The organism is Bradyrhizobium sp. CCBAU 51627 (assembly GCF_028128765.1).
Classification (GTDB): domain Bacteria; phylum Pseudomonadota; class Alphaproteobacteria; order Rhizobiales; family Xanthobacteraceae; genus Bradyrhizobium.
Genome location: NZ_LBJG01000022.1, coordinates 1 through 57,671, shown reverse-complemented (window position 1 = coordinate 57,671; position 57,671 = coordinate 1). Strand labels below are relative to the sequence as shown.

Here is a 57,671-nt window from a genome sequence, read left to right as displayed (position 1 = left end):
ATCCATGATGATGTCTTGGCCTGGAATAGCGACATGCCACGTTTCCCATTGTGGCGCGACAAGCCCGTCTGATGCATAGCGCTCGGTGCAGTCATCGGAGGGTTCGCATTGTCCGGAGACATCGATGCCGCGGTGTTTCTTTCATATCCACGACGGAGCTTCAGTTCTAGATGACGTCAGGCTGGATCTTTGGACATTTTCGCCGCGCGGAGCGCAGCGATTGAACTTGGCGGCGAGTTGCTCAAGAATGACGTGGCGGATCCCTCTTAGCTCATGTCGCCTGGCAGGTTGAGGTGAGCGACAGCCCCGGGCTTGGCGGCCGTCGCTGGTCATTCGCCAGTTCTCAGTCGCAGGATGACTGACAAACCTGCATCCCCGGCATCCAATGCGGAGCATGGTGTTCAGCTGCGTTTCGGCGAAAATTGCTTCATGTTGCGCCGCGTTCAAACGCTAGACGATGTGTTAACGCTCTCCGGTCATCGGATCCGGTTTGGCCCGCGCAGGTTTGTCCTCCGCAGCATGGGCGCGGTCATCGTGGGAGATGGCGAGGGCAGCAAGCGCCGTGCGATTGCTGACTGCGAGCTTTTGGAAGACATTGTGCAGGTGCACCTTGATCGTGCCGTCGGCAATATTGAGTCGCCGGCCGATCTCCTTGTTGGAGAGACCACGAGCGACAAGGCGTATGATCTGCCGCTCACGCTCGGTGAGCGCCGCGAGTGCGGTTTCCGGATTCCGACTCTGCTCCCGAGCTTGGGCTTGAGCAGTGGGCGGTCCCGGCACGACAGTCTCACCATTGGCGATCGCCCGCAAGCATTGCACCAAGGCAGGGCCCGCCATCTCCTTCAGAAGAACACTACACCCCATCGGGAGGGTCGGCAGAACATCACAATCCTCGCTGGCCCCGAAGAACGCCAAACGCGTCGATCGAGCTTCCGGACCGCTGAACGAGTTCAATAGCGCCGCATCCACGATCGCGATGTCGGGCGCGAGCGTCGATATTGCTTCGATGCAACTCGCAGCATCGCCGCAGGACGCAACGACCTCAAAGTCGGATTCTGAAGCAAGGATACTCGCGAGTCCTTGCAAAACTATAGGATGTTGGTTCGCAATAACTAAAGTCGCACGACGCATCGGCGCTCCTTAATCTGCCGCCCAAAATACGCCTAGTGAAGCTAAAACACTTATCGAAACCGATCGTTCAAAACGGACTTTCTATCAAGAGTTGTTACTCGGCGCCAGACAAAACCCAGGACAACCACCGCACAAGCCTGAACAAGCTCCGACAATACATGAATTTTCTGGACCCAAAGACCGTATGAATCCGGGGTGAATGCACAACCACCTAGTTTCAGCGCAAGCTTGGCGATGGCGAAGAGCGCTGCTAGCGAGCCATTATGGCTCATGACCGGACATTCGAAAGTTGAGTAGATATCGTCGCTCGCGCTCAGATCAAATATTTGGTCAAGCTACCAAGTATCGGTCGCCGTGCTCAAGGCCGGACGCAATCTATAACGAAAGGCATAGTTGCGCCTATGACGAAAGGTATAGGCATAATCGAAATATCGGGCCTAACCTTATCCAGTTCTTAAACGGAGGCTAGCGAGAGGCCTTCTTCTGCCAATCGGAAATTCCTGCGCGGCAGTCAGTCGAGTGTGTCCCTATCAATGCGCCGTTCGGTCACTTTGCGGCGCTGAAGTTGTTCGATCAGAATGCGGTCATTCGCTGCTGAGGCTAGCATGTCAGGATCGGCCGAAACCGAGCTCAAGTTTCCGCCGGGCTCACGAATTCAAATAAAGCCAGCAGCCGGTCCTCGACTGGCCGGCAGGACCGGCACTGTGATGGGGGCTGGATACTACACCAAGAGCCTTCGCGTGATGTTAGACGGCTCGAAGGGTCCAATTACTCTTCATATGGACTACGTAGCCCTGATCGGCACGTGAAGCGAATCGCATCTGCAGCCACGTTCCGGCATGTGGCCTTCTTCAACGAACGATGCGCCGGTATACAGTTGTGAACCCGCGCGGTGCGGTGATGTAAGTACAGCTATTCGAATCGGTACCACGGCAACAAGCGTCGGATGTTCTCACAGACAACGAGCAACGGCACGTCTCACCGCTAAATCGCTCCGGAGGCTGATCGATACAGCTCGTGAACGCCTTACGACGAACGCCAGCGAATATCCTAAGTCGGCGTGGCGTTCCGGAGCGCTTCTCTGGCCCACCGAGTACACTGCTTGCGCGCTATACGCATCAAATTCTCTTGTGAGCTGACGGGTGTTCTGTCCGTTTCGATCCTTTCGAAAGGGCATTGCCAACTTTTCCTGATCCGATTCACATACACAAATGTCTTGCCCGGGGCTCGTTCGTACGATTGCTCCTCTTGAGCCCACGAGCAGGAGTCCTAATCGGTGGCCAACCTAACGGTATCACAGAGCAGATTTTTCATTCGAATGGGTGGCAAAGGTTGGATGGTGTACGATCGCGAAAGGAGAGGACCGGCGTTACTCGGGATGGATCTTGCGGAAAATCTGACGAAAGAGCACGCAAAGCACATTCAAGATCTACTGGCCCCAGCAGGAAAAGGCAGCGCTGAGGTCCCTGAGCGCTGCCCAGGGATAAGAGCAATCAGGAGGTAAGCGATTTGGCATCGCTCCTGACCTGACTGCACGTTACCATAATGTAGTCAGGGTGCGTCCAACGCGAACCTCGGCGCTTTGCGAACGCGGCGATCGGCAGTTCAGCACAGACCGTCCTCCGAGAGAAGCAGGCGTCAGCGCAACAGCCATTCCACATGTAGAAAGGCTTCTATCCAGAAACAATGCAAACTGCCTTACTTCAGCGAAATTACGATCGCACTAAGATTGGCAGCCATCTCCAGTCCGGCTTTTGGTCCTTGCAGAATCATCACGACGCCGTTGTCGTTTCGTAGCTGGATGCCACCCACGCCGCCGACGAGGGAGCCACCACCGCCAACCGAACTGTAGGTGCCTGCGAAGTCGCGGACATCTCTGATGCCGGAAGCCCAGCCTTCCAGGCGACCGACGGTAGCGCCCGCCGTAATCCCGAGGCTCATTCCTGTGACGCGAAAGGGGTAGCTGCGGCCGCGATAGCTCAATACGCCGCTGCCGGCGCCGCCGCCTACCAGCAGACCGGCCTTCACGATCTTGACCCGGACGTGGCCAGAGGCCTGCGCAAACGAGGGGCTCGCCAGGATACTCACCGCAAACAAACAGATCGCTGCAAGGCGAATGGTCGACCGCAAGGCACTCATCATGTCAGGGTTTCCCAGCGTCGACCTTCTTCCAAGTCTGGTCGGGATCAAACAGCGTGAGGCGCTTGGCCACAATGTCGGTGCGTTTGCCGAGATCCTTCTGGTAGACAACGCCGGCATGATTGACCAGGAAGGTCATCACGCCGGAATTGCCGTATTCGGCCGGCCAGGCGATCAGCGCAAAACCGCCGATCATCTTGCCTTTGATGACGTAATTCACGGCACCGCCGGGGGCATCCGGTCCCTGTCCCTTCAGTATCCGGAAGTAATAACCGTGATAGGGCATCATCCCCTCCCCGGCCTTGTAACCCTCGCTTGAGGCTTGCGCCGCAAGCGGCCCAAGCGGGCTCGGATCGCTGTCGTCACGCCAGAACAGGCCGTCCTTCTTGCCGGGCGAGGAGACGATGTGCTGCGCGTAGACGCCGGCGCCCTCGCCGCGGTCCTTGTCGGCATATTCGTTCTGCGCATCGACGTAAGCGAGCGCGGTCTGGATCGCGTCGAGCTCATTGCGCCCGATCCGACGGCGAAGCACTTCGATCCGCCCCTCGTCGGTGTCGAATTCCCATCCGGCCTTGGTATTGACCAGCGGAATCGGGAACGGAAAATCATCCGCTCCCAGGAGCAAGGTCGCAGTTTTGTTGCCTTCCGCCTTGATGCCGTGCTTGGCATCATACATCGAGCTGAAGCGCTGGCGGATATCGTTGTCTGCGACCTCGTCGCCGGAGGAAACGATGTCCTCTGCCGACCTGCCGAGCACTTTCAGGATGCCGGCCGGTCCGCTCTTGACCGCGGCCGCAAGCGCGGCGGCCGCATCCTCCGGCGTCTTGTAGGATTGCTGCGCGTGGGATGCCGAACCGAGAAGCGCCAGCGCCGTGATGCCCGGCAATACCGAGCGATAGAACGATTTAAGACCCGTCATGGCATCACCTCCGCGGGAAGCTTCGCACCGTGAGCAAGCCAGTCGCGGTAAGTGCGGAATGTCAACCCGAGCTTCTCGTAGTAGACGCGCAGATAGCCGTCGCTGCCGCGTGTCACTGCGTCAGGCTTCACCTGCTCGACCTCCTGCGCCATCACGCCGACATAGGCCTTGTCGCTGCCGATATAGCTGAAGCGGTAGTAGCCGAGGCCGTTGCCGAGGTGCCCGAGAAGGACGATGTCGTGCTTCAGCGCGATATCGGAGCGCCGGCCACCGCCGCCTCCGCCGCGACCGCCTCCGCCACCTCCGCGGAAACCACCGCCTCCACCTCCGCGCATCGCCGCGCCGCCCCCACCACCGCGCGGCATGCTGGCCATGCTGGCGCGACCGCGCGCGGATGCCGCTGCCGCCGAGCGGCCGGAGGAGACGCTCATCGCGCCGCCGCGATTGCCGCCACCACCGGAGCGGTTCGCGGCCTTTGCACGATCGCCGCCGCCCTTTCCGGCCTTTGCGCGGTCGCCGCCGCCTTTGTTGCCGCCTTTGGCCCGATCACCCGTGCCGCCCCGATCACCGCCGCCCGGCCGGTCGCGCGTACCCGCACTCGGGCGATCTCCCCGATTGCCGGTGCGATCACCGGCACCACCACGATCGCCGGCCCTGTCGCCGCCGCGGTCGCCCGCTCGGTCTCCCGTCCCCTGGTTGGGGCGCAGCACCTGTTTGCCGTCACGACCACGGAAGTCCATCCGGTCCGACGCGCCCGCCTTCAGATTGTTATTGCCGAATTTCTGCTGAACGTTCGCGTTGTTGTAGCGCACGCCCTGTCGATGCGCCGGATTGTGCTGCCAGCCGTTGCCGATGTTCGTCGTCCGGTGATTGACGTAGACGTTGCGGTTGCCCCAGTTGCAGCCACCGCCCCAGTAATTGCCCCAGCGTCCGATCGCCCACGCCGTGCCGAAGGCGATGCCAGCTGCGACCACTCCAGCACCAATATAGGACGGATAGCCCCAATAGTAGGGCGGATACTCGGCATAGGGCCAGCTCCCGTAGACGGTGGCCGGATCGTAGTACGGCACGTAGATCGCAGCGGGATCGGCTTGCTGGATCACGACGACCTGCTTGCCTTCCTGAGTCTGGATGCTGACCTTCTGCTGCTTGGTGGTGACCAGCTTCTTGTTGTCATAGGCCTTGGTACGCAAGCGCTGGATCGCATCCATCACATCCGGCTGCTGGGCGAGAAAGGCATCGCCAAGCTTCTTGGTCCAGTCGAGCTGGTCGCTCATCATGGTCAAGACATCTGCGGTGCTGGCCAGCGCCTTGACGCTGTCGTCCCAGCCCTGCTTGTCCACCTCCGTCTTCAGCGCGTCGCCTTTGAGATGCTTGCGTTCCTTCAGCCAGCGATCAGCCTGAACCACCTCCAACGGATAGGTCGAGGCGGCCAGCACGTTGGCCAGCAATTCGTCGGGATAGAGCGCAATCGGCGCGACCAGAGCTTCGAGTTGTTCGGGCTTGAGGAGCTCAGCCGTCGGCGCTGCGGGACTTGCCGGTTGCGCCTGCGGGGCTGGTCCGGCCGACTTGTCAGTTGTCTGGGCCGACACGCAAACCGGCGCGGCCAGCACCAGCGCCAGCGCGAGCAACGTCTTGCCGCAGCGGATCATCGCATCCTCCATTTCAGTCCTGCCGGTAAGCATGAGACCGAGAGAGGGACGTTCATTGACAAAAATCAACGAAACAGGAGCGTCGCCCATTGCAGCGCGGGATGCTAACTCGCGATCGGGAGGCGAACCGTGAACAGCGCACCGCCAAACGGCTGGTTCTCCGCGGAAATCGTGCCGTGGTGCGCCTCCACGATCGTTCGCACGATCGCCAGCCCCATGCCCATGCCCTCCGGCTTGGTGGTGAAGAAGGGCTCGAAGATGGTTTTGAGATCGGCAACTGCGATGCCTGGTCCCGTGTCGCCCACCCGGATCTCGGCAGAATCTGCGGAGCGCCCCATCGTGACACTGACTTCGCGCTTGCCTGCCTGGCTTTCCGATATCGCCTCCAACGCGTTGAGGATCAAATTGAGAACGACCTGCTGCAGCTGCACAGGATCACCCTTGACGTGCAGCTCCATCTCCGGCGGAGCGTAGAACGCCAAGGCGATATTGCGCCGCGCGGCCACATCACCGACCAGGCCGATCGCTTCCCGCACCGTTTCATTCAATTCGATATCCTTGATCTCGAACGGCGCCTTCTTGAGCACGCTGCGCAACCGGCGGATCACCTCGCCGGCACGCTGGTCGTCACGCCTGATGTCGGCAAGAATCTCGCCGATTTCGACAAGATCGGGCGCAGTGCCCCTCAGCATCAGCTCTGCCGTCTCCGCGTTGGTCAGAATCGAACCAAGAGGCTGATTCAGCTCATGGGCGATCGATGCGGTCAGCTCTCCGACCGCTGCATAGCGATTGACATGCGCGAGCTCGGCCAGGCGCTCTCGGGATTCGACTTCGGCAAGGCGTCGCCCCCGACGCTCATGAAGCAAACCGCTGATGAGCCCTGCCTGGATGAGGATCACCGCAGCGATCAGAGCCAGCTGCCAACGGTGTTCCTTCCAAATGCCAGGCTCCCGGAACAGGACCTCGCTGCCCTTAGGCAGGTTGCTCTCGCTGATTCCCCATCGCTGTAACTCGCGCCAGTCGTACTTCGGTGCAGCATACGCAATCGGCTCGATCTTGACGTCTGCAGGCTTCTCGCCCCCGAGGATGCGGAGGGCCGCATCGGCGGTCTTTTCGCCCAGTTCGGGAATGGAATGCATGGGACCGCCGACGATGTCGCGTCCGAAGAACGACTCCTCGAAGCAGAATATGGGAGCATTGGCGACAGCACGGAGCCGGTGCAGCGCGCGATCGCCGTCATGGACGACGCCGGCCGCATCGACGGACATCAAGCCCCAAAACAGTACCGTATGCGGGGGAAGCGCCGAGGCCCGCTTCAAGATCTCGTCGAACGGCAGATCACCGTACCAGACGAACGAGACACGATCTTCGAGCGGCTCGACGTCCTTCTTGACCTCTTCAAGCCAGAATTTTTCCAACGCGGACGCACCGATAACGAGGGCGATCGTCCGCGTATCCGGCAGCACCTGAAGAGCGTTGCGGAATGCCGCGACAAAATCGTTGCGAACCGAAACAACCGTGTCCCGCTCGGTCAGGCTCGCTCGGTCGATCAGCCGCTCTTCGACCGTTGTGAGGACCATCGGCGCGTTCGGAAACAGCTCCGCTCGATGCTTCTGCACGAACCCAGCGGCAGGTCCCCCGATGCTCATCACGATATCAGGCGGACGCCCCTGGTACATAGAGCGAAGATATTCGACGAAAGGGCCTTCAGCACCTGGCTCGGTGAACCGCGCGGTGAGCAGCGTATGTTCCTGAATGTCGAGCGGCCAGGGCGAGCGCTGCTCGAGATTTGTCTTGATGCTGCGCGCGTACTCGCTCCAGGGCAGGAAATCCCGCCCGAAGGAGTGCAGCAACAACACGCGCTTGGGTGCGCGGCTATTGACCTCGCCCTGTCCGGCAGCATTAACTGGCCCCACTCCAAGATACGACCAAACCGCCAAACCGAGACACAGCAGCGCAACCTCGGCTACGCGCCGCTTGGCCGACGCAACGGAATTGCGCCCGGTCATGGTATCTCTCCGACGACCTCCTGCGGACCGCACCATCACAGCACATTTGGGCGCAGCTGCGCCAGTACCTGTTGCACCGGCGCTGTTCTCGACCGCCTACTGCGACGGACAACGGTGATACCTGATCTCCATGTCCTCCATACCTGGAAAGAGCCGAGCGATGCTGTCTGCGTCCAAGGCCTTCACGCTGAACTGAACACTGGACAGCATGATGTCGGTGGCGCAGGCTGCAATCAGGTTGACGCTGGTGCCATTGTCTTTTCTGGCTTTGACCTTGCAGCGCGCGAACTTGCCTATGAGCTGATCGCCGTCGACGATGAAGCCGCCGCCATAGACCTCGGACATCTCGGCGAAACCGAGCTTTCCTCCTTCACGGGTGAACACCTTCTCGCACTGATCGGCGCTGGTGGCCCAGGCGCCGTTCAGATCGACCGCACCGGCGCGCCCGGTTGATCCGAATATTGCGGACATTGAGAGCGCGACTGCAACGACCGACTTCCCAAATCCAGACATCCACGAATTCCCTTCAAATCAGTTTTGATTAGTGGCCACCGCTGAAGATCAGCGTCTTGAACGGCAGCAACAGAGCCTGGATCCGCAGCAACAGCGCGTGGACGAAGCCGATCGCGTCGACGGCATGGAGCACGATCCGCCGGCCGGTCGACGTCTTGGGATCGACGATCTCGTCATGATTGCTGGTGTAGGCGTTCACGATGCAGGCGCTGCCGGCCGTCACGCCGTCTAGGCCGCCTTTGTAAAGCGGCTCGAGGAACACCAGGATCGTCCCTGGCTTCGCGAGGTTCTGCGCCTCAATGAGCTGTTCGCCGGTCCGAAATTGGCCGGCCGCGATGTAGTCCTGCACGGAGGTTACCACCAATGGAATCACGGCCCATGGCTTGGAGACGCAGGTCGCCTCGGCGACCATGCCCTCCTTCATCACGCCTGCTTCGATCTGGCCGAAGCCAGCCTGCAGCCGCTCGCGGCCGGAACCTTCAGGAATCAAAACTCCGGCGGGCCGCATCAGCTGATTTACGACATCACCAGCGCGAACGAGAAATTGCTCGACACGTCCATCGACGCCGGCACGAACGAAGGTCTTGTCGAGTTCGACCTGCGCCTCGGCCAGTGAGGCCTCAGCGCTCGCCTTCTGTGCGGGCAGCAGCGTCGACACCTGCAAAGTCGCCGTTTCCTTCGCAGCGGTCGCGGCGTCGATCCCGGCCTGACGCTGGTCGACCACGACCTGGAGCTTCTCGATGTCACGCTGCGGCACGATCCCGGGATTGCGGCGCTGCAGCTCGGTCTTGACGTCCAGCTCGTCCTTGGCCTGCTGATAGTTGGCCCTCGCCTCCTGGATCTGCGCCTCGGCCTTGACGACGTCGGCTTTTGCCGACGCCATGGACGCATCCACCTCGACGACCTTGCGCCTGGCCGTTTCCAGCGCTGCCGTCTGTCTTGAATTGTCGAGCCTGAAGAGGACATCTCCCTGCTTCACGGCCTGGCTGTAGCCGATGTTGACCTCCGCGACACGGCCCGATCCTTCGGGCAGGATCGGAACGGTTCGGAACAGCAGCGCCGCGTTTGAGGTCGCCGGATGAAAGAAGAACACGCTGGTGATGAGGGCCACGGTCAGCATCAGGCAACCGGTGATGCCCCAGCGCAGCTCGTACCAGACGGAGAAGATCGTGATCTCCTTGCCGAACCGCTTGCCCTGGGCAAAACGCCGGTAGAGATAGTCGGGAAGAATGGTCAGAAGCGAGCAGATGATAAGCTCAAGCATGGCTACGCACCTTTTGCTCCGCGTCCAGGTCATGTTCATTCCGACCGACCGCCACGGGGGCCACTCCCGCATTTGGTTGCGATAATTCGTCCGCATTCTTTGGTGGCGCGCCGTCTGCGATCTTCTCCACCGATCCGGCAATGCTGCGTAGCGGCGTTCCGAAGTCCGGCAGCTCGATCAGCGCAAGCACCAGGGCCGCGATCCAGTACAGATGTTCGTGCGTGAACAGAGCGATAAGCCCCAGCACGGCGACAATCTCGAACTGCAATTTCTGGGTCTTATGCGCCATGCGTTCGGGCAGGCTGTGCAAGTGCCAATACAACAGCCCTACCGCGAAGACGGCCACGATCAGGATGATGCCCGTCACGATCATCAGCGCATCCGTCTCGCCCGGCGAGGTGATGAAGAATGGCAAATGATGCGGTGCCATTGGATGAAGCTGCTCGCTCAACGCGCTCTCCTGATCGGGGACCCAGCAGTCACGAATTTGGCCTTACTTTGCTGCCCCAGGGTACCGCTTTGCTTGATTTGAATCAACGGAATGGCGCCCGCCTCGCCTAGCCTTATCTCGCATGAACAGAGCAGCAGGAGGCATCGGCAATGTCCGCCAATCTCGACACCCTGATCCCCAACGCCACGCAGATCCGCAAGGAAGCTGCCCTCAAGGAAGCCGAAAAGGCGGAAGAATATGCGAAGCTCGCCGCTGCAGCGGAGGACGAAAAGCGCGCCTTGATCGAGCGGCTGAGCAAACCATCGGGCAAAACCGAGGAGGAGAAAATCAAGCTTGCCGCGACCATCATCCAGCGTGCGGTGCGCAACGGGCTGACCGAGGTGCTGGTCTATCGCTTTCCCAACACGCTGTGCACCGACAAGGGCCGTGCCATCAACCAGCAGGAAGCGGGCTGGGAGAAAACGTTGACCGGTATCCCGAAAGAAATCTTCCAGCTCTGGACCGACTATCTGAAGCCACGCGGTTATCGCATCGGTTACCAGATCATCGATTTCCCTGGCGGCGTGCCCGGCGACATCGGGATTACGATTTCCTGGGGCTGAGCGTCGCTCTTCCCGATCCTCACCGACACGGCGAAAGGAAAGGCATGGCAAAGGGCGGAACTGGCGCGCGGATGAAACGCAAGGTTTACGAGAAAGAGCTGGAGAAGCTCCAGGTCGAGCTCTGCCATCTTCAGGACTGGGTGAAGGAAAAGAAGCTGCGCGTGGTGGTGTTCTTCGAAGGCCGCGATGCCGCGGGGAAGGGCGGCACGATAAAGGCCATTACCGAAAAGGTCAGTCCGCGCGTGTTCCGCGTCGTGGCGCTCCCCGCACCGTCCGATCGAGAGAAGTCGCAGCTCTACATCCAGCGCTACATGCAGCACTTTCCGGCCGGCGGCGAAATCGTGATCTTCGACCGCAGCTGGTACAACCGTGCGGGCGTCGAATACGTGATGGGCTTCTGCTCGTCCGCCCAGCACCAGCGCTTTCTTGAGCTCTGCCCGAATATGGAGAGACATCTCATCGAGAGCGGCATCATCCTGGTCAAGATCTGGCTCGAAGTCGGGATGGAAGAGCAGGAGCGGCGCTTCAAAGCCAGGATCGACGATCCTCTCCGGCAATGGAAGCTGAGCCCGATGGACACCGAGTCCTACCGGCGCTGGTACGATTACTCCAAGGCCCGGGACCTGATGTTCGAGGCAACAAGCTCCCAGCATGCGCCCTGGACCATCGTCCGGTCCGACGACAAGCGACGAGCGCGGCTCAACTGCATCGCGCATCTACTGGATTCGATCCCCTACAAGCGGATCAAGAAAGACAAGGTCAAGTTGCCGCCGCGGTCCGAGAAAGGGCGTTACAACGACCAGGCCAGCCTACAGGGAATGAAATTCGTGGAAGAGCGTTACTGAGCAAGGATCCAGATCGAACAACAATAGGCCGCGCAGCGCGCGGCCTATTGTTGTTTGGACCCTGTCTATTTCAATCGGATCGTGACCCCGCCGACGGCCGCCGACACCTCGGCGCCCACCTTCGGCCCGCTGAGCTGCAGGATCACGCCGTTCGCATTTTGCAGCTGGACAGCTCCTGCGCCGGCCGCAACGGCTCCGCCGGCGCCGCCCACGACATAGGAGCCTTCAATCGATGCCGGACCCCGCAAGTTCAACGCGCGCCCGACAAGCTTGGTCGTCGAGGCTCCAACGGTCAAACCAACACTCATGCCGGACACCGTGAACGGATAATTCCTGCCGCGAAGGTGCAGCACGCCCTCGCCGCCCCCCACACCGACGATGAAGCCGCCCTTGGTGAAGACCACGGCGACGCTGCCGGTTTCGGCGCGCGAGGGCGCGCTGAAGCCAGCGGTACCGAGGAGTAGAGCGGCAATAGCAACCAGTTTCTTCATGACTTTCCCCTGAGTTTGGCTCACCTATTGAGCCAGAAGCATTGCGAAGTAACCGAAGATCGTGAGCAGGATGCCCGAGACGGCGTAGCCGACCGGGAATCCGATCCAGGGTACCGTGCTCTGGATTTCGACCGCGGCCTCGCGGCACGGGCCGGAATGTGATCGCGCTCCCGCCACGCCGCCCATCAGCACCGCCGGGTTGATCTTGAAGACGTGGAAGCCGATCGCCCAGACGATGAACGGCGGGATCGTGCAGGCGATGAAGCCGACGACAAAGATCTTCAAGGCGACGGCGCCCGTGAGTTGCGCCAACAGTCCCGCGCCGGCGTTGACGCCGACGATGGCGACGAAGACGACGAGACCGAGATCCTCGAGCACGTTGCGGGCTGCATTCGGGGTGTTGCCGAAGAAGCGCAGCCGCGACACGATGGAGGACACGATCACGCCCGATAGCAACAGACCGCCCGCATTGCCGAGGCCGACCTTGGCACCGAATGCCGGGAATTCGACCATGCCGATCAGGAAGCCGATGATCATGCCGACCGACAAGGTCAGCAGGTCGGTCGACGTGTTGGTCCGCGCAATGCGGCCCCACATGTCGCCGAGCTCGTTGACCGCGGACTTCAGGCCGACCACCGACACGATGTCCATGCGCTCCAGCTTGGTCTTCAGACCGGCCGGAATCTGCACGCCGCCGCGCTCGACCTTGGTGACCTGCAACTGGCCGGCGATCGCGGTGTCCCGGAAGGACTCGAACGTGCGTCCTACCATGTCCTTGTTGGTGACGAGGATGTCCGCCTGGTCCATGGGAATTCCGAGCGTCCTGGCGTCGGCGACTTCGGGACCGATCAGGCCCATCTTGTCGGTGAGATGCTCGGTCGAGCCGCCAAGCGCGACGATGTCGCCCTTTTGCAGCACGAGGTCTGCGTCAGCACCTTGCAGCTCGCCGTTCCGTCCCACGTTGACGATCCGATATTCCGGGTTCAACGCCCGGAATTTTGCGATGCTCATCCCGGCAGTTGCTGGATTCTCCAGCCGATAGGCCCGCAGCCCGAACGGGCGATAGCCGGTCAGGCCGCCGCCCTCGAGATCCTTGACGCCGAACTCTTGCTCATACTGCTTCGCGGCGGCCTTGGCATCAATCCCCCACCAGCGCGGCAGATATTTGCAGATCAGGATGATGCCGACCGTGCCCCAGATATAGGTGATGCCATAGGACAGCGCGATCATGCCGGTGGCTTCCTCGGGCTTCATGCCCGCAGGCAGCTTCACGACGCCTGAAGTCACCGCCTGTTCCGCCGAGCCGATCGCGGCCGACATCGTCTGCGATCCCGCGAGCATGCCGCCGGCCGCACCCGGCGGCAATGCGAACAGCCTCGCGCCAAGCACGACCAACGTCAGGCCCAGCACGCTGGATACGACTGCGAGGAAGAGGAACTTGACTCCGTCGCCCCGCAGGCTGTTGACGAAGGATGGACCAACGCGCAAGCCGACGCCGTACATGAAGAGATAGTAGAACAGGCTCTTGGCGAAATTGTTCAACTCCAGCTTCACCCCGTAGCTTGACGCCCAGACCGAAATTCCCGCGCCGACCACGATGGCGCCGGCGACCATGCCGAGACCATAACCTTTGACACTGGCCCGGCCGATATAGACGGCGAGGCCGACGACGAAGAACAGCAGCAGGTATGGATACTGCTGAAGGAATGTGAAAAAGCTCTGCATGTTCGGTCCCCTCTAAGATGCCGCCTTGAGCTTCGGCGCTGCCGCAGGCTTGGGCCTGCCGATCTTCGCCAAGGCTTCGGTGCGCACGAGCTTCAGTCCCTCCTTGGCGTCGTAGCCATGGATCTCCTTCACATCGAGCTTGCGCATGAAGTCGATGGTTTCCTGCGTGATGACCTGGCCCGGCACCATGATCGGGAAGCCAGGAGGATACGGAATGACGAAGTTCGCCGAGACGAGTTCCGGTCCTGCCTTCAGGCGACGATCGATCTCGGGATCGTTGAGGCGAATGTGCTCGCAACCCGTTGCGTCATAAGCCGAATAGAACCCGCTACGAATGTCACCCTCGTTGGTCTTGCTGCCCGCGTCGCCCCGATAGCTCGGGTGGAAATGCGAGAAGTTCGGCAGGTCCGGCACGTCGGTCATCAGGCTCTTGACCCGTGCCTCGAACGTCTTACGTGCGTTCGCGCCGCCTTGCGTCAACCCGCGATCGACCTCGCCCGCGATCTCGGCAAGCACCCGGATGAGGTGGGCGACGTCGCTGCGGGTATTGTTGATGTTGGACTGGACGAGGATCGAGTTTCGCGAGGTTTTGTTGACCTGAATATTGTACTCGCTTGCCAGGATGCCCTTGAACTGGGTGCCGTCGTAGCCGGCCGTTCCACAAACCAGCGTCATCCGGGTCGGGTCGAGGCAGAACTCGTCCTCGTCGAGGCTCTTAAGCGTATTCGCCCAATTCACGCCGGCCGCGAGATAATCCGTGAAGCCGCTCTGGCGATACTGCGCCGGCACCATCGCGTCTGCGCCCAGGATACGGAAGTATTTCGAGATCAGCGGATTGTTGTTGATCGCGTGGCGGATGGCGAACGCAATCTCGATTGCATTGGCCACGAGCCCGTAACCTTCAAGCTCCATCTGCCGCCGCGAGATATCGAGGCTCGCGATGAGTTGCTGGTTCGGGCTGGTGGAGGCGTGGGTGAACACCGCTTCCTTGAACTGCTGTTCGACAGTATGGAACTCGACGTCCTTCACCGAGAGCATGGAGCCTTGCCGGATCGCCGACATCGATTTGTGGGTCGAATTGGTCTGGTAGACACGGAGACGGATCTGCCGCGGATCAGGGATGAGCCTCGTCTTGAGCAGCACCTCGTCCGATGGGTTCTTGCCGAGTTCGGCCTGCTGCTTGTCATAGGCCGCGACGGACTTCGGATCGCGCATCCACGCTTCGATCTCGTTGGCGGCGCCCATGGCCGTGCGACGACGCAGGAACGGCGAGAAACGCGCAAAACCGAACCAGGCCTCGTCCCAGAGGAAGATCAGGTCCGGCTTGATGGCAAGGCATTCCTCCATCACGCGGCGCGTGTTGTAGATGTGGCCGTCGAAGGTGCAATTGGTCAGATCGACCATCTTGACGCGGTCGAGCCGGCCGTCGGCCTTAGCACTCAACAGCGCCTGCTTGATCGTCTTCAGCGGCACGGCACCGTACATCGAATATTCGGTCATCGGGAAAGCTTCGACGTAGAGCGGCTGGGCACCCGCAAGCACCATCCCGTAGTGATGGGATTTGTGACAGTTGCGGTCGACGATCGCGATATCGCCGGGCGCAAGCAGCGCCTGCACCGCCATCTTGTTCGATGTCGACGTGCCGTTCGTGACGAAGAAGACTCGGTCGGCGCCGAGGGCGCGGGCGGCCTTCTCCTGCGCCTTCTTGATGTTCCCGGTCGGCTCCAGCATGCTGTCAAGTCCGCCGGTGGTCGCGCTGCTCTCAGCGAGGAACAGGTTCGGTCCGTAGAACTCGCCCATGTCGCGAATCCAATCCGACTTGAAGATGGACTTGCCGCGGGCGATCGGCAGCGCGTGGAACGTCCCGATCGGACGCTGCGCGTATTTCTTGAGATTGTCGAAGAACGGCGTGTCGTAGCGGTCCTGTATCCCTTCGAGGATCGACAGATGCAGCTCCAGGAGCTCTTCCACCGAATAGAAGATGCGGCGAACGACGCTGGCGTCGGGATTGCCGGCCAGCTCCTCGACGTCGCGGTTCGAGATCATGTAGAGGTCGAGTTCGGGACGAACCTTCTTGATGATCTGAGCCAGCCGCAGCGCGGACGCGTCGGATTCGTCATTCAAAGCCGCCGCGGCCGTGATCGAGCGGAGCACCGGCGCATCGTGCCGCGAGCGCAGTCCGAAGCCATCGTTGATAATAACGGCGGCGATGTCGGGGTTGAGCATGGTCGCGCAGAACGCGTCTTCAAGGCTGCCGACGATCACGGGCTCGTAGATGAAGCCATCGACCGGGCGGCGCAGCTTGCGCCATTCGGCGGCGAGTGCCGGCCACTGACTTGATGACACGCCCGTCACGATGAGGGTTTCGAAATAGGGCCGGCGCAATGTATGCGCGCCGAACGATGGCGGTACCAGCTCGGGCACATCACCATTGCCCTCATCCTTCGCGCTCCAGTCGCCGGCATGCTGGCGGAAAGAACGTGTCGCCAGCGCCTGGGCGATCTTCGTTGCAAGCGCAAACGATGTGGATCCGTCGCCCGCCGCTGCCGCTTCCCGCAGCGCTGACATCAGGTGCAGACCGGGATAGCCATGGAACTCTTCGGTGATCGAGAGCTCGGCCAGCGCCGCATCGTAGGCCGCGCGATGGCCGACCCGCGCCCAGATTTTCGCTGCCTCCACGAGATCGCGCCAAGCGTCCGCCCGCCCCCCGGGACCGGAAAAGAACTGATCGATACGCTTCTGTGCGGGCTTCGATTCCTTGGACATATCGCTCTCCCGATCCATCGGCAAATGATGCGGGATCGTGGCCGCGTGCCCGGGGGCTTCGTTGATTCAAGTCAACGGTCCGGAGCATCTCGTCAGCCGCGGCAGAGCGCGCATATCGCAGCGCAAAATGAGCGCTCAAGCGCCGCTTGGGTCGGGGCCGCTCAGGACGCTGTCGAGCGTCCGCAGCCACTGCGCGCTGTCGGTCTTCTCGGCCAGTCCTTCCGCACGCAGAAGGTCGCGCAGCTGCGCGTGGGCGCCGACAATGCAGAGCGCGATGCGCCGGGATGCGAGTTCGTCGTAAAGAGCGTGAAGCATGCCCGCGCCGGCGAGATCGATATAGGGTGATGCCGAGAGATCGCAGACGACCAGCCGGATGTCGGCCGCTCTTTGCAGCGCGTTCAGCACGGACGACAGGATCGTCTCGGCGTTGATGTAGAGCAGTGAGGCCTCGGGGCGGAATGCGATCACGCCGACCAGGGGCTCCACGCCATCATGTCGGGCGCTGTCGGAATAGCGGCCGGTTCCCGGCAAGCGTCCGAGAAACGCAATGTTCGGCTGCGACGCGCGCGCCAGCAACAGGAAGATCGATGCGATCGCAGCGAGCAGCACGCCTTGGAGGATTCCCAGGAGCAGCACCGAAATCAGCGCAATGGCAGCGGCGTAGAAGTCGATCCGGCTCACCCTCCACATGCGCACCAGCGCGGGGACGTCCACCAGCCGGTAAACCGCGGCAAAAACGATAGCGGCCAGCACTGCCTTCGGCAGGTTGGTGAGCACTCCAGTGAAGAACAACAGACACAGCGCCAGAGTGACGGAGCAGATCAGGAGTGCCAGCGGTGTCCGCGCGCCGGCATTGTCGTTCACGGCTGACTGGGACAACCCGCCGGCGACAGGATAGCCGTGGCCAAATGCCGCGGCGAAATTGGCGGCACCCAAGCCGAGAAACTCCTGCCGCACATCGAGCGCATATCCGTGCTTGGCAGCGAAGCTGCGCGCGGCGGACACGCCTTCGATATAGGCCAGGAGCAGGCAGCCGGCGGCAATAGGGAACAGCTCTTCGGGCTCAACCAGGCCGAAGGTCGGAACGGCGAGAGTCGGCAGGCCCTCGGGGATCTTACCGGTGACGGGCACCCCCATGGCGGGTAGTCCAAGCAGCGTCGCGGCCAGGATCGAGAGCGCGACGATGGTAATGCCGACGGGCCGGCCCGGCAGGAGACGCTCGCCGAGCAGCAACAGCACGAGTGCGACGGCCCCGACGGCCAATACGAGCAGATTCGTATCACCGAGCTGGCCCGCGATGTGGATGGCTCGATCAAAGAAATTGCGGCCGCCGCCGGGAACACCGAACAGAGCCGGCAGCTGGCTCATGATGATGGTGAGCCCGGCGCCCGCCTTGAAGCCGACGAGGATGCTGTCGCTGACCAGGCGAACGAGACTGGAGAGCTTGAACAGCCAGGCGATCAGGCAAAGCAGCGCCACCGCGCAGGCGACGAGGCTTGCAATTTGCGCATAGCGAACCGGATCACCCGCCGCGAGCGAGCCGACGGTGCCGGCGATCATCAGTGAGATGGCCGAGGTCGGACCAATGGCAAGCTGGCGCGATGATCCGAGCAGCGCATATCCGATTCCGCCAAGAATGTAGCCGTAGACGCCGATTTGCGGCGGCAACCCCGCCAGCGCCGCGTACGCCAGCGATACCGGAATCGCATACGCGGCCAGCGTCACGCCCGCGACCGCGTCGGAAGCCAGCCACGCGATCCGATAACCCGAGACCCAGCTGAAGGGCGGAACGAAGCGGCTCCAGCCGCCCCATTGTTCGAATACCGGCTTCATGAGTTCGCCTCTGAGTTCACGGCTTCGCATCGGAGCAGCACGATCAGCAGCGCGACGACGGGAAGTCCCAATGCGAGGTCCGGGACCACCTTGGTCATCAGAGCGCCAAGGGCCGCGCCAAGGCCGAAGGCGCAGCACACGGCCGCAAAAATGCCAGATCGCCGCAATCTCCCGACCGCGACACCGCCAGAGGCCACTGCGAAGATGCCCTCGATCGCCTGGCGCATGTTCCCGGTGATCATCACCGTGCTGTAAGTCGTGCCTTCGACCTTGGTGAAGACGGCCGCCTGCATCGCCGCAACGAGCGAAATTCCCAGTGTGCCCGCGATCTCGGGCATTCGATTATGAAGAATGCCGATGGTGATCAGGAGGAGAATCTCGAGCAACGTACTGATGACATTCGCCCTCTCTCCCGTTGCGCGGCGCAGCCAGGCAGCGATCACAATACCAGCCGCGAATGCCAGTATCGGAGGACCAAATTGCAGCGCTCTCATCCAGTCGCCTTCCATTCCGTGGACCCAGAGAAGGACGAGATTCGCCGTCTGCGCGTTTGCCATCACGCCATGGATGATCCACGTATAGGCATCGAGAAACCCGCCAGCGAACGCCAGCAGCAGCGCGACGGTGATCGTCTCGTCGCGACGCAGCAATGGAGTAGCGGTGATATTCAATGAAGCCATATCCGATACGCGTGTGTCGTCGATCCGGCAGCGGTCCATTGACGCCGCGCGAGCGAAGAAAAGGCTTGACCTGAATCAAACCTCCCAGCGGCTTTGAGGATTCAACTCCGTCCGGAACAATGCGCTGGGGAATAACGATCATGGACACCGTCAGGTGGATCATCTCCACCGCTCCGGAAATCTTCTTGCTGCTTGCCGTCGCTCTTGGGACTGGGCTGGGGCGGGTCAAGATCAGGGGCTTTTCGGTCGGCACCACCGCATGCACGCTCATCGTGGCCGTCCTCATCGGCCAGTTGGGAAGCTTCGCGTTTCCGTCGGTGTTGAGAGTCATTCTGTTCAGCCTGTTCGTGTTCACGATCGGCTACAAATCCGGTCCCGAGTTCTTCGCGTCGTTGAGCATCCGCACCCTCGCCCAGGTTGCCATGGCGCTCGTGCTCGGTGGCACCGGCCTCCTCATCGTCCTCACCTTTGCTTTTGCTTTCGGACTAGATTCCGGCACCACCGCTGGGCTCGCCGCCGGTGCCCTGACGCAATCCTCCGTCATCGGCACCGCCTCGGGAGCGCTCGCACAGCTTGGCCTGCCGAAGGCTTTGCTCGAGCAGCAGGAAGCGAACATCGCGGCGGGCTACGCCGTCACCTATGTGCTCGGATACATCCTGACGCTGATTTATGTCCCGTTCATCGCGCCCAAGCTGATGGGCGTCAATCTCAAGGACGAAGCCAAGAAGCTCGAGATCGAGCTGTCCGGCGGCGAGCCTCCCAAGTCAGAGAACCTGCACTATCGAAAGTTCCAGGCCCGCGCATACCGCGTCTCTGCCGCAGCGGGACGGACTGTGAAGGCGATCGAGGACGAGATCGGCAGCCGGACGGTGATCGAGCGCATCGTCCGTCAAGGCACCGACATCGAGCCGCATCTCGACACGATCCTCGAGACAGGCGACGACATCGTGATCGCCGGACGGACAGCAGTGATCGTCGCCGCGCGTCCCGTGCTCGGCACCGAGATCGACGCAGACGAGATCCTGAAGGCCATGCCGGGCAATGTGGTCGACGTGCTGGTCGACAACCGCAATCTCCACGGCCGCTCGGTCCAAGATGTCGCCGATCGCGTCGGCAGCAATGCACGTGGCGTGTTCCTGCGGACTCTGACGCGAATGGGGCGAGAGGTGCCGCTCAGTCCTGACACGCGTATCTATGTCGGCGATGTCATGACGCTGGTCGGCACCAGCCGAAACATTGAACGCGCAGCCGCGCAGGTCGGGCAGATCCTGCGCGCCGGTGATCGCACCGACATTGCCTTTCTCGCGGCCGGAATTGCCGCCGGCCTGCTGGCCGGCCTGATCAGCTTCAAGGTCGGAGGAATAGCGCTGACGCTCGGCGGCGGAGGCGGCGCCTTGATCGCGGGCCTCGTCTGCGGCTGGCTGCGGTCGCGCCGACCAACCATGGGCGCGATGCCGCTAGCCGCACAGCAGACGCTGAGCGATCTCGGTCTCGGCGGCTTCATTGCCGCGATCGGCCTTGGCAACGGGCATGCGGCCTGGGCCGCGATACAGGCGCATGGCTTGCTGCTGGTCGGCATGGGTCTCGTCGTCACGCTCGTGCCGCTGATGGTAGCGACACTGTTCGCTTATCACGTCCTGCGTATGAACCCGGTTGTCACCTGCGGCGCGCTCGCAGGAGCCATGACGGTCGACGCCGCCGTCACGGGGGCCTGCGAGGTCGCCGAAAGCCAAATGCCGGTGCTGGGCGTCGCCGTGCCTTATGCCGTGGGGAATGTCGTCCTGACGGTGCTTGGCCCCATCATCGTGGCCGCGACTTTTTCCGGATGAGGAGGATGGGATGCGGTCGTATTCCTCGGTCCAACGGACAATGCGGGCGGTGGTGCTGCTGTTGCTGGCTTTCCTGGTAGTGCCGGCCAGTGCCGACGATCAGGCCGCCCCCCGACGCATTCAGGAAGAGATCTGGGTTCTACCATTGCCGCTCCCGATGTTTGCGTATCTCGTGCGCCCGGTGGGCGATGGTCCCTTCCCGCTCGTGATCATGAACCATGGCGTCTCGGTCAACCCGACTGATCGAAGCTTCTTCCCTCTGGTCGAGTTTCGCGACGCCGCCAAATGGTTCGCCAGGCACGGCTATCTCGTGGTGGCGCCGGTCGGCACCGGATACGGCGCTTCCGCGATCGATATCCCCGAGCGTGGGATCTACGGCCCGTTTTTCTCGAAGATCGGAAAGTGCACTAATCCGAATTTCCGCGATGCAGGTCTCGCCGTTGCCCAGGTCGACCTTTGGATCATTGAGTACATGGTTGCCGAGAAGCGCGTCCTGCCTGACGGCGTGATCGTGGTCGGACAATCCGCCGGCGGTTGGGCCGCTCTCGCCCTGTCGAGCCTGAATCCGCCGCAGGTCAAAGCGATCATCACGTTCGCCGCGGGTCGCGGCGGCCGGGTCGACGGCAAGCCGAACAATAATTGTGCGCCCGACAAGCTGGTCGAGATAACAAGAGAATTTGGCCGCACCGCGCGGGTGCCGATGCTGTGGATCTACATCGAGAACGACACGTTCTTTGGCCCGGCATTGTCGAAGCGGATGCATCAGGCCTATGCCGCTGCCGGCGGCCAAGCCGAATATCACCTCATGCCGCCCTTCGGCAACGAGGGACATTATTTCGTCGGTTCGCCCGACGCGGTTCCAATTTGGTCGCCGCTTGTCACCAAATTTCTCGACACGCTGAAGTGATGGTCGTGCTTGCGTCAGGAGGATCAAGATATGCATCTTTGCGGTCACAACTCCGCTCGCCGGTGGGTTTGCAGCGCTTGGCTGGCGGCCAGCGCCTTGACGGCGCCTGTCTTCGCGGAGATCGCGCCACGCGGGCAGCGGTCCACGGATGACATAAATTACGGTGAATGGAAGAAGCTCTGCTTCAAGGCGGCCGGAACCCCGCTTCTTTGCAGGACCTCGATCTCGGGAACTTATGAAACCGGACAGATGGCGGTTCGGATCGATCTGATCGAGCGAGAGAAAAGCGGCAACGCGCGAATGCAGATCTTCGTCCCCGTCGGCATGTACCTGCGAATACCCGCCAAGCTGAAGGTCGACACCGGTGCGTATCACCCAATCCCCTATAATTGGTGCATCAGCAACGGCTGCATCGCAGGCGACGTGGCGAACTCCAAACTGGTCAAGGAGATGGAATCAGGAAAGACACTGACGCTGGAAGTCGTCGATTCCAATCTCCTGTTGCTGACGACGTCCCTGCCACTCGCTCAGTTCAGCACCGCTCACAACGGACCACCGGCGCAGACGCTCGAGCAGGACATTGAGGAGTGAGCAGACCTACCGGTCTGCCACGATCACGCATCGTACTCCGCGAGACCCTCGCGGTCGAGCAGCACGATCTTCCGCTGTGTGGCGTCAACGAACATCAACATCTTTCGGTCACGCAACGTTGAGCATGCGCGCGAAACCGTCTCGAGCGTCAATCCGAGATAATCAGCGATGTCGCGACGACTCATTGCCAGCGCCATAACCTTGGGATGGCCGAGCCGCTCGTCGATTTCGAGCAAAAACGCGGCTACGCGCTCCAGTGCCGTCTTCCGGCCGAGCAGAAGCATATGGTTCTCCGCGTGCTGCAGGCTCCGCGTCACGAGGCCAAGGAAACTGGAAGCGCCCGATTCCCGGCTTTGCATCGTCTCGAGCAGGCTGCGCCGCTTGGTGATGCGAACCCTGGTCTCAACCACCGCTTCCGCCGTAAAACGATGAATTGCGCCATTCTCGAGTCCGAACATGTCGCCCGGCAGGTGGAACGAATTGATCTGGCGACGTCCGTCAGTGAGCAGCTTGTAGGTCCGCACCGCCCCTGAGATGATCTGGTAGACGTACTCCGTCTCCTCTCCTTCGCCGAAGATTTCCGTGCCTCTGCGATATTTGAATTCACTGCAGAACACGCGCTCGCCGGCAAGTGCTGCAAGATGCCCGTCAACCGGACGGTTGCTGGGGGTGTTGGTCCTGAGCAGCATCGTGGAAAACTCCGACCGAATTAACAATGCATGAATGCTAGGCAGGCCATGGCCGAAGGAATTTGATTTGACGCAACTTCAAACGCCGCCTACGTATTTGATCGGAAGCGGCTCGGCCATGCGAGCTCATGCATCCAGTATTAAAAGCACCTCGAAAATCGCAGGGTTGCCGAAAACCGTTAGGCGAAGCTGCAAGACTTGCGCCCGATCAACAATCCGCGCCCGAGTTCGCCTAGCGTGTAGCAACTTCGGGGACGCGTTCCTGCCTTATGCTCGACGCTGAAAACCGACCGACCTGATCACATCAGGGCGCCACCTTTCTGTCGCAATCAGCGAATGCTCGAAAAGAAACGAAATGCCTGCACGATTGCCTTCGGCTTTCATTTTGACCGTACTTCTGCTCCTCGGCCTCGCCGGTCAAAGCGCTCACGCAGCCGTTACGGTGCGAGTTCAACTTTCAACCCAGACGATGCTGGTCAGCGTCGACGGTACTGAGTATGCGACTTGGCCAGTCTCGACGGCGCGGCGTGGATACCGTACTCCGACCGGCATATACCGGCCTTATTCGCTCCAGCGCATGCATTACTCGAAGCTCTACGACTTCACGCCGATGCCCTATTCGATCTTCTTCCTCGGCGGATACGCAATTCATGGGACGTTTGAGGTCCGCAATCTTGGGCGTCCCGTGTCCCACGGCTGCATCCGGCTGGCGCCGGAACAGGCGCGGTCGCTGTTCGAATTGATCCAGGCTCAGGGGTCTCAGGATACAACGATTGAAATCTCACCCTGAGAGCGGCGGTCGTTAACAATCCTAACCGAGCCTCTGGACTGACGTGATCTCCGCAAAGCACCGACCCGGCACGTCGATGGGAGGCTTGCAGACCGCTTTGCCCGATTTGAGCAGGTCTCCCGGTTGCAGACGCGGCGGCAATTTGTCCAGTGCTCTCCGCTTCAATTGCACCGTTGGCAGCCTGTCGCTTTTCCGCGAGCGATTTGCGGCTTGTTCGAGTGAGGACTGAGGTCCCGCAGAAAGGGCAGGCAGTGGAATGGCCTTGTGAACGGCCATCGCCGTGGTCATGCCCGCGATGTAGATGAGTGAATGCAACATGAGTGTCTTGAAAAGCATGATGCTGCTCATTCCACCTGAGCCCGTACCCGGGCATCGCCGCAAGAATTGATCGACGCTAGATCGAGGCCCAAACGCCGGCTTGATCTGGCGCAAACTCGGCGCAGCCTAAGTAAGCATTCGTAGCCGTCGTCCTCCCCAGGCGGGCTTGAAACCGGCGCTCTCGACAGGCTTTCAGATAAGCAAAGCCCCGGCGCGAGACCGGGGCTTCATAATCAAACAGGCTTCGAACGCCGTCATTCAGCGACGCCCGACGCGATTGACGGGACCACCGCGATTCATCGGCGTTCCCGGCCGCACCGCCTCGCGAGCGGCAGCGCGGGCGACGGGCCGCGGTCTCAGCACGACGCCGGCTCTGGCGATGCAGCTGGGCGGATAGTCAATGTATTGGCAATACACGACCGCGGCTGCCGGGCCGCCACTCACGGTCGTGCCCACGAGAGCCAATGACGCACTCATGACCAACCCGCCAAGGGTCATCGATGTGATTGAGCGGAGCAATTGCACGAGAACCTCCCGATGGCTTCGTTATCAAAAGAGGTTCAATAGCAAGGCGGATATGGAGCGTACCCGCATGCCCGCGGATAGGCGTAGCGGTACCCACCGTAAGCCGCCGCTCCCGCTGCTGCGGCACCATAGTACGCGCGGCGATGTACGCGGCGATTGACGCCCGCGACACTCATCGGTGTAAGAGGCCGCCCAACCCTCGCCTCGGCACGATCCAGCGACACGGATAGCAAGCTCGCCGGTGAATAGTGGGGCGATAGCGGAGCCGCGGTTGCGAGCGCAGCAATCACCGCCATTCCAAAGAACTTGGCATTTCTCGTCATGTCCGTCTCTCCTTCAAGGATGGAAATCAGACATAACGTGACTCCCGGCCCCGGCTCACCGTTGATCGAAATCAACAAAATGAGCTGAGTTGCGCATCGAGCCGGCAGGTATGTTTCGTCGGCAGCTCGGCCCCACCTAAGTGGTCGGTCCGCACGCCCTTGCCATGGACGCGATCAGCGACTTTGCCGAGAACGGCTTCGTCAAATAAGCGGCACATCCCACCTTCGCCGCCTCAGCGCGGTGGGCTTCGCTGTCATTGCCCGTGATGAAGACGATCGGCGCGGTGATGCCCTGCCTCAGGAGCTGCTGCCGAAGGTCGATTCCGGATTCATTCTCGAGGTTGATATCGATGACCATGCAAATGGCTTGATCGAAGCTTCCGTGGCTGAGTAGCGCCCTCGCAGAGTCGAACAATTTTGCTGCGTAGCCGTACTCACGGAGTAGCCGCCCGATGCTCGTACGCATCGACTGATCATCGTCAACGACGTAGATGGACTTCGCTTCGGGCACGATCGGCCTTCTGGGCTCGAGAGCTCCAAACTGGCTTTGTCCCGGCATGCCGACGCAGTATCGGGAGTTGCCTTGACCATGCATTGCGCGCACTGAAGCACGTGGCGTCAATAACATGTGATATTTCCCCTTGGTACAGGTCGGCGCGTCGAAGCGGCGAGCGGACGCGAAACCCGTCTAGCGCTGTGATCCGTCATCCGGACCAAGCAGGCCGAGCCGTTCCGCGATCGAAACCAGCTCTGCAAACGACTTCACCCGCATCTTCTCCATGACCTGGTGGCGATGCGCCTTGATCGTCCGCTCCGTCGTTCCAAGCTCGTGCGCGATCTGCTTGTTGATCTTGCCGCGCACGATGAGGTCGAAAACTTGCCGCTCGCGCGGCGTCAGCGATGACAGGAAGGCGCGAAAAGTACCGAGCTTGCTTCGCTGGCCTTGTGCGGCATTGTGACGCTCCAGGGCCCGCTCTATGGCGTCGATCAGCTGTTCCGACGACACCGGCTTGGTCAGGAAGTCCTCGGCACCGGCCTTGATTGTGCGCACGGTCGTTGCCGTATCGGCGTACCCGGTGACAAAGATGATCGGTAATGTCGAACCAAGTTCGTTCAACTGGCTTTGCAGATCGGGACCGCTGAGGCCCGGTATCTTCACGTCGAGCAGCACGCACGCAGGTTTTTCACCGCTCGGAAGGTGATCGAGCAACTCCGCCGCCGATGAATGTACGACGACGTCATAACCTGCCAATCGCAGCCGGCGTTCTATCGCGGTGCGAAACGAAGCGTCATCGTCTACCACGTGGACCAAGCCGGGCAATTCTACCTCTTAGCCGCTGATATCCCTGCAGCGCGGCGCTCGCGCGGGACGCCAGCCCAAGGCATTTAGATCTGAAGGCAAATCCATTTATATGAATGACATTGTGCTTAGCAAAACCGTTCAATCGAAACATTGCTTCAAATCATGCATTTCGTTCTCGGCCTTCTCATTCCGCGCACGAAGCTTCGCCCCCGGTGCGAAGGTACATTGTCCCTACAGACAATGGACAGGAATATCCCCTTTAGTCGTAAATCAACCTCGGCGGGAGTGGGATAGCGCGGCGCATTCCTCGCATTGGAATTCTGATCTGAGACGAATTCAGCGATTCGTTGAGGAGTTGGCCCATGTTTGTGCGCAATTGTGATGTGACCTCCCGCTCCAATTCCCTTCGTGACCTCGGAATGACCAGCGATCTAAACCCCGCGGTCAGTTTGAGCGAATTCAGCTACAAGAAAGGAACGGAGATCTACGGCGAAAAGGAGCCTGCCGAATACGTCTATCAGGTCAAGACGGGCGCGGTGCGAAGCTACAAGCTCTTGTCGGACGGACGGCGTCAAATCGGCGCGTTTCACCTGGCCGGCGATATCTTCGGGCTCGAAAACGGCGGTTCGCACCGCTTCACGGCGGAAGCGATCGTGGACACCACCGTCCGATTGATCCGCAGGCAGACCCTTGAGCTGGTGGCCGACAGCGATCCAGTCGTTGCCAATAATTTGCTCAGCATGACGACGAACAACCTTCAGCACGCCGAGGATCACATGCTGCTGCTGGGGCGCAAGACATCGCTGGAGCGTGTTGCCGCCTTCGTGCTCGAGATGGACAAACGCCTGACCGGAGCCGGCGTGATTGCGCTGCCGATGTCCCGTCGCGATATCGCCGACTATCTTGGCCTGACGCTCGAAACCGTTTCGCGCGCATTGTCGCGGCTGCACGAGCTTGGCATCATTGCCTTCCTCGGCAACACGCAACGCCAGATCGTTCTGTCGGACCGTCAAAAGCTCGCCACTATCGATCTACGGGACTGAATCCGGCAGCCCCGATCGCGGCGAGGTGATCCAGCGCCTTGCGCAAGACTTCGAACAGAACTGCGGTCGACCAGCCGAACAGAAGGATGCCGTTCATGGCGGTCATCGGCCCGCTTAAACGCCAAGACGCAAGTGGCGTGATATCGCCGTAGCCAAGCGTGGTGTAATTGACAAAGGTAAAATAGAGCAGATCAGATCCGGCCGGTGCTGCACCGACGATCAGGTAGGCCGCGGCCCACACCAGAACCTCAAGCGTGTGCGCAAGCATGAGCGTCGCTGCCGTTGCAACCATGACGGCCATCAAATGCAGTCTCGGCCGCGTGGTATGCCTCAAGCCAGCTGCCCGGGCAATGCCGATAACGCCCACCGTCACGATCGCGTGGACCATGATGTTGATCGCGCTGACGAGAGCGCCAGTCAGGAATTGAAGAACCATCCGACCATCAGAATCTAGCCGCGCTGACGCGTGGCCGGACCGAGACGCTGCCTTTGTGCTCTCATACGCTTGATCTCCTCATTGAGCGCTTCGGTTTTCTCGTCCCGCCGCTCGGTATTTGTTTTCGGCGGCTCGTCGCCACGCATCTTTTCGAGCGCCTTCTCAACAGAGAGCTTGCTCGTACCGCTCATGCTGGTTCTCCTCATTGATCGTTGACGGTAACCGCATCGCTATTTCGCCAGTCCGCCGAACCATGCGCCGAAATAGCCGGCATAGAGCGCCGGATTCTCCAAATTCATCGAATGGCCGACTCCCGGCACGATGACCAGGCGGCAGTCCGGCATAGCCGCCGCCATCGTCCTCAGATCCGCCGGAGGAATCCAGCCGTCCCGCTCTCCCCACAGCACCAGATGCGGGTGCCTGATCTCCGCCATCCGGCGTTCCAGCTCCTTGCTCTCCCACTCGCGGTTGAGATTGACCGGCGTCCCAATCCAAACGCCTTCTGAGACGCCAAAAGTCTGCTCGAGTATCCGTTCGAACAGGGACTGTATCTCGCCAAGCCCGTCCCTGAACCGTGGCATGGTGTTCGGCGCCAAGCTTCCGGGAACGAACAGAGAGGACGCCGCGGTCGCCATCACTGCCCGCGTCACCTCCCTGCTTGCCATCATCGATCGGAACACGCCGATCTGATCGGCATTGAAGGCCATCCCGAGCGGAGTGACCGGGTCGAGTGCAAAGACCCGCCCAAAGCGCTCCGGCTGCATCAAGAGCATCCGCGCCGCAATGATGCCGCCGGTGGAATGGGTGGCGAGGTGGCAATATCCGACACCGAGCGTGTCGAGCGCAGCCAGCATGTCCTGCGCATGCCGTTGCATGTTGTAGTTGGAATAGTCTGTGGCGGGCCGCGGTCGATCGCTGTCGCCGCAGCCCCGCCAATCGAGCCCGATGACGCGCAGGCCCGACGGAAACAGCAGCGCGGCGAGCTCGATCCAGTCTTTGCTGGCGAGATTGCCGTGGATGAAGACGACGGTGACGTCGCCCTTCCCCCACTCGCGCCAGCCAAGCTGGATCTCGCCCGCCTGCACCTTTTGCATGAGCCCGCCTATTTGTTGAGGCCGGCCGTGGGCGCTGCGCCGGGCGGCGTCGGCGCCAACGGCAAGGCGGAGACCACCGCCCCCTTGATCATGCGATCGATACCGAGCGGCGAGGAGGTATCGACGCTTCCCTTGGTCACGAAATCCACTACGTCGACCGGGAACTCCACCGGGTTATCCGTATGGATGAAGTGCCCCGTTTCCGGATAGATCTTCAGGATCGGCCGATTGCCCGCATTGGTCATCCGCGTCATGAACGGCGAGATGACGTCGCGCCCGAGGTCGGTGAGGCCATTGAAGGCTGGCGTCGGGATGAACGGCTCTTTGTCGCCGAACGAAAGGAAGATCGGCTGCTTGATCTGGGTGAGGCGCTCGTAAAGGTTCTTTGGATCGTCCTGCTGCAGCTCGGCGCCGATAGTGTAGATGTCGTAGATGAAGACGTTGCACCACTGCTCGAGCTCCCTGGGGTTGCCCTTGGTCAGCCCGACACGCTGTTCGGTATGCAAGCGGGCATACTCGCTGTCATTGAAGAAGTAGCCGGCCTTGGCCGCCGACACCACGTTGGTCTCGGGATCGCGCTTCTTGAAGTAGAAGAAGTCGCGGATGTTCTGCTCCGAACGTTTGATCTCGGAGTCGAGAACGCCCGTCGGTCCCCACGCGGCCTTCCACTTGTCGAAGTCGTGGTCGAAGGCCTGGTCGAACAGCTTCGCCTTCTTGTCCTTGGCGATGGTGATGTCGCGCGGATATTCCTCGAGGCCCGAGGGCGCCTCGAGCGCGAGGCCCTGCACTGCGTCCGGCCAGGTCAGGGCATAGCCCATCACGAACTGACCACCGAGCGAGTGACCGAGATAATAGGCCTTCTTCACGCCGAGCTGTCTCACCACGAGGTCGTAGATGACCTCGCGCATGTCCTGCATGGTACGTGCTGGGCTCTTGTCCAGATTGCCGGGTCCGGACATGCCGTAGTGCGGCAGGTCAGGCGCGATTACACGCACGCCCATCCGCAGGGCGTACTGCATGATGTTGCCATAGTGCCCGGCAAATGCGCCCTTGCCGTGGATGATGACCAGCACCTTCGGATCCTTGTCGGTGCCGGCATATTCGTCCATGTAGCCGATTTGCCAGGAGTTGCCGCTCTTGTCCTTCGCGTTGGCGTATTTGACCGGATAAGGATAGGTCACGAAGTCCTTCCAGAAGGATTTCTTCGGATCGATGTTCTCCGCAACGCCAGGCACTCGATAATTCTTGTCGACGTACTTCTGCGCACGATCGAGGGCTGCCACGTCGTCCATGAACGCGACGAACTTCGGATCGTTCTTGCGCTGGTTGATGATCGGGAACACGCCATAATGGGCGACCGGGCTTTCCTGGGCGATCAGGTCTGCGCCGGGCACGCGATCAACCGCTTTCTGGGCCAGCTTGAAGTTCAGCCAGAGGTCGTTGGTGATGTGCATCACCAGCGTGCGCGCCTGGATGCGGCCGAGATAGGGATTGATGTTATGGGTCTCGCCGACCCGGTTGCGCCAGACGAGATCGACGGCGTCATAGAGTTTGGCGCGATTGGTGACGTTCAGCCCCGCCTTCTCGTTCGGAGGATCCCAGTAGAATATCTCTGGCTGGACCGCCTTCCAATTCTGAGTCGTCCGAAAGGCGAAGTCGTAGCCCGTCATTCCCAGGATCGACCAGCCGAATGCGACGCCGGGCACCGGATGTTTCTCCTTGGGCAGCTTGTAATAGTCGCCCTTGGTCGCCTGCCAGACGGGGTCGGCCTCGATCGCAGCCGTCATCATCTGGAAGGTCCAGTTGCCCACGGGGTCATCGCCATCCGACTGCGTGGTGCCGCCGATTGGCATGATCGCGCTGACATACTCCGGATGCATCACACCCCAGACATAGGTCTGGGTACCGCCCATGGAGACGCCTGTCACCAATGCTACACGCGCGACCTTCAGCCCGTCGCGAAGCAGGCGATAGTTGGCCTGCACCATGTCGTAGTAGCTGTATTGCGGAAATTTGATGCCCAGGCCCTCAGATGGCTTGCTGGCGCCCCAGGTGCCGAGCGGATCGACCATGATGACGTAATAGCGGTCGGTATCGATCGGCCGTCCCGGCCCGATGATGGGCACGCCGCCCGACAGGGGAGCACCCTTGACCCATTGCTCGTACATATCGGTGGAATCGCCCGAATAGTAGGAATTGATGACCACCGCATTGGTAATCTCGCCGGCGGCGTTCCGCCGAGCGTTGCCGATCGCGATGTAGGCCGTGTGCAGCTTGCCGGCGCCGAGCGATTCCAGCGTGACGCCGCCTTCGCCGCCATTCTCCCACTTCGAGGGATCTGAGAGATCGTATTTGCCGCCGAGGCGGAAATTCTCGATCTCATAGGTCTTCTTCAATTCGTCGTGCTGCATCTGCGACGAGCGACGCGTGAACGGTTGTGCGATCGCGAGCGAAGTACCGATCATCAGCAGCACGAAGCTGAGGACATAACGGCGCACAGTGTGCCTTCCGATCATGGCGAATTCCTCCGCAATTGTTCTGATCGGACGCTAAGCGCGGAGGTGATGCATCCTTTGATTTAACTCAACGGAAGGGCGGCGTTTTCATCGAGGATATCACCGCATCAAATTACCTGCGGGATCGCCGCAATGCCTTTCCTTGCCCACGGCTCATATCGGATCCGGTACGAGCTTGACGGTCCCTCCGGCGCACCGGCCTACGTGCTGGTCAACGGCCTCACCCAATACGCCGAGCTTTGGGCCGCGTACCGTGACGCGCTGGTTGCGCGAGGATTCCGCGTCGCAACTTTCGATCTGCTCGGTCAGGGCGAGTCCGACAAACCCGCTCTCTTCATCAGCCAGGACGACCAGGTCGCGGCGCTTCACCTCCTGATCCAGGAGCTTGGCGATGGTCCCGTATTCCTGAGCGGCATCAGCTTCGGCGGTCTGATCGCGCTGCGCTATGCCATTGCTCATGGCGATCGATTGGCCGGGCTGGTGCCGATGAGTTGCTTTGCCGAGCTGCCGCCGCAGTTATTTCTACTCGGCAACGCGCTGCGCACCGGCCTGATCCTCGGCGGGACCAGCTATCTCCAGGATTTGCTGCTGCCGATGAACGTCTCAGATCAATGGCTCGCGCCCGTCCTGGACAAGCTCGACAGCGTCAAACGGCAAGGCTGGCTGGTGAACGACGTCTATGCGCTGCAGAACCTGATGGAATCCTTCCTCGATTTCGAGCCACTCACGGAGCAATTGGGTTCGATCGGCGTCCCGACGATGATCCTGAACGGCGAGTTCGATTTCCTCACGCCACGCGCGTTGCACGAGATGCTGCGCATCCAAATTCCCAACAGCTCGCTGGTCATCATTCCCCGAGGTTATCACGCCTTCACGCTGGAGAAGCCGGCGCTCACGGCCGATCTGCTTGCAGGCTTTGCCGACGACGTGCTGGCCGGGCGCTGGCAAGGCAACAAGGCCGTTTGGATCGCGCCGGAGGACGCCGGCGGCGATCTGACTCCATTTCCTGCCGGGTACGACCATTTGCGCGCGATCCCGGTACGGGGAGCAAGCGCATGAGCGAATTGTTCGGCCCACTCGATCCCGGCGGATGCGTGCCGTCCCACCAGCAGACCCGCGTTGCGGCGTTCCTCGTCTCGGCCCATGGGGCCCTGGCGCGTCGGTTCGCCTTGGCCTTGCCGCTAAGGATGGAGTCGGCCTGGCAGACCGAATTGAACGCGCAGTTCTACAATGAGTCCGAGATCGTCTCTCTGCTGCTGCGCGCGACCAGCTGGACGCCGGATCCCGCCCTCGGCTATCTCGCGGTCGCCTGGGAGACCGCTTGGTTTCCGGCTCCAGCGCAAGGTATTCCGGACCATTCGCTCGCGCTCGCCGTCGATCTCGCAACGCTGGCGCACGCCGTTCATGCCAGCATCCGGCCGGCGGCGCTCCTCCCCCTGGAAGCCAATGCCAACGATCCCTTCGTCATGGCGCTGCGGCGCGTCGAGTTCGAGAGCGGCCGGCTGCTGCAAGCCCAAATCCTATTCTTGAAGGGCGACAACCTCCGGCCATTTCGCGATGCCGTGAGCGCCGCGCTCGAACGGCGCCACGCCGAGGTGCGTGAGCTTTGGCGCGAGGTGCTGCAGAGCGTCGACGTTTCCACCTGCGATGGGAATGACGGAAAGCGTTGACGCAGATCAAAGGACCACGCCGCCCGCGCGCGAACATCTCATTGACGAACTGATTGGAGCTCCGACCATGAGAGCCGTTTCCGTCGAAGAAGCCGTCGCGATGATCCCGGCCGGCGCCAGCATCATGGTCGGCGGCTTCATGGGAGTTGGGACGCCGGAGCGTCTGCTCGACGAACTGGTTCGGCAGAGGAAAAGCAACCTGACGGTCGTCAGCAACGACGCCGCGACGCCCGGCAAGGGCGTCGGAAAGCTGTTCGATGCGACGCTCGTCTCCCGGCTGACCGCAACGCATATCGGTCTCAATCCCAAGGCGCAGCAGCAGATGCTGGCCGAACAAGTCGCCGTCGATCTGATCCCGCAGGGCACCTTTGCCGAGCGTATTCGCGCCGGCGGCTGCGGGCTGGGCGGCGTGCTCACGCCGACCGGCGTCGGGACGTTGGTTGCCGAAGGAAAGCGCCAGATCGAGGTGGATGGCAAGGCGTACCTGCTGGAGACGGCCTTGCGGGCGCAGTTCGCGCTGGTGCACGCCTTTCTTGCCGACTACCTCGGCAACCTCGCCTACGCGCTGACGTCGCGCAACTTCAACCCGGTGATGGCGATGGCCGCTGACACCGTGATCGTGACCGCGGAGCACATCGTGCCCGTCGGCGTGATCGCACCCGATCACGTTATGACGCCGGCCCCGCTTGTCGACTATCTCATCACCAACCCGAACGGGTGAACTCATGGACGCACAGGAGATCATCGCCCGGCGCGTCGCGAAAGAGCTCAAGCCGGGCAACCTCGTCAATCTCGGCATCGGCATCCCGACCCTGGTCGCCAACTATGTCTCGCCCGAGTTGAAGGTGTTCTTCCAATCCGAGAACGGGCTGATCGGCACCGGTCCCATCCCCGAGCAGGGCATGGAGCATCCGCTGCTCACCGACGCGGGCGGGCGGCCGATCAGCGCGCTGCCGGGAGCAAGCACGTTCGACAGCGCGATGTCCTTCGGCTTGATCCGCGGCGGTCATGTCGACGTCACCGTGCTCGGCGGCCTGCAGGTCGACGCGCGCGGGCACCTCGCCAACTGGATGATCCCCGGCAAGATGGTACCGGGCATGGGCGGAGCCATGGATCTGGTCAGTGGCGCCAAACGGGTCATCGTGGCCATGCAGCATGCGGCGAAGGGCAAATCGAAGATCGTCAAGCAGTGTAACCTGCCGCTGACATCGGATCGACCGGTGAGCCTCGTGGTCACCGACCTCGCGGTGATCGGATTTCCAGGCGGCAGGGCCACCCTGCTGGAGACGGCGCCCGGCGTCAGTGTCGGCGAGGTCATGGCAGTCACCGAGGCTGAGCTCGTTCTTGGCGACACGGTACCGGAAATGAAGATCTGAGCGGGCAAAGCAATATGCGGATATTCAGCGACTTCAAGGAAATTAAAGCGGCCGTCGGCACCGAGATCGGGGTGAGCGACTGGGTCGAGATCACGCAGGAGCGCATCAACCAGTTCGCGGAAGCGACCTGCGACGAGCAGTGGATTCACGTCGATCAGGAGCGCGCCAGCAAGGAGATGCCCGGCGGCAAGACAATCGCCCACGGGCTGTTGTCGCTCGCGCTGGCCCCGCTGTTCATTCGGTCGGTGATCGGCCTGAAGGGCTTGCGCAACACTCTGAACTACGGCGCGGATCGGATCCGCTACCTCGCGCCCGTGCCGGCGGGCTCTAGACTGCGCGGCCGCGTGACAGTCGCTGAAGCCGAGGACGTGCCACCGGACGGTCTGCGCGTGAACTATCACCTCGTGATCGAGATCGAAGGCGGCACCAAGCCGGCCTGTGTCGCCGAGCTGATCGCACTGCACTACCGGTAGGCGCCTGCGCGATCGGTACGATACCTTCGCTCAATCGATGATATGATAGCCGCCGTCGATGTAGAGCACCCCGCCGGTCATGAGCCTGGCGCCGTCGAGCGCCAGGAACGCGGTGGCATTGCCGACATCGTCGATGCTCACCAGGCTGCGTGCCGGCGCCTTCGATTGCGCCTTGTCCATCAGCTCGTCGAACTCCGGGATGCCCGAGGCCGCACGGGTGGCCAGTGGACCCGGCGAGATCGCATGCACCCGGATGCCTTTTGGACCCAGTTCGGCCGCGGCATAGCGAACCGCCGATTCCAGCGCTGCTTTCGCCACACCCATGATGTTGTAGTTCTCGACCACCATCTGACTGCCGTAATAGGTCATTGTGAACATCGTGCCGCCGTTCTTCATGAGCGGCTCAGCCAGATGGGCCATCCGCAGGAACGACCAGCAGGAAACCTCCATGGTCTTGAGGAAGCCCTCGCGGCCGACATCGACGACCCGGCCGTGCAGCGCCTCCTTGGGCGAGAAGGCGATCGAGTGCAGCAGGAAATCGAGCTGCCCCCACTCCTTCGCGATGCGTTCGAAAACCTGCTCGGTTTGGCCTTCGACCATCACATCGAGCGGCATGAAGATCGGCGCTTCCAGCGCCTGGGCGAGCGGCTCGACATGTTTCCTCGCTCGATCGTTCAGGTAGGTGACCGCAAGCTCGGCACCGAGCGCACGGAACGCCCTTGCACAACCCCAAGCGATGGATTGATCGTTTGCGATGCCGACGACGAGTCCCTTCTTACCCTTCAGGGCAACCTTGGTCTCCGGATACACGGGAATCATGAAACCCTCTCCTGTTTGGGGTTGCTCGATGGAGTGTTCATCAGCAGCGACAGCGTATGCTGTGCGATCATCAGCTCTTCGTCGGTCGGCACGACGTAAACGGGGATGAGACTTCCGGAGCGCGAGATCAGCTGGGCGTGGCGCGAATTTTCGAGTGGGTCGAGCGCGACCCCGAGCCAGCCCAGCTGCTCGGCCACGCGGGCACGGATAGTTGCGGAATTCTCGCCAATACCGGCCGTGAAGACGAAGGCGTCCAAGCCTTGCAAGGCCGCTGCCAACATGCCGGCGTTAAGGCCGATCCGATAGGCGAAATAGTCGATCGCAAGCTTTGCCTTGGGATCGGCACTCTTCTCGAGCTCACGCATATCGTTGCTGACACCGGAAAGGCCCTTCAACCCGCATTCGCGGTAAAGGAAGTCCTGCACGCTCGCAGCCGACATGCCCTTCTCGGCTATCAGGTAGAGCACAACACCCGGATCGAGCTGGCCCGGCCGAGTTCCCATCGGCAGGCCATCCAGGGCGGTGAAACCCATCGTGCTCTCGACGCTCCGCCCGTCCTTCATTGCACACATGGAGGCGCCGCTGCCAAGGTGAGCGACGATCACTCGGCGCTTGGCAATTTCGGGCGCAACGCTGGGCAAGGTCCTCGCGATGTACTCGTAGGACAGGCCGTGAAATCCATAACGCCGGACGCCCTCGGCATGAAGCTGATGCGGAATTGCGTAACAGTCCGCCAGAGCGCCGTGCGTACGATGAAAAGCGGTGTCGAAGCAGGCGACCTGCGGCAGCGTCGGGAAATTGGTCAAGATCGACCGGATCGGCGACAAATTGTGCGGCTGGTGCAGAGGTGCGAGATTGATAAAGCGCTGCAGCCGAGCCACCACGCCGTGGTCGATCAGAACTGGCTTGCCATAATCCGGCCCCCCATGCACTACCCGATGCCCGACTGCGATCGGGTGAATGCGAAGCTCCTCGCGCAGCCATTCGCCCGCCACGCCCATTGCAGTTGAAACGTCCGGCACCGCTTCGATCGGATAGGCCCGGTCGGCCAGGGAATCGCCCCCCGCGCCGCTCGCCCTCAGCCGCGGACGGGCGCCGATGCCGTCCATCTGCCCCTTGATCTGCCGCCGGAGCCGCCCCTCGCCCTCGACCGAAAAGATCTGGAATTTGACGCTGGAGGAGCCGGCGTTGACGACGAGGATCGTATCCATGGCAATCACGCAGCTACTGTGGGGGCGTGCTGGCGACGAGCGTTGGCATAGAGCGAGGCCACCGCGCAGGATGCCATCCGTGCACGCGGCGTATCCGCCCGCGAGGTCAACACGACCGGCACGCGTGCGCCCAGCACGATGCCGGCCCCGTCGGCCTTGGCAAAGTAGGCGAGATTCTTCGCCAGCATGTTCCCGGCCTCGAGATCGGGAACGACGAGGATTTGCGCCCGGCCGGCGACTTCGGACTTGATGCCCTTGATGCGCGCCGCCTCAGGGTCGATCGCATTGTCGAATGCCAGCGGTCCGTCGAGTACACCACCGGTGATCTGGCCGCGATCGGCCATCTTGCAGAGCGCGGCCGCTTCGATGGTCGAGGGAATCTTCGATGTGACGGTTTCGACCGCCGACAGGATGGCAACGCGCGGCGCTTTGCCGAAGCCGGCCTGGGAGTAGAGATCGATCGCGTTCTGGATGATGTCGCGCTTAGCGTCCAGGTCGGGGAAGATGTTGATGGCCGCGTCCGTCACGAACAAAGTCTCGGCATAGGCCGGCACGTCCATGACGAACACATGGCTGATCCGGCGATTGGTGCGCAGGCCTCCGGACTTGGCCGTGACGGCCCGCATCAGCTCATCGGTGTGCAGGCTACCCTTCATCAGCATCTCGCCTTTGGCAGCGTGGATCAGCTCGACCCCCTTCGCCGCGGCATCCTCGCTGTGAGCAGCGTTGACGATCTCGAACCCCGAGATGTCGAGGCCAGATCTTGCGGCGGTGTCCCTCACCTTGGCTTCGGGTCCCACCAGGATCGGCCGGATGATACCCGCTTGTGCACTGTCGAATGCCCCGCGCAGCGAAGTCTCGTCGCAGGGATGCACGACGACGGTCGGAAGCGGAGGAACGACCTTGGCGGCCGCGATCAGTCGGTCGTATTTGCTTGGGGGTTGCGATTGTCCGATATCGGCTGACATGATGTTGCTCCCCATCCTCTTGACCCGCTACGATGCTTTGGCCTGGTCGAAAGAGGCCACGTTGGTCGCGCTTCCCTCTTCCGCATCGAGTCCGAGAAGCGCGGCAATCCGCTGAAGGCGGCTGGCGCTCTCTCCGGCGATCTTGCCACTGGCGGAGAGCACCTCGCGCATCGACGCAATCAACGTCCGACGCTGATTCACGTCGTCCGGCAGCAACTTCGGAATGGCGGCGACGGCGCCATCCTGATCCAGGAGCAGCATGAAGAACTGCTCTCGAACCAGGATCTTGAACTCGGAGAGCGACAGGCGGGGTCCACCATAGTCCCGCCGCGCGCGGCGCAGCGCCTCGATGCTGCGCTCGTCAACCATTCCGCGCGCCGAACCGATATAGAGCAAGCTTCGGATGGCCGCCTCACGAGGTCCTCCCTCGCCAATCCTTGATTTAAGGTGAGCAATTCGCTGCTCAAGCATGTCCCGATGCTCGGCGGACATCTCACGGCGCTGCGATGTCTCCGACTTTGGATCGATACCCAGCGCGGACTGCAAGGCCGGCGATCCATAGACATTCAGGAAGACTGTTTCACTCAACGCTTCAGTTGCGTCGCGCCAGCTATCGAGCGCGTGGACGATCTGCTTGGACATCTGTTCCTGAAACGCCAGGAAAGGATTGTCTTTAGAAACCGGTTTGCGATTGTCCTCGATCTGGTCCGCGGCCGACTCGATCGTCGCCATCAACGGGTTCCGGCTACTGAACGCTTCATACTGCAGTCGCAGCGGATGCAAATTGCGCATCGTCTCCGCCAATTGCGGATTCACGACCTTCTTGATCCAGGGCTGGACGAACTTCCGGTAGGCAGCCAGGTTGATTTCGGAGACGCGCTTGGCCGCGGCAAAGCGCCGCTCATCCTCCGGCGAATTGCCGCCCATGGCCCTTATGTCGTCGAGCGTCCGCGCCTCGCAGCGCATCACCCATTTGCCGACAACGAGGTCCGAACTCGTCGTCTCCTCGTCTTTTGCTTCAAAGGTGGCCTCATAGAGCCCGGGCGGCAGCACATCGATCAAATCGATGTTCTCGGAGAATTCTGCATGTTCCTTCTTGGCGACGCCGCCCGAGACGAAAATGCCGAGATGGCCGATGCTCTTGTGAACCGTGTAGACGATGGTCTGCCCATAGGCTCTGATCTCATCGACGTCCGCGTAGCAATCGAGGATCCAGTCGAGCGCCTGCTGGGGCGGCGTCACGTTGTCGCCCTCGGAACAGAAGACCAGTATGGGCGATCGGATGTTGCGGAGATCGACCTTCTGGCCATCCGACATCTCGATCCTGCCCGCTGCAAGATTGTTGCCGATGAAGAGCTCATCGACGATGAACTGGATTTCCTCGGCGTTCAGATTGACGTGTCCGCCCCACCAGCGTTCGAATTCGAGATAGCGGTCCGCCTCGGTGTCGACCTTGGAAAAGACGTTGTACTGCTTGGTCCACAGCGTGTTGGACGGATTCTGGTTCTCGAAGTTTTGCACCAGCCAGGCGCCATCGAACTTGCCGGCGCCGAGATCGCTGGCGAGCGCCGTCAGCCAGCTTCCGCCCAGCAATCCGCCCGAGTAGCGCATCGGATATTTGCCGTGCACGCCCGCCCAATAGGCCAGCGGCGCGCCCGCGATGATCAACGGTCCGAACAGTTCCGGCCGCAACGACGCCAGGATCATGACGGCCCAGCCGGCCTGGCAATTGCCGATCACGCAGGGCTTGCCGTCGGCCTTGGGATGCAGGCCGATGACCTTCTCGACGAAGAGAGCCTCGGCGCGGGCGATGCGCTCGATGGTCTGTCCCGGCATCGGCTCGGGCAGGAAGCCGATGAAGTAGCAGGGATGGCCCGCCTTCATCGCGACACCGATCTCGCTGTCGGCCTTGAAACCGCCGATGCCCGGGCCGTGCCCGGCGCGCGGATCGACGACGATGAACGGGCGCCGCTCGAGATCGATTTCGACGCCCTTCGGTGGGATGATGCGGACCAGCGCGTAGTTGACCGGCTCGTCGAGCTTGCGGCCGTCGATGACCAGTTCGGCGGCATATTGCAGGACGTGCGGGGCCGTCTGCGCGACGTGCTCGCGATATTGGTCGCCGCGCCGGCGCATAATGTCCAGGAACAGCACGCTTCGCTGTCCTGCGTCCACCAGATATTCAACCGCCGAGGCAACGAGCCCGGACATGGGGTCCGGGAGATTTGGAGTTTCCATCGACATGTTCCGACCTCTCTTGTCCGCGTCTTCATAGAGAGCCAGCGCGCGAGGAGATACGTTGACTTAGGTCAACGGTCGGCCGAACCGCGAGCCGCGGCAGAACGATCGAAAGCGATCCATGCCATCGACAATTCCCAGGTGACTGACAAAACGACGGGTCCGATAAAGAGGCCGACAATGCCATGCGCGAGGGTCCCGCCGATCACCCCAAGCAGGATCACCAGGGTCGGCGTCGTGAGGCCGCGGCCCATCAGCAGCGGCTTCAAGATGTTGTCGAGGAGACCGACGGTCACCAGGAACAGCGTCAGGAGAACTGCCGTGGTGACGTCCTTGTCAGTCCAGATCCAGATGATCACGGGCAGCATGACCACCACCGCTCCGATCTGCACGATTGAGAGTAGCAGTACGATGAATGCGAGCAGGCCGGCGATCGGAATGCCCGCGAGATTAAAGCCAATCCCCGCAAGCAAGGCCTGGATGACCGCAATACCGATCACACCTTGGGATACCGCGCGGATCGTCGCCCCCGCCAGATCCAGGAAGTGCTCGCTCTGTTCGGGCACGATCCGCGACAGAAATCCCCTTCCCGCCGCCACAAACAGCTGGCCATACGGCAGGATGAATCCAGCCACCGCCACCGACAGCAGAAACTTGACCGCGCCGACGCCGGCATCGCCGACAAGCCCGACAAGCGTTCCGGCAAACGGCTTCAGGTAAGGCGCGACCGTGCGCAGAACCGACCGAACGTTCGACGACGCCTGGTCCCAGAGCTCATGGAGCTGCGATCCGATGAGCGGCCAGCTCTTGATCGCCTCTGGTGCAGACGGGATCTTGAACTCGCCGGCCGTCAATTGTCCGGCAAAATCCTTAAGTCCCTCCACCGCGCCGATACCGAGCCACGCCGCCGGCCCGATCAGAACGAGAAGATTGACCGCAGTGAGAAGGCCCGCCGCGAGCTTCGGCCGGCCGCCCAGAATCTTCGCCAGCCTGACGAAGACGGGATTGAACGCGACGGCCAGCACCATCGCCCAGACGAGGATCGTGCCGAACGGACGGATCAGGACCAAAGCCCAGATGATCAATAGAGCCAGCAATCCGATGCGGATCACCAGCCGTATCAACTCCTCTCCTGTGAGAAGCTGACGGAGCGTCCTCACGCGCGCACCTCAGGCTCGTCCTTCTTGAGCCAGATATTGATGCTCACCAGGAGCACCCAGAACGGGAAAACGGCGAGGCTCCAGTCGATGTAGTAGCTTCCGATGAGAAGGATGGCGGCAACTGCATAGCCCCCAAAGGCGAGCCAGCGCGGCGTGAGCCCCGTATAGAGGGCAATCGTCGAGGTGGTCACCATGAACACGGAGGCCGTCTTGACGAGATAGATGTTGACCATTCCGTAGGCCAGGCCGCGGCCGAAATGAAATGTCGCGGAATTGATCAGCACGTTCGGCGCGGCGTGGAACGCCAGAATGACAGCGCCTATGACGGCTGCCGCGGCAAACAACATCGCGAGCAATAACACCGCGCTGCCGAGGAAGATCGTCGCAAAGAACTGATCCTCGCGCTTACCGAGCCGGTCGCGCAGGAACCCGACGAACCACAGGAATGCCACGCCTGCGAAGGGGACGAGGTTCAATGCCAAAGCGACGTTGCTCGTGCCCCCGTGAAGCCAAGCGCCCGGCTCGAGCGGATCGGCCGGCACCGACCGCCGCATCAACCAGAACACAGCCAGAAGCAAGACCGAAAACAGGATTCCGGCCGCAGCCGCTACGCGAGGTGTTCGCAGTTTCGCTCGTGTCAATCCGGTCGCCTGCATGATCATGAGACCGCCCGTCCTTTCGCGCCCGAGCCCACGGAGCTTGCCGTTTCCACTCCATGGGGGTGCGACAAGCCGAGCCCCTGCCAGTCCTCGATGCGAGCGGCGGCCCGATCCTGCGGATCGAAGGTCGATCGGTCGATCCCCGCATCGAGATGACCCAGGTAGTCGCGAACGCATTTGGCACGCTTCTCTTCGCCGCACCCGGCGAGTTCAACGAGCGCAGCGCGCATGCGGCGCATGACCTGGATGGAGGTCGATCCGAACTGCCGGATCTCGTCGAAAGCCAGCGCGAGGTAATCCTCCCAGGTTGGCATCCGATAGAGGACCCTTGGAACCCCGTCTTCGTCGAATGCCCAACAGGCCTCAAGGTCACATTTCGCCAGCCGCCGGAGCAGATCCTCGATCTGGTCGATGGCCTGCACGGCAGTTGTCGGGTCGTTGATGGCCGGAGACAGTGCCTTGATCGCGACATCTACGAGGAGCCGCAATGCATATTTCGGATCCTGCTCGAAGGTGCGTTGCTCGTCCAGATGAACGCATGCGGTCAGCTCTTTCTCGGGAAGCGGATTAGTCCTGCCCCGAGCGCGCAAGACCACGCTGTCCTCGAGCAGCGTGTCACCGACGCCGCACTCCATCATGATCAAGCCGTCCAGCCGGCGAGCGTGGTCGACCAGCCTGGCGATATCGATCGATGTCACCGACTGCGGAGTCCCGAGGTGTCTGACGGACACCTCCGCCGGATAGGCTTGCTGTCGCGCAGCCTTGCCGGACGTCGGCCATGGGGGGGACTGATACGTGCTGGCGATGACCTGCCGGCCTGTATCGCCGAGCGCCTGCAGCACCCTGATGATCTGAAGATTGTTCAAACGCTGGACGAGCTGCGCAAGCATCAACACGCTGGCCACCAGCATGGCTGCCACGATCGCCGCGGACAATAGAGGCACTCCTTCAGTACCCTGGCGATCGACCCAGGCGAGCGTGGCGAGACTGTACATGAAGGTCGCGACAAACATGCCGAGCGAGTGAAACAGCAACCGGTCGCGCGCAAACCAGACGACGAGCCGCGGCGAATAGACGACGGCATTGAACTGGACGAGCACGAATGCGATCGAGAACACGATACCGGTCAGCGCCATCATGCCGGAGGCGACTGCCGACAGATAAGCCTGGGCGGAAGACGTCGACAGGTTAAGACTAACGCCCAGGAATGTTGATTCCAGGCGGGGCACCAGGAAGCCTGCCGCGACGCTCGCAATCGCATAGAGCGTGGGTATCAGCCAAAGCTGCATGCCACTTCCTTTCACAATGCCGGGATGCTCGTCAGCCCGCTCGGCAGGCGACAGCATCCTCGCGCTTTGCGAACGGTTTGTTGATCTTAGTCAATGGTGCGCGCCACGCGCGTGGATCAATGCGGCGTCACTGGGTGGATGACACCCTCGTCGCGACCGCGCGCCATACCTGCAATGAAGGCCCCTGAATCGTGAACTCTGCCGTCGATCATGGGCCCTCTTTCGAGACCGCCACCGGCCAGTGGATTCACCTCGTCGGCGTCGGAATCGAAATCTTCGGCGTGTTCATCATCGTCATCGGGATCATCTGGTCCGCCCGATACATCGTCGGGCGAAGCGTCGAGTCTCGCTACGACAGCTACAAGATCAGCATTGGACGATCGCTGTTGCTTGGGCTGGAGGTGCTGGTGGCAGCGGATATCGTGAAAACGATCGCGATCGAGCTGACCTTCGTGAGCCTCGGCCTGCTTGCGGGATTGATTGTGGTCCGCACTTTCCTGAGCTGGACCTTAACGCTAGAGATCGAGGGTCGCTGGCCGTGGCAACAGGATCAAGCCGGGAACACCAGAGGAAATCATTGAGGTTGCGCCGCTGGGTGTCTCGAAGGGGCTTGAGCTCCGGAATAACAATTACACAGCATGAGCTCCCGCAGCGACAGGCAGAAATAGACGGATTATCCCGTTTGCTCGCTCAATTATCCTACTCTGCCACGATGACGCACTCGACTTGTACCAGGACGACATGTGCGCAGTATCGAATGGGGGTGGCTATGGACCGATCTGCGCACCGTCGCTGCCAATGCCGCGCCGGTGTGGCATGGCCCGATCGATCAGCAGCGTATCGGTATACATGTCGAAACGCGCGAGCTTGCCGTCGGCAACGCGCCAGACATGCGCGAAGGGTGCGCGCATAGCCTTGCCCGTCGCCTTGTTGACCCCGGAATAGGCACCGAGGCTGACGACGCGATCCCCTTCGACGATGAAATCGTCAGCAACGGCGGAGAAATTGTCCCAGTCGCGCACCAGCGGTACCAGGAGCCGATCGAGAACCTCCTGCAGTTGGCGCCAGGTGCCGCTGTAATAGGGAAATCCCTCGGCCTCGGTCCAGTGCAGATCGGCATGTAACAGGCTTACAACCGTAGCTGCATCGGCCCGCGAAACGGCGTCGTAAAAAGCCCGGACTATTTGAACTGCTTTACTCATGGATCCTTACTCCATGTTTGGTCGACGATGTGGATTAGGTTGAAGGCGAAAGCCCTATTGAGCGCGAGAGATTGGCGGTGGCGATGCGGATCATGGCGAGCTCGGCTACGATCAGTGCGATGACAGCCAATGCAGCGATGGCCAATACCAGGAGGCGGCGGTCTATGATCATCCTGCCCGATTTTCGATGTGTCAGTCGCGAGCCGCGAGGAACCGAGCCACCGCCGTGGCGGTCTCGAAACTCCCCTCGGGATCGGGGTTGAGAAGAGTCGGCTGGAAGCGGATCTCTTCGACGTCGGTGACGCCGGCTTGGCTCAGCCAATCCCGCAGATAGGTCGAGTGATGATCGACACCGAAAGCCGGCGATGGCATCGACGGACCATAGGCGCCGCTCGTCAGCGCCAGCACCGCCTTCTTGTTCTTCAGCAGCCCGAAGTAACCTGCCTGGGGATCAAGGCCCCATAGCAGCCCCGGCTGATGAATCACGTCGATGTACTGCTTGAGACGATAGGGAATGCCCCCGTTCCACATTGGCACCGCGATCAGATAGCGGTCGGCGGAGATGAAGCGGTTGGCAACCGCCGTGATCTCGTCCCAGGCGGTCTTCTGTCGGCTCTCATGCGTCTGCCCGGTGATGACAGCGATCTTCGCAGCGACCTTGTCACCGTCGAAGTCGGGAAGTTTTTCCTGCGCGAGGTCGAGTGTGTCGACGGCGAGATCGGGAAGCCGCTCGCGTAACGCAGCGACATAGACATCTGCGACGGCGTTGCTCCTGGAGGCGGTGCCGCGCGGTGAAGCTTTGATGTACAGCAATTTGCTCATGGTTGCGCTTCTTGGTTGGAGTTGTCTGGTCGCGGATGGTCGACGAACTCGACGCGTCGCCGCTCAGCCGACGGCCGATGCGGCATCGGGAATGAAGACCGCCCTGATCTCGGCGGCGATTTGCGGGGCGTTTTCGTCGAGCACGAAGTGGCCGGCATCGAGCCAGACCAGCTTCGCGTCGGGCAGATCGTTCAGGTAGGCGCGTGCCCCCGGCGGGATGAAAAACGGGTCGTACTTGCCCCAGACGATCAGCGTCTTCGGTCGGTGCACGCGGAAAGCCGCCTGCCATTCGGGATAAAGCGCGACGTTGGTCTTGTAGTTCTCAAGCAGATCGATCTGGTAGTCCTGCGTGCCCGGACGATCGAGCAGCGCCTGATCGAGAATCCAGTTGTCGGGGTTGATCGCTTCGGGATCGCTAGCCCCGACCAGCCACTGAAATTTGGTGCCCTCCAGGCCGACGAACTCGCGCGCGGCCTTTTCCGTTTCCGGCGTGCGGTTCTCCCAGAGCGGCAGCAGCACCTTTTTCGGCGCATCGCCGATGCCTTCGATGTAGGCGTTGGTGTTCTGGATGATGAAGCCCCCCACCCGCTCGGGGGCTCGCATGAACAGGCGGAACCCGATCGGCCCGCCATAGTCCTGCATGTAGAGAATGTACGAATCGAGCTTCAACACCTCGACCAGGCCCGCGACGTGAGACGCCAGGTTGTCGAAGGTGTAGCTGAACGCGTCCCGCGACGGCGCATCCGAATGGCCGAAGCCGACGTAATCGGGCGCGACCAGATGGAACCGGTCGGAGAGTAGTGGCATGAGGTCGCGGAACATCTGGCTGCTAGTCGGCAGGCCATGAAGCAGCAGGATGGTGGGGGCGGAAGGGTCGCCGGCCTCGCGGTAGAAGATCTTGCGACCATTCACGGTCGCGTTGCGGTAATGGGTGCGGTTCATGGTCATTGGTCTCTCCTCGGCAGTTCGGACGCTGCGGGTCGTGCGCGGCTGCCCCGCTTTTCTGGTTTATGCCTTCCAAAAATTCGTGGGAGAGGATAAGTTTGAGAGAAGACCTCTCGTTTTATGGAAGGCCCTTGGATCGCCTGGAAGCCATGTCGGTGCTGCTTGCAGCGGCGGAGAGCGGCAGCCTCTCGAAAGCGAGCCGAGATCTCCGACTGCCGCTGGCGACCGTCAGTCGCAAGGTTGCGGAGCTTGAAGCACACCTGAACGCAACCCTGCTGATCCGATCCGCAAGGGGGCTTGAGTTGACGCCAGCCGGCCGTTCCTATGTCACGGCCGCGAAGGCGATCCTGGAGCAAGTGACCGAAGCGGAGCGCGCCGCCGCGGGCGAATACACCGAGCCGAAAGGAGACCTGGTGGTCACCGCGCCGATCATGTTCGGACGGTTGCATGTGCTGCCGGTAGTGAAGCGCTTCCTCGCCGCGTACCCCGACGTTTCCGTTGGATTGGTCATGACCGATCGAGTCGCGCACTTCCTGGATGATCAGATCGATGTCGCGCTGCGGATCGGCCCTCTTCCGGATTCAAGCCTGATCGCGACGCGTTTGGGCACGGTCCGACACGTGATTTGCGCAAGTCCCGACTATCTTGCTGCGAACGGTACCCCGACGACGCCCAACGATCTCGCTCGACACAGCGTGATTTCGTTTCAGAGCGTGTCCATATTGAGCACCTGGATCTTCGAATCCGAAGGCGCCGAGATCACTTCCTCGTTCCACTCACGCCTCAGCGTGAACACGATTGATGCGGCGATCGACGCGGGGCTCTCTGGGGCGGGCCTGGTCCGCGCGGTGTCCTACCAGATCGTCGACCACGTCCGCAGCGGCCGGCTGAAGCTCGTCCTCGAATCCTTCGAGCCGGCGCCACGCCCCGTGCATCTCGTCTACGACACGCAAAGCCGGCTGCCCCTGAAGCTGCGCGCCTTCGTCGATTTCGTGGTCCCGCGCATGCGCGAGCGATTGATAGACGCAGCTATTTAGAGCCGCATCGGAGTATGGAGGCTGGATCGCTGAAAGTTAGGCGACCGCGGCTGATAGATGTCTTCGTCAGGCCTGTAGGCCAATCCGCGTCCGACGCCTCCTACCCATGGGCGACGTCGAGTCGATGCAGATATCGACCGACGCTTTCCTCGCTCTAGGCCCTCTCGCCATCTGGCATGCGTGACGTTGTGCGCTCTATCGAATGGAACTCGGCACCCACGCCAGCAGCACGCGATCAGCAGCGGTATTTGTCGCTTTGAGCGCATCGATTGCTCAAGATCATGACTTGCAGGGGCTGGCTCGGCAGAGGCGCGTACCGGCGTGAGCCCCGTGACACCATTCCGATGGAAGTTACCGGATTGCGAATCGGTCCATCATGGGGACGACGCCAAATCGATGCGCTGGCATGCCGGCGTCAATGCGCTTTATCATCCCACGCATAACGAGGAAATTACCAAGACTTTCCAGTGCCTTAGGAAATTTTTCGCTCACGCGACAGAATCGGGCCAAACCGGGCCTATTCCCCTTTTCCGGGCGACTGTGCCCCACATTTGTGGGCAATTCGACGGGAATTGGGACTGTGACCGGCGTCACCGTGGCAAATCGGCGACACGCGACGAGGATTATGCACGTATTGCGCTCATTTGCGTGTGTTTCAATGGAACAGAGGGGGACACTTAACCTAAGCTAATCTACGTATTTGCGGTCCGCGGGCAGCACAATTTTTTATTCACCTACGGACGGGGGACTTCAAGGTGAAACGGCTCATTACTGCGACTGGCTTCTTGCTCGCCTTTGGCCAAGGTGCGGCTTTTGCTCAGGGGTTTTCGATTACCGATGCCCTGCATCAGGCGGTTCAAACCAATCCCGGCGTTGGCGAAGCTTCGGCCAACCGCCGCGCAACCCAGAGCGAGCTTCGCCAGACCCAGAGCACGTTGCTCCCGCAGGTCCGTGTTGATGCCAGCTGGGGACCAGAGAAATTCGATCAGAACTACTCAGGTGTCGCGCCGGTTGCCGGATTGACGGCACCGGTCACGGGGTCCGGGCCGTGGCGCAACGGTTCATCTGAATCAGTCGTTGTGCGGCAATTGCTATTCGATGGCTTCTCCTCAATCCACGACATCTGGCGGCAGACCGCGCGCGTGAACGCCGCGGCGTATCGCGTAAGGGAACGGACCGAGCTGATCGCGCTCGATGCTGCTGAAGCTTATATCGACGTCGCGCGGTACCTTCGCCTGGTCGCGATTGCGGAGCAGAACCTGGCAAATCACGAGAAGATCTTCTCGAACGTGAACTCGCGCTTCTCCGGCGGAAGGGCCGGCGAAGGCGACCTCGAACAGGCGCGGGAGCGCGTCGAAGCCGCACGCGCGGCGGTGGAGGAATTCCGCAAGAGCCTCGAGGACTCCCGCGCAAAGTATCGCAAGGTCGTCGGACTCGAGCCGATCAACGTTCGCTTCCCCGCGCCGCTTGGCGGCTTGCCGTCGACGCGGGACGAGGCGCTGGCGACGACGGTTCGCTTCAACCCGACGATCCAGGCTGCCCAGGCCGACGCCGATGCCGCAAAGCATGCATTCCGGACGACCGATGGTTCGTTCGTTCCGAAATTCTATCTCGAAGGGCGCGCGACCCACTACGACAACGCTTACCCCTATGTGGCCTCATCTGGCCTTCCCAGCGTCACGCATGAGGACTACAGCGGCAAGGTCGTGATGTCCTGGGACGTCTTCCGTGGCGGGCAGGATGCCTGGCGCCGGACCGAGTTGTCGGAGCGCTATGTGGAGAGCACCGCCCGGCACGCCCGGCTGCAGCGCGACGCGATCGAGTCGATCGACAAGGCTTGGGGCGCTCGTACCGTCACCGCCAGCCGTATTTCCGCCTTGACGCGCCAGCTCGAAGCCGACCGCAAAACCATTGCGGCATTCCAGAAGGAATATGAGCTGGGTCAGCGCTCGCTGATCGATCTGCTGAACGCGCAGAATCAATACTTCAACGCTCAGGTGTCGCTCACCTCCGCACGGGGCGTGGTCGTGTTCGCTGATTTTCAGCTGCTGGCCGCCATGGGCACGCTGCTCGAATACCTGAAGTCTCCGCCCCCGGTAGACTCGGCTCCGGTTGACCTCGTCGCGTTCAGCCTGCCGACCTACAAGGCGCCGAACTTCCGCTGGACGCTGCCGAAGACCGGTTCAGAACCGCTCGAAGTGGCCGTCCCGGCCCCGGCGCGTGCCGCGATGGCTTCTGCCGACGCTCAGCACGCCGACGTTCCCGGCTTCAAGGACCGCTGGCCCAAATGGTCGTTTGCCGCCTCCATGACCGGCGTGCGGGAGTGGTTGGCCCAGCGAAAGGGCGGCAGCGATCCGACAAGCCTTGACCAAGCCACGACGGGCCAGGCGACCGCTTACGCCCCGACCGGCAAACCGCATTGGCTGGCGACGGCGTTCAAGCCAGCGCAATCTGAACTGGCACGATAAGCGAGTACTGTACCGCCGAAGCAGAGGCTGCCCGCAAGATGCGGCAGCTCTGCAAGCATGAGCCCTTCGTCAAGGAAGAAGGCCGGCACAGGGCGAGCGCCCCGCCTGGCCTGATGGTTACGATTAATCGTTAAGTGCTCTGGGAACACTACGGTGATGACTCCAGGGGAAATTGGCCTATTTTGACGAGGTCCCCGGACGATCCGGGACCATTTCTTTCATTTTCACTTAAGGCCTTGGATCTTGTTGTTTCGCACCAAGCAGTCGGTGAAATCTGCCGATAACATTGACGCGGCTTCGAAGTCCGCCGGGACTGCGCAATTCGCTGCGAAGGACGCCGATCCCCTCACCGATTCCCTGATCTATCTGGCCGCCCACCATGGCCGTGCCATCACGCGCGAGGCCATGCTGAGCGGCCTGCCGATCCTCGACGGGCGTCTCACGGTCACCCTTTTCGGACGCGCCGCCAAGCGCGCCGGCCTCGAGACCGAACCGGTGCAGCGCCCCCTTTCGGACATTCCACCGCTGGTGTTGCCCGCCGTGCTCGTCATGAAGAATGGCACGGCCCTGATCCTGCTCGGCATCGACGAGAAGTCGGCCAAGGTCCTCGATCCCAGCACGAAGCCCTATGCTCCCCAGCTCCGCTCGCTCGATACGCTTGCGTCGAACTACACCGGCTATGCCTTTTTCGCCCGCGCGGCCGACGAGGCCGACGCGCGGGCGGTTGCCGCAGGCGGCGTTCCTCCACAGCACTGGTTCTGGTCGGTGGTCAAAGTCCACTGGCGCAGCTATGGCCACATCGCACTCGGCGCGCTGCTGATCAACGTCCTCGCTCTTGCGATGCCGCTTTTCACGATGAGCGTCTACGATCGCGTGGTCCCGAACGGCGCCCTTCCATCTCTCATTGCCCTGTCGGTCGGCATGGGGCTGGCGATCGCCTTCGATCTCGTCCTGCGCCTGGTCCGCAGCAAGATGGTCGATGTCACCGGCAAGACCATCGACGTCGTCCTGGCGGCCAACATCTTCGAGCACGTGATGGCCGTGAAGATGGCGCAGCGCCCCACTTCCGTGGGGATCCTCGCCAACCAGCTCCGCGATTTCGACTCGGTCCGCGAATTCTTCACCTCCGGCACCGTGGTTTCGGCAACGGACCTGCTGTTCGCCATCTTGTTCGTCGGCGTGCTCTTTGTCATCGCAGGTCCCCTCGCCTGGGTACCGCTCGCGATGCTGCCGGTCATGATCATCGTCGGCTTTGCGCTGCAGCGGCCGCTCAACCGCGCCAGCAAGCGCCTACAAGTCGAAGCCGCCGCGCGTCATGGCGTGCTGGTCGAAGCGCTCGCGGGCCTGGAGACGGTCCGCGCGATCGGCGGCGAGGCGCGCATGCAGACGGCGTGGGAGCGCTCGGTTGCGGCGACGGCGCGCTCCGGCGAGGCCGTTCACTTCTGGTCCTCGCTGGCGCTGACGATCGCTTATTCCGCGCAGACGCTGACTAGCCTGCTGCTGATCGTGATCGGCGTTTTTCTGATCCTGAATGGCAGCCTGACTGTCGGTGCGCTGGTTGCGGCGAACATGCTCGCCGGCCGGGTCCTGGCGCCGATCGCCGGCATCGCGTCGGTGATCACGCGCGGCACGCAGACCTTCTCGGCACTCAAGTCGATCGACCGGATCATGTCGCTCGAACGCGAGCGCTCGCCCGAGCGCAACTATGTCTCGCGCAAGATCGACAAGGGAACGATCAGTTTCGAGGACGTCACGTTCAAATATCCGACCGCTCCCGGAAATGCGCTGGAGAAAGTGACGTTCAAGATCGAAAGCGGTGAGCGCGTCGGCATCATCGGACGCGTCGGTTCCGGCAAGACCACGGTCGGTCGCCTGCTGCTGGCCTTGTACGAGGCACAGCAAGGCCGGATCCTCGTCGACGGCGTCGACTCTCGCCAATACGACCCCGCGGACCTGCGCAGCGGCATCGGCCTTGCGATGCAGGATACCGATCTGTTCTTCGGCAAGCTCCGCGACAACATCACGCTCGGCTATCCCGCCGCGACCGACGAGGAAGTTTTGGCGGCGGCGCGGCTGTCCGGCGTGGAAAGTTTCATCGCCGGCCATCCGATGGGCTACGACATGCTGATTTCGGAAGGCGGTCGCAGCCTGTCGGGCGGCCAGAAGCAGGCTATCGGCCTTGCCCGGGTGCTGATCAGGAAGCCGAAGATCCTCTTCCTCGACGAACCGACGGCGCATTTCGACGTTCGCAGCGAGGCCGAATTCCTCGAGCGTCTGAAAGAGCTCGGAGACGGGCAAATGACGATCGTCATCTCGACGCATCGACTGTCGCTTCTCGGAATGGTCGACCGCCTCCTGCTGTTCGACAACGGCCGGCTTGTGGCCGACGGACCGCGCGACAAGGTTCTGGCTCTGCTTCAGCGCAAGCCCGCGACTCCCGAGGCCGCTGCGGAGGCACGATTCGCTCAGGGCGCAACAGTTTCGCAGAAATCCAATGTCAACTGATTTTGCCTACGCCAATGATGTTCGTGCCGCGGTTCGGCTGAAGACGCCGCGCACCTCGCGCATGCTGCTGTGGACCTCCGTCTCACTGCTGGCATGCTTTCTGGTCTGGGCGCATTTCGCGGTCCTCGAGGAGGTCAAGCGCGGCAACGGCAAGGTCGTCCCCTCCCGGCAAATCCAGGTCGTTCAATCGCTGGAGGGCGGGATCGTCGGCGACATTCTCGTACAGGAAGGTGCCGTCGTCCAGCAGGGACAGTCCCTGATGCGCATCGATGATACCAAGTTCGCTGCCGAGTTCGGAGAGATCAGGGAACGTCGTGCGGCGATGGCCGCCCGCGTTGCGCGTCTCGAGGCCGAGGCCAAGGGCCGCACCGCGATCGCCTTCCCGGAACTGACCGATCAGGTCGCCCCTGCTGCGGTCGCGACCGAGACCAGTGTTTTCAACGCACGGGCCCAGAAGCTCGCGCAAGACGTCGACGTGCTCAGTCAGCAGATCACGCGGCTCACGCAATCGTCCGCGTTGCTCGATCGCGAGCTCGCGCTGACGCGCAAGCTCTACGACCAGAAGGTCGTACCTGAGATCGAGATGATCCGGCTGGAACGTCAGTCAGCCGAAGCGAAGGGCCAACTGGCCGAGGCCAAATCGAAGGCCACGACCATGGTCACGACGTTTCGCGCCCAGGCCGATGAGGACCTCGCCAAATCGAGGGGGGATCTCGCCGTGCTCGATGAGAACATCAAATCCGCCCAGGACAGGGTGCGCCGAACCGACCTTCGCGCTCCGGTCCGCGGCATCGTCAACAAGCTGAACATCACGACGATCGGTGCAGTCGTTCAGCCCGGCGCCAACGTCATGGATATCGTCCCTCTCGACGATACGCTGCTGATCGAGGGCAAGATCCGGCCGCAGGATATCGCCTTCATCCGGCCGAACCAGGATGCGGTGGTGAAGATCTCGGCCTACGATTCGTCCGTCTACGGACATCTCGACGGCAAGGTCGAGCGCATCAGCGCCGATACGATCCTCGACGACAAGGCCGAAGGAGCCCAGCGTCCGGAGACGTATTACCGGGTCATGATCCGGACCGACAAAAATCATCTTGGCACCGAGCAAAGCCCGCTGCCGATCATCCCGGGCATGGTGACCACCGTGGAAATCCTGACCGGCAAGAAGTCCGTGCTCGACTATCTCATGAAGCCGGCGCGTACGCTGCGTGACGAGGCGCTGCGTGAGCACTGAACGGCTCATCCTTAACGGCTGGTTACAGCGCCATTGCAAGCTGTAACCGTCGCAACAACCGCCTGTTGGCCGCGTTGGCGCAAACTGGCTCGGCCCTTCGCCAATTTAACGCGGCTTAATCCCGCCTCCCCGCAGACTGCGTCCCGATAACAACACGGGACGCAGACCAGCGCACAAGACGCTGACAGCCGTTCCCGGAACAGGGACGTCAGTCATGAAACCGCGTTTGGGGATGCGGAAGTCGGGCCCGTTTGCGCTTGCAACGGCGCTCTTTCTTGGTATGGGCAGCCTTGCCGCCCCCCTTGCCACGTCCAGTGCATTTGCCGACGAACTCACTGTCGTCGCGGAAGCCTCACAGGCCCGCAGCGATGGCCGTGAGACCGAGGTGACACATCCGCCGGCGACCTTCTTCACCATCAACGCGGTGCTCGCCAAGCTCGATGGCAAGCGTGCACGCCCGGCCGACCCGGTTCGGTTGGCCGCGCTGACGTCAACTCCGAGCCTGACCGACGCCCAGCCTGATATGAACCCGGCCCCCACGGTTGGGACCGAGGCGTTCGGACTGTTCACCTTCCGCGCGCCTGACGGCGTTCTCTGGCGCAAATGGCGCAGCGTCGCAGCCGACATGGCCAAGGATCAGGCTGTGCTCGACGGCTGCCGCTCCGACGCCGCGCATTGTCCGGCCCATGCCGCGCAATTCCTTCGCCTGATCAATGCCGTCGCAACGAAGTCCGGCCGGGCCCGGCTCGAGGAAGCCAATCAGAGCGTCAACCAGGCCGTTCGTTACGTGAGCGACCTTGCTCAGTTCGGCGAGCTCGATCGCTGGAGCGGGGCGCTATCGACCTTTGCCACGGGCAAGGGCGATTGCGAGGACTACGCGATTGCCAAATATGTCACTCTGCGCGAGGCCGGCTTCCCCAAGGAAGACCTGAGGATCCTTCTGGTTCGCGATCGCTCGGTCCGGCAGGATCATGCCGTGCTGGCGGCGCGTCTCGACGGCCACTGGCTGATCCTGGACAACCGCTGGTCGGTGCTGCGCGAGGATACGGCCGATCTGAACTTCGTCCCGCTGTTCGCGATCAATGACAGCGGCGTGCACATGTTCGCCAGGCCGTATGCGCAGATTCCGGCGATCGCGGCCGACGCGGCGCCCGCAGCCGCATCCGATACGACTGCGGAATGGGGCGGACTGGATCTGCCCCAGGAGCCGCCCGAGGAGCACGGCGGCGCGCTGGGCCGGCTGCCGCTGCTGCTCTGACGCCAAAGAAAAACCCGCCGGCGCCATGGCGCGGGCGGGTTTCGTTGGGTCGCGGCCTGACTAGACCGTGTGGATATTGGCTGCGGGAACGCCAGTGCCGATATGGGCAAGGTCGATGGCATGAGCCGCCGTACCGTCGGCCGAGAAGAACAGGTCGCCACTGGTGGTATTCAGGAAGAACTTGTTCGTGGTCGCGCTCTCGCTTGCGAAGCCCGCATTGTTGTCGGTTCCGCTCGCGAAATTGAAACCGGTGACAACCGCCGGCGCCGTGTCGAGCGTGAAGCCCGCGCCGATGTTGATATAGAGCTGGTCGCCATCGGCCGGCGTGAAATCGGTGATGTTGTCGTGCTCGGTGCCGTTGACGTACTGAATGACGAACTTGTCGGCCCCGTTGCCGCCGGTCAGCGTGTTGGTTCCGGCTCCACCGATCAAGGTATCATTGCCGCCACCACCGTTGAGAGTATCATTACCGGTGCCGCCATAGAGAATGTTGGCACCAGTATCGCCAGAAAGCGTATCATCGAATGTCGAGCCCATGATGTCGGGCGAAGTCGACGTCGCGCTCTTGCTGACACCCGATGCGCTCGCCGAGAAGTCCTGCGTCGTCGGAGAAGACGGCATCAGGTACACGTTGAGTCCACTCGTGGCCGTGTCACCGTCGCCATCCGTGATGGTTAGTGGAACAGAAATGTCGACAGGCTGCCCGACGATATTGGTGGTCGTGGTCGAAAACTGTCCGACCTTGAACGTATCGCCGGCTGCCCAACTGATCTCCAGACTGTTGAACTCATTCTGGGTGAAGATGCCGACCTCGGTTGTTGGCGAGCTGGGAATGCCTTGATTGTTGACCGTACCGCCGACGAGATGATTGACGTATACATCCGTCTCGCCGCCTGACCCAATAGCCGTTTGCAGCGTGAAGGTGTGACCGCCCACGACGACGTCGTGGTTGGTATTGGGCACATATCCCGTCACATCAAAGAATTCAGTATCGCCGTTGTAGCTGATCATCACCTTCGTGATCGAATTCAAGCTGTAGTCAGTGGCCTCGTTACCGACACTCCCGAAGCCACCACTGTTGAGCTGCGTATCGTGGTCGGTGCTTGCGACGAATTTCGCCTCGCCGTCACTGACCGAGGAGAACGTCGTGACCACCCCGTTGACGAGATAATGATGGCTGAAGTTGTGGTCCTCGTTCACTGGATTGCTGTAATCACCGGGATTGGAACCACTCGTCTTGGCCGTGGTCCCGGTAAGATTATTGACGAAGTCCAGACGGAGCGAATCGCCCGACCCAAGGGAGCCTCCGGAGCCGACGCCGCCAACCTGAGCGTTTGAGTTGATCGTGCTGGCCGGCGCACCATTGTGCTCCGGTGTGATCAACAGATCCGTATGGTTCGATGACGAGTCGATGAAGTCCGCCCAGGGATCATTGCCTCCGTTGAAGGTAAATCCGGTATTCGTCGAGAAGACGATGGACGTCGAACTCGTATCGACCGTGCCCGACATCGTAACGGTGTAGGTGTCGGCCGACAGGTTGAGATTGCCATCAAGGTTGAGCGCGATAGTGAACACAGTCGTGTCGCCGGCATTGAACGTCTGGCTTCCGTTCGTATCGAGGTAACCAGTCAACGTGTGACCATCTGCCGACACTGAATAAAGGATGTGCTGTCCACCTGAGGTCAGGCCGCTGTCGGCGTTGTTGAGAGAAGACGCGAACTTCAGCGTCCCGCCATCCGCGCCGTAGTTATTGTCGACGTTCGTGTCGATATCCAACGCGCCCGTGAAGGTCTTGCCCGCCGCATTGATCAGCACGGCCATGTCGGGGATGATGGCCGTCGGCCCGTCATCGTAGAAGTTGACTGTGAGTGCACTGGCCGACGTCGACGTCGCGACGTCGCCGTCGCCATCCGTTACGCTCTGCGTGACGTAGATCTTGCCGGTCAGCGCATCGACATCGTTCGGGTTGGAGGTGTTGGGCTGCTTCAGCGCCTCGTACAGCGCCACATCGAGATTGTTGCTGCCGTCCAGCCCGATCGCGAACGCGACCTTGCCGGCGGCATCGGCGAGACCACCGCTGGTGCCCTCGCGGCCCACGATCAGCCCGTTCTCGGTGAACAGGAAGATCTCGTGGCCCGTCGCCGTTGCCTGGATGCCGGAATCCACTCCGCTGATCGCGGCTCCGCCGGAGCCGGTCAGCGCGTAGCTCACCGATGCCTTGCCGTCCGCACCACCCGAAGAGGTATCGCTTCCGATCACCGAAGCGGTCGACTGCGCCCACTGGATCGGCGTGCCGTAGCCAACCGGGAACAGGCTCGGCACCGCACCGCCCTGGTCGTTCTGCTGGAGCCCGGCACTCTCGTCGATCGAGACCGTCGTCGCGCCCGCCGTGAATCCGGCGGTCGGACCATCATCGCGGAAGTTCACCTGATGGCCAAGGTCAAGTGACACCGATTCGTGGTCGCCATCCGCGTCCGTGATCGTCGCGGTCAACTGCACGATATTGCTGACATAGGTGTCCAGCGTGATGAGCTCGTTGTTGCTCGCCGTGTTGTTCTCGTGGATCGCACGGAACTGGGTCAGCGTGACGTCGCCCGCACTGGCACCCGAGGTCACCACCGACAGCGTGAACACGATCGGCCCCGTGGTCGCGGCGGTTGCTGCGGTCGTGCCTTCGCGGCCCACCACCTGCCCGCCTTCCAGGAACAGGTAGACGTGGTTGCCGGTCGCCGAGTCGATCAGCTTGGAATCGACGCCAACCGTGCTGGTCGCGCCCGAGGCCGCCAGCGTATAGGTGACCGACGCGCCATCCGCACCAGCGACCGAGTTGAACGCGCCGGCGAAGTGCTCCGTGTCCGTCGTCTGCGCCGGATGGGCAGAGTCCGAGCCCGTCGGCAGGCCGCTCTCGTCCACGCTCAGCGACACGGTCGTGCCGCTCAGCTGGATGCTC

At 61.7% G+C, this 57,671-nt stretch carries 51 protein-coding genes; 18 read left to right on the top strand and 33 right to left on the bottom strand.

Annotated elements, in window-relative coordinates:
* Window positions 1-462: 462 nt before the first annotated feature.
* The 8 genes from XH88_RS11225 to XH88_RS11190 all read right to left on the bottom strand — a co-directional run bounded on the left by XH88_RS11225 (window position 463) and on the right by XH88_RS11190 (window position 10,078).
* The gene (locus XH88_RS11225; RefSeq protein ID WP_271615423.1) at window positions 463-1,131 is read right to left on the bottom strand and encodes a response regulator transcription factor; all 669 of its coding nucleotides are present in this window, start codon (window positions 1,129-1,131) and stop codon (window positions 463-465) included.
* A gap of 1,698 nt (window positions 1,132-2,829) precedes the next feature.
* A complete protein-coding gene (locus XH88_RS11220) occupies window positions 2,830-3,273 on the bottom strand; it encodes a hypothetical protein (protein WP_271615422.1) in 444 nt (147 codons plus the stop codon).
* 1 nt (window position 3,274) lies between these two features.
* The gene (locus tag XH88_RS11215) at window positions 3,275-4,189 is read right to left on the bottom strand and encodes a DUF2950 domain-containing protein (RefSeq protein WP_271615421.1); all 915 of its coding nucleotides are present in this window, start codon (window positions 4,187-4,189) and stop codon (window positions 3,275-3,277) included.
* Window positions 4,186-5,841 (bottom strand): DUF3300 domain-containing protein, encoded by a 1,656-nt coding sequence (locus XH88_RS11210; RefSeq protein WP_271615529.1) that lies wholly within the window; start codon window positions 5,839-5,841, stop codon window positions 4,186-4,188. Before XH88_RS11210 ends, XH88_RS11215 begins: the two co-directional genes overlap by 4 nt.
* 104 nt (window positions 5,842-5,945) lie before the next feature.
* Window positions 5,946-7,850, bottom strand: a complete 1,905-nt coding sequence (locus tag XH88_RS11205; protein WP_271615420.1) for a sensor histidine kinase — start codon at window positions 7,848-7,850, stop codon at window positions 5,946-5,948.
* A gap of 96 nt (window positions 7,851-7,946) precedes the next feature.
* Window positions 7,947-8,321, bottom strand: coding sequence for a hypothetical protein (locus tag XH88_RS11200; RefSeq protein ID WP_271615419.1), 375 nt, complete (start codon window positions 8,319-8,321; stop codon window positions 7,947-7,949).
* Window positions 8,322-8,391: 70 nt separating this feature from the next.
* The gene (locus tag XH88_RS11195; protein ID WP_271615418.1) at window positions 8,392-9,627 is read right to left on the bottom strand and encodes an HlyD family secretion protein; all 1,236 of its coding nucleotides are present in this window, start codon (window positions 9,625-9,627) and stop codon (window positions 8,392-8,394) included.
* The gene (locus tag XH88_RS11190; protein ID WP_271615417.1) at window positions 9,620-10,078 is read right to left on the bottom strand and encodes a hypothetical protein; all 459 of its coding nucleotides are present in this window, start codon (window positions 10,076-10,078) and stop codon (window positions 9,620-9,622) included. Before XH88_RS11190 ends, XH88_RS11195 begins: the two co-directional genes overlap by 8 nt.
* A gap of 149 nt (window positions 10,079-10,227) precedes the next feature.
* On the opposite strand from XH88_RS11190, the gene XH88_RS11185 reads away from it, so the two are divergent.
* Window positions 10,228-10,680: a hypothetical protein gene (locus tag XH88_RS11185; RefSeq protein ID WP_271615416.1), complete on the top strand. Its 453-nt coding sequence runs from the start codon at window positions 10,228-10,230 to the stop codon at window positions 10,678-10,680.
* 71 nt (window positions 10,681-10,751) lie between these two features.
* The gene (ppk2, locus tag XH88_RS11180; RefSeq protein WP_442868436.1) at window positions 10,752-11,525 is read left to right on the top strand and encodes a polyphosphate kinase 2; all 774 of its coding nucleotides are present in this window, start codon (window positions 10,752-10,754) and stop codon (window positions 11,523-11,525) included.
* Window positions 11,526-11,590: 65 nt separating this feature from the next.
* On the opposite strand, the gene XH88_RS11175 is transcribed toward ppk2, so the two are convergent.
* The 5 genes from XH88_RS11175 to XH88_RS11155 form a co-directional block, all read right to left on the bottom strand.
* A complete protein-coding gene (locus XH88_RS11175) occupies window positions 11,591-12,016 on the bottom strand; it encodes a hypothetical protein (RefSeq protein WP_271615414.1) in 426 nt (141 codons plus the stop codon).
* Between the two features lie 24 nt (window positions 12,017-12,040).
* On the bottom strand, window positions 12,041-13,741 hold the full coding sequence (locus tag XH88_RS11170) for an aspartate:alanine exchanger family transporter (RefSeq protein ID WP_271615413.1): 1,701 nt from the start codon (window positions 13,739-13,741) through the stop codon (window positions 12,041-12,043).
* Window positions 13,742-13,753: 12 nt separating this feature from the next.
* Window positions 13,754-16,507: a decarboxylase gene (locus tag XH88_RS11165; RefSeq protein WP_271615412.1), complete on the bottom strand. Its 2,754-nt coding sequence runs from the start codon at window positions 16,505-16,507 to the stop codon at window positions 13,754-13,756.
* A gap of 135 nt (window positions 16,508-16,642) precedes the next feature.
* Window positions 16,643-18,340, bottom strand: a complete 1,698-nt coding sequence (locus tag XH88_RS11160; protein ID WP_271615411.1) for a SulP family inorganic anion transporter — start codon at window positions 18,338-18,340, stop codon at window positions 16,643-16,645.
* Window positions 18,337-19,020 carry a YoaK family protein gene (locus XH88_RS11155; RefSeq protein ID WP_271615528.1) on the bottom strand — a complete coding sequence of 228 codons (684 nt, stop codon included), beginning with the start codon at window positions 19,018-19,020 and terminating at the stop codon, window positions 18,337-18,339. The genes XH88_RS11160 and XH88_RS11155 overlap by 4 nt, the downstream gene beginning before the upstream one ends.
* A 140-nt stretch (window positions 19,021-19,160) precedes the next feature.
* Here XH88_RS11155 and XH88_RS11150 point away from each other — a divergent pair, with 140 nt between their 5' ends.
* The 3 genes from XH88_RS11150 to XH88_RS11140 are packed head-to-tail and all read left to right on the top strand — an operon-like array spanning window position 19,161 to window position 22,347.
* The gene (locus XH88_RS11150) at window positions 19,161-20,849 is read left to right on the top strand and encodes an aspartate:alanine exchanger family transporter (RefSeq protein WP_271615410.1); all 1,689 of its coding nucleotides are present in this window, start codon (window positions 19,161-19,163) and stop codon (window positions 20,847-20,849) included.
* Between the two features lie 10 nt (window positions 20,850-20,859).
* On the top strand, window positions 20,860-21,756 hold the full coding sequence (locus XH88_RS11145) for an alpha/beta hydrolase family protein (protein WP_271615409.1): 897 nt from the start codon (window positions 20,860-20,862) through the stop codon (window positions 21,754-21,756).
* A 9-nt stretch (window positions 21,757-21,765) separates the two neighbouring features.
* Window positions 21,766-22,347, top strand: a complete 582-nt coding sequence (locus tag XH88_RS11140; RefSeq protein WP_271615408.1) for an invasion associated locus B family protein — start codon at window positions 21,766-21,768, stop codon at window positions 22,345-22,347.
* 23 nt (window positions 22,348-22,370) lie between these two features.
* Here XH88_RS11140 and XH88_RS11135 read toward each other — a convergent pair whose 3' ends face one another.
* The gene (locus XH88_RS11135; protein WP_271615407.1) at window positions 22,371-23,036 is read right to left on the bottom strand and encodes a helix-turn-helix domain-containing protein; all 666 of its coding nucleotides are present in this window, start codon (window positions 23,034-23,036) and stop codon (window positions 22,371-22,373) included.
* A 355-nt stretch (window positions 23,037-23,391) separates the two neighbouring features.
* Here XH88_RS11135 and XH88_RS11130 point away from each other — a divergent pair, with 355 nt between their 5' ends.
* The gene (locus tag XH88_RS11130; RefSeq protein WP_271615406.1) at window positions 23,392-23,826 is read left to right on the top strand and encodes a L,D-transpeptidase; all 435 of its coding nucleotides are present in this window, start codon (window positions 23,392-23,394) and stop codon (window positions 23,824-23,826) included.
* Window positions 23,827-23,847: 21 nt separating this feature from the next.
* On the opposite strand, the gene XH88_RS11125 is transcribed toward XH88_RS11130, so the two are convergent.
* The 4 genes from XH88_RS11125 to XH88_RS11105 all read right to left on the bottom strand — a co-directional run bounded on the left by XH88_RS11125 (window position 23,848) and on the right by XH88_RS11105 (window position 26,313).
* Window positions 23,848-24,162, bottom strand: coding sequence for a hypothetical protein (locus XH88_RS11125; protein ID WP_271615405.1), 315 nt, complete (start codon window positions 24,160-24,162; stop codon window positions 23,848-23,850).
* 240 nt (window positions 24,163-24,402) lie between these two features.
* Window positions 24,403-24,621, bottom strand: coding sequence for a hypothetical protein (locus XH88_RS11120; RefSeq protein WP_271615404.1), 219 nt, complete (start codon window positions 24,619-24,621; stop codon window positions 24,403-24,405).
* A 507-nt stretch (window positions 24,622-25,128) separates the two neighbouring features.
* On the bottom strand, window positions 25,129-25,503 hold the full coding sequence (locus XH88_RS11110) for a response regulator (protein WP_271615402.1): 375 nt from the start codon (window positions 25,501-25,503) through the stop codon (window positions 25,129-25,131).
* Between the two features lie 177 nt (window positions 25,504-25,680).
* Entirely contained in the window at window positions 25,681-26,313 is a 633-nt protein-coding gene (locus XH88_RS11105) for a response regulator transcription factor (RefSeq protein WP_271615401.1), read from the bottom strand.
* Between the two features lie 344 nt (window positions 26,314-26,657).
* On the opposite strand from XH88_RS11105, the gene XH88_RS11100 reads away from it, so the two are divergent.
* Window positions 26,658-27,338 carry a helix-turn-helix domain-containing protein gene (locus XH88_RS11100; protein WP_271615400.1) on the top strand — a complete coding sequence of 227 codons (681 nt, stop codon included), beginning with the start codon at window positions 26,658-26,660 and terminating at the stop codon, window positions 27,336-27,338.
* Here XH88_RS11100 and XH88_RS11095 read toward each other — a convergent pair.
* The 4 genes from XH88_RS11095 to XH88_RS11080 are packed head-to-tail and all read right to left on the bottom strand — an operon-like array spanning window position 27,319 to window position 31,384.
* Window positions 27,319-27,774 carry a potassium channel family protein gene (locus tag XH88_RS11095; protein ID WP_271615399.1) on the bottom strand — a complete coding sequence of 152 codons (456 nt, stop codon included), beginning with the start codon at window positions 27,772-27,774 and terminating at the stop codon, window positions 27,319-27,321. The genes XH88_RS11100 and XH88_RS11095 overlap by 20 nt on opposite strands.
* Window positions 27,775-27,788: 14 nt before the next feature.
* Complete coding sequence (locus XH88_RS11090) at window positions 27,789-27,965, bottom strand: hypothetical protein (RefSeq protein ID WP_271615398.1); 177 nt, start codon at window positions 27,963-27,965, stop codon at window positions 27,789-27,791.
* Between the two features lie 39 nt (window positions 27,966-28,004).
* Complete coding sequence (locus XH88_RS11085; protein WP_271615397.1) at window positions 28,005-28,868, bottom strand: alpha/beta fold hydrolase; 864 nt, start codon at window positions 28,866-28,868, stop codon at window positions 28,005-28,007.
* A gap of 8 nt (window positions 28,869-28,876) precedes the next feature.
* Entirely contained in the window at window positions 28,877-31,384 is a 2,508-nt protein-coding gene (locus tag XH88_RS11080) for an alpha/beta hydrolase (protein ID WP_271615396.1), read from the bottom strand.
* A 132-nt stretch (window positions 31,385-31,516) separates the two neighbouring features.
* Between XH88_RS11080 and XH88_RS11075 the strand changes: the two genes are divergently transcribed.
* The 5 genes from XH88_RS11075 (at window position 31,517) to XH88_RS11055 (ending at window position 34,903) form a co-directional block, all read left to right on the top strand.
* Complete coding sequence (locus XH88_RS11075) at window positions 31,517-32,443, top strand: alpha/beta fold hydrolase (protein ID WP_271615395.1); 927 nt, start codon at window positions 31,517-31,519, stop codon at window positions 32,441-32,443.
* Window positions 32,440-33,054, top strand: coding sequence for a hypothetical protein (locus XH88_RS11070; protein ID WP_271615394.1), 615 nt, complete (start codon window positions 32,440-32,442; stop codon window positions 33,052-33,054). Before XH88_RS11075 ends, XH88_RS11070 begins: the two co-directional genes overlap by 4 nt.
* 67 nt (window positions 33,055-33,121) lie before the next feature.
* Window positions 33,122-33,775, top strand: a complete 654-nt coding sequence (locus XH88_RS11065) for a CoA transferase subunit A (RefSeq protein WP_271615393.1) — start codon at window positions 33,122-33,124, stop codon at window positions 33,773-33,775.
* Between the two features lie 4 nt (window positions 33,776-33,779).
* A complete protein-coding gene (locus XH88_RS11060) occupies window positions 33,780-34,430 on the top strand; it encodes a 3-oxoacid CoA-transferase subunit B (protein ID WP_271615392.1) in 651 nt (216 codons plus the stop codon).
* A gap of 14 nt (window positions 34,431-34,444) precedes the next feature.
* Entirely contained in the window at window positions 34,445-34,903 is a 459-nt protein-coding gene (locus XH88_RS11055; protein ID WP_271615391.1) for a MaoC family dehydratase, read from the top strand.
* Between the two features lie 30 nt (window positions 34,904-34,933).
* Here the strand turns inward: XH88_RS11055 and fabI are convergent, their stop codons facing one another.
* The 7 genes from fabI to XH88_RS11020 all read right to left on the bottom strand — a co-directional run bounded on the left by fabI (window position 34,934) and on the right by XH88_RS11020 (window position 43,247).
* Entirely contained in the window at window positions 34,934-35,722 is a 789-nt protein-coding gene (gene fabI, locus XH88_RS11050) for an enoyl-ACP reductase FabI (RefSeq protein ID WP_271615390.1), read from the bottom strand.
* Entirely contained in the window at window positions 35,719-36,933 is a 1,215-nt protein-coding gene (locus XH88_RS11045; protein ID WP_271615389.1) for an acetate/propionate family kinase, read from the bottom strand. The genes fabI and XH88_RS11045 overlap by 4 nt, the downstream gene beginning before the upstream one ends.
* Window positions 36,934-36,938: 5 nt before the next feature.
* On the bottom strand, window positions 36,939-37,901 hold the full coding sequence (locus XH88_RS11040) for a phosphate acetyltransferase (protein ID WP_271615388.1): 963 nt from the start codon (window positions 37,899-37,901) through the stop codon (window positions 36,939-36,941).
* Between the two features lie 27 nt (window positions 37,902-37,928).
* Window positions 37,929-40,145: a DUF3141 domain-containing protein gene (locus XH88_RS11035; protein WP_271615387.1), complete on the bottom strand. Its 2,217-nt coding sequence runs from the start codon at window positions 40,143-40,145 to the stop codon at window positions 37,929-37,931.
* A gap of 65 nt (window positions 40,146-40,210) precedes the next feature.
* On the bottom strand, window positions 40,211-41,299 hold the full coding sequence (locus tag XH88_RS11030; RefSeq protein WP_271615386.1) for an AI-2E family transporter: 1,089 nt from the start codon (window positions 41,297-41,299) through the stop codon (window positions 40,211-40,213).
* On the bottom strand, window positions 41,296-41,940 hold the full coding sequence (locus XH88_RS11025) for a hypothetical protein (RefSeq protein WP_271615385.1): 645 nt from the start codon (window positions 41,938-41,940) through the stop codon (window positions 41,296-41,298). Before XH88_RS11025 ends, XH88_RS11030 begins: the two co-directional genes overlap by 4 nt.
* Window positions 41,941-41,957: 17 nt before the next feature.
* Window positions 41,958-43,247 carry a DUF2254 domain-containing protein gene (locus XH88_RS11020; protein WP_271615384.1) on the bottom strand — a complete coding sequence of 430 codons (1,290 nt, stop codon included), beginning with the start codon at window positions 43,245-43,247 and terminating at the stop codon, window positions 41,958-41,960.
* Window positions 43,248-43,438: 191 nt separating this feature from the next.
* On the opposite strand from XH88_RS11020, the gene XH88_RS11015 reads away from it, so the two are divergent.
* Window positions 43,439-43,828 (top strand): DUF1622 domain-containing protein, encoded by a 390-nt coding sequence (locus tag XH88_RS11015; RefSeq protein WP_271615383.1) that lies wholly within the window; start codon window positions 43,439-43,441, stop codon window positions 43,826-43,828.
* A 186-nt stretch (window positions 43,829-44,014) separates the two neighbouring features.
* On the opposite strand, the gene XH88_RS11010 is transcribed toward XH88_RS11015, so the two are convergent.
* From XH88_RS11010 to XH88_RS11000, 3 genes are all read right to left on the bottom strand, one after another.
* Window positions 44,015-44,449 (bottom strand): nuclear transport factor 2 family protein, encoded by a 435-nt coding sequence (locus XH88_RS11010; protein ID WP_271615382.1) that lies wholly within the window; start codon window positions 44,447-44,449, stop codon window positions 44,015-44,017.
* A 192-nt stretch (window positions 44,450-44,641) separates the two neighbouring features.
* Entirely contained in the window at window positions 44,642-45,271 is a 630-nt protein-coding gene (locus tag XH88_RS11005) for an FMN-dependent NADH-azoreductase (protein WP_271615381.1), read from the bottom strand.
* 63 nt (window positions 45,272-45,334) lie between these two features.
* Window positions 45,335-46,219, bottom strand: a complete 885-nt coding sequence (locus tag XH88_RS11000) for an alpha/beta fold hydrolase (protein WP_271615380.1) — start codon at window positions 46,217-46,219, stop codon at window positions 45,335-45,337.
* A gap of 128 nt (window positions 46,220-46,347) precedes the next feature.
* Between XH88_RS11000 and XH88_RS10995 the strand changes: the two genes are divergently transcribed.
* From XH88_RS10995 to XH88_RS10975, 5 genes are all read left to right on the top strand, one after another.
* A complete protein-coding gene (locus XH88_RS10995) occupies window positions 46,348-47,253 on the top strand; it encodes a LysR family transcriptional regulator (RefSeq protein ID WP_271615379.1) in 906 nt (301 codons plus the stop codon).
* A gap of 755 nt (window positions 47,254-48,008) precedes the next feature.
* A complete protein-coding gene (locus tag XH88_RS10990; protein WP_271615378.1) occupies window positions 48,009-49,721 on the top strand; it encodes a TolC family outer membrane protein in 1,713 nt (570 codons plus the stop codon).
* A gap of 285 nt (window positions 49,722-50,006) precedes the next feature.
* Window positions 50,007-52,226, top strand: coding sequence for a type I secretion system permease/ATPase (locus XH88_RS10985; protein ID WP_271615527.1), 2,220 nt, complete (start codon window positions 50,007-50,009; stop codon window positions 52,224-52,226).
* Window positions 52,216-53,463, top strand: a complete 1,248-nt coding sequence (locus XH88_RS10980) for an HlyD family type I secretion periplasmic adaptor subunit (protein WP_271615377.1) — start codon at window positions 52,216-52,218, stop codon at window positions 53,461-53,463. Before XH88_RS10985 ends, XH88_RS10980 begins: the two co-directional genes overlap by 11 nt.
* Window positions 53,464-53,677: 214 nt before the next feature.
* Complete coding sequence (locus XH88_RS10975; RefSeq protein ID WP_271615376.1) at window positions 53,678-54,721, top strand: transglutaminase-like cysteine peptidase; 1,044 nt, start codon at window positions 53,678-53,680, stop codon at window positions 54,719-54,721.
* Between the two features lie 60 nt (window positions 54,722-54,781).
* Here the strand turns inward: XH88_RS10975 and XH88_RS10970 are convergent.
* Window positions 54,782-57,671: DUF5801 repeats-in-toxin domain-containing protein (locus XH88_RS10970; RefSeq protein ID WP_271615375.1), on the bottom strand; the 2,890-nt coding region annotated here is incomplete at its 5' end.

What these genes read in the sequence shown, in the direction of transcription:
- XH88_RS11145 (WP_271615409.1), top strand. Translation starts at nt 20,860, where the DNA reads ATGCGGTCGTATTCCTCGGTCCAACGGACAATGCGGGCGGTGGTGCTG.
- XH88_RS11065 (WP_271615393.1), top strand. Translation starts at nt 33,122, where the DNA reads ATGAGAGCCGTTTCCGTCGAAGAAGCCGTCGCGATGATCCCGGCCGGC.
- XH88_RS11035 (WP_271615387.1), bottom strand. Translation starts at nt 40,145, where the DNA reads ATGTCGATGGAAACTCCAAATCTCCCGGACCCCATGTCCGGGCTCGTT.
- XH88_RS11210 (WP_271615529.1), bottom strand. Translation starts at nt 5,841, where the DNA reads ATGATCCGCTGCGGCAAGACGTTGCTCGCGCTGGCGCTGGTGCTGGCC.
- XH88_RS10980 (WP_271615377.1), top strand. Translation starts at nt 52,216, where the DNA reads ATGTCAACTGATTTTGCCTACGCCAATGATGTTCGTGCCGCGGTTCGG.
- XH88_RS11130 (WP_271615406.1), top strand. Translation starts at nt 23,392, where the DNA reads ATGCCTGCACGATTGCCTTCGGCTTTCATTTTGACCGTACTTCTGCTC.
- XH88_RS11200 (WP_271615419.1), bottom strand. Translation starts at nt 8,321, where the DNA reads ATGTCCGCAATATTCGGATCAACCGGGCGCGCCGGTGCGGTCGATCTG.
- XH88_RS11000 (WP_271615380.1), bottom strand. Translation starts at nt 46,219, where the DNA reads ATGACCATGAACCGCACCCATTACCGCAACGCGACCGTGAATGGTCGC.
- XH88_RS11125 (WP_271615405.1), bottom strand. Translation starts at nt 24,162, where the DNA reads ATGCTTTTCAAGACACTCATGTTGCATTCACTCATCTACATCGCGGGC.
- ppk2 (WP_442868436.1), top strand. Translation starts at nt 10,752, where the DNA reads ATGAAACGCAAGGTTTACGAGAAAGAGCTGGAGAAGCTCCAGGTCGAG.
- XH88_RS11040 (WP_271615388.1), bottom strand. Translation starts at nt 37,901, where the DNA reads ATGTCAGCCGATATCGGACAATCGCAACCCCCAAGCAAATACGACCGA.
- XH88_RS11060 (WP_271615392.1), top strand. Translation starts at nt 33,780, where the DNA reads ATGGACGCACAGGAGATCATCGCCCGGCGCGTCGCGAAAGAGCTCAAG.
- XH88_RS11085 (WP_271615397.1), bottom strand. Translation starts at nt 28,868, where the DNA reads ATGCAAAAGGTGCAGGCGGGCGAGATCCAGCTTGGCTGGCGCGAGTGG.
- XH88_RS11155 (WP_271615528.1), bottom strand. Translation starts at nt 19,020, where the DNA reads ATGGCTTCATTGAATATCACCGCTACTCCATTGCTGCGTCGCGACGAG.
- XH88_RS11070 (WP_271615394.1), top strand. Translation starts at nt 32,440, where the DNA reads ATGAGCGAATTGTTCGGCCCACTCGATCCCGGCGGATGCGTGCCGTCC.
- XH88_RS11055 (WP_271615391.1), top strand. Translation starts at nt 34,445, where the DNA reads ATGCGGATATTCAGCGACTTCAAGGAAATTAAAGCGGCCGTCGGCACC.
- XH88_RS11185 (WP_271615416.1), top strand. Translation starts at nt 10,228, where the DNA reads ATGTCCGCCAATCTCGACACCCTGATCCCCAACGCCACGCAGATCCGC.
- XH88_RS11220 (WP_271615422.1), bottom strand. Translation starts at nt 3,273, where the DNA reads ATGATGAGTGCCTTGCGGTCGACCATTCGCCTTGCAGCGATCTGTTTG.
- XH88_RS11175 (WP_271615414.1), bottom strand. Translation starts at nt 12,016, where the DNA reads ATGAAGAAACTGGTTGCTATTGCCGCTCTACTCCTCGGTACCGCTGGC.
- XH88_RS11205 (WP_271615420.1), bottom strand. Translation starts at nt 7,850, where the DNA reads ATGACCGGGCGCAATTCCGTTGCGTCGGCCAAGCGGCGCGTAGCCGAG.
- XH88_RS11010 (WP_271615382.1), bottom strand. Translation starts at nt 44,449, where the DNA reads ATGAGTAAAGCAGTTCAAATAGTCCGGGCTTTTTACGACGCCGTTTCG.
- XH88_RS11170 (WP_271615413.1), bottom strand. Translation starts at nt 13,741, where the DNA reads ATGCAGAGCTTTTTCACATTCCTTCAGCAGTATCCATACCTGCTGCTG.
- XH88_RS11215 (WP_271615421.1), bottom strand. Translation starts at nt 4,189, where the DNA reads ATGACGGGTCTTAAATCGTTCTATCGCTCGGTATTGCCGGGCATCACG.
- XH88_RS11005 (WP_271615381.1), bottom strand. Translation starts at nt 45,271, where the DNA reads ATGAGCAAATTGCTGTACATCAAAGCTTCACCGCGCGGCACCGCCTCC.
- XH88_RS10975 (WP_271615376.1), top strand. Translation starts at nt 53,678, where the DNA reads ATGAAACCGCGTTTGGGGATGCGGAAGTCGGGCCCGTTTGCGCTTGCA.
- fabI (WP_271615390.1), bottom strand. Translation starts at nt 35,722, where the DNA reads ATGATTCCCGTGTATCCGGAGACCAAGGTTGCCCTGAAGGGTAAGAAG.
- XH88_RS11195 (WP_271615418.1), bottom strand. Translation starts at nt 9,627, where the DNA reads ATGCTTGAGCTTATCATCTGCTCGCTTCTGACCATTCTTCCCGACTAT.
- XH88_RS11150 (WP_271615410.1), top strand. Translation starts at nt 19,161, where the DNA reads ATGGACACCGTCAGGTGGATCATCTCCACCGCTCCGGAAATCTTCTTG.
- XH88_RS11075 (WP_271615395.1), top strand. Translation starts at nt 31,517, where the DNA reads ATGCCTTTCCTTGCCCACGGCTCATATCGGATCCGGTACGAGCTTGAC.
- XH88_RS11100 (WP_271615400.1), top strand. Translation starts at nt 26,658, where the DNA reads ATGTTTGTGCGCAATTGTGATGTGACCTCCCGCTCCAATTCCCTTCGT.
- XH88_RS11135 (WP_271615407.1), bottom strand. Translation starts at nt 23,036, where the DNA reads ATGCTGCTCAGGACCAACACCCCCAGCAACCGTCCGGTTGACGGGCAT.
- XH88_RS11020 (WP_271615384.1), bottom strand. Translation starts at nt 43,247, where the DNA reads ATGCAGCTTTGGCTGATACCCACGCTCTATGCGATTGCGAGCGTCGCG.
- XH88_RS11165 (WP_271615412.1), bottom strand. Translation starts at nt 16,507, where the DNA reads ATGTCCAAGGAATCGAAGCCCGCACAGAAGCGTATCGATCAGTTCTTT.
- XH88_RS11160 (WP_271615411.1), bottom strand. Translation starts at nt 18,340, where the DNA reads ATGAAGCCGGTATTCGAACAATGGGGCGGCTGGAGCCGCTTCGTTCCG.
- XH88_RS11080 (WP_271615396.1), bottom strand. Translation starts at nt 31,384, where the DNA reads ATGATCGGAAGGCACACTGTGCGCCGTTATGTCCTCAGCTTCGTGCTG.
- XH88_RS11045 (WP_271615389.1), bottom strand. Translation starts at nt 36,933, where the DNA reads ATGGATACGATCCTCGTCGTCAACGCCGGCTCCTCCAGCGTCAAATTC.
- XH88_RS11225 (WP_271615423.1), bottom strand. Translation starts at nt 1,131, where the DNA reads ATGCGTCGTGCGACTTTAGTTATTGCGAACCAACATCCTATAGTTTTG.
- XH88_RS11090 (WP_271615398.1), bottom strand. Translation starts at nt 27,965, where the DNA reads ATGAGCGGTACGAGCAAGCTCTCTGTTGAGAAGGCGCTCGAAAAGATG.
- XH88_RS11120 (WP_271615404.1), bottom strand. Translation starts at nt 24,621, where the DNA reads ATGAGTGCGTCATTGGCTCTCGTGGGCACGACCGTGAGTGGCGGCCCG.
- XH88_RS11095 (WP_271615399.1), bottom strand. Translation starts at nt 27,774, where the DNA reads ATGGTTCTTCAATTCCTGACTGGCGCTCTCGTCAGCGCGATCAACATC.